At 67.9% G+C, this 56710-nt stretch carries 56 protein-coding genes and 3 riboswitches; of the genes, 24 read left to right on the forward strand and 32 right to left on the reverse strand.

Annotation, left to right across the window (positions count from 1 at the left end):
* The 4 genes from EII34_RS13730 to EII34_RS13745 all read left to right on the forward strand — a co-directional run.
* Nucleotides 1–400 (forward strand): hypothetical protein (locus tag EII34_RS13730; RefSeq protein ID WP_221620310.1); only part of this gene is annotated, 400 nt, incomplete at its 5' end.
* A gap of 14 nt (nt 401–414) precedes the next feature.
* Nucleotides 415–855, forward strand: coding sequence for a hypothetical protein (locus EII34_RS13735; RefSeq protein WP_124845743.1), 441 nt, complete (start codon nt 415–417; stop codon nt 853–855).
* A gap of 121 nt (nt 856–976) precedes the next feature.
* Nucleotides 977–1438, forward strand: a complete 462-nt coding sequence (locus EII34_RS13740; RefSeq protein WP_124845744.1) for a hypothetical protein — start codon at nt 977–979, stop codon at nt 1436–1438.
* A 20-nt stretch (nt 1439–1458) separates the two neighbouring features.
* The gene (locus EII34_RS13745) at nt 1459–1965 is read left to right on the forward strand and encodes a MogA/MoaB family molybdenum cofactor biosynthesis protein (protein WP_124845745.1); all 507 of its coding nucleotides are present in this window, start codon (nt 1459–1461) and stop codon (nt 1963–1965) included.
* On the opposite strand, the gene moaC is transcribed toward EII34_RS13745, so the two are convergent.
* The 13 genes from moaC to moaA form a co-directional block, all read right to left on the reverse strand.
* Nucleotides 1957–2430, reverse strand: coding sequence for a cyclic pyranopterin monophosphate synthase MoaC (gene moaC / locus EII34_RS13750; protein WP_124845746.1), 474 nt, complete (start codon nt 2428–2430; stop codon nt 1957–1959). The two genes, EII34_RS13745 and moaC, sit on opposite strands and share 9 nt — an antisense overlap.
* Nucleotides 2431–2434: 4 nt before the next feature.
* Complete coding sequence (locus EII34_RS13755) at nt 2435–3637, reverse strand: molybdopterin molybdotransferase MoeA (protein WP_221620311.1); 1203 nt, start codon at nt 3635–3637, stop codon at nt 2435–2437.
* The gene (locus EII34_RS13760; protein ID WP_124845748.1) at nt 3634–4368 is read right to left on the reverse strand and encodes a HesA/MoeB/ThiF family protein; all 735 of its coding nucleotides are present in this window, start codon (nt 4366–4368) and stop codon (nt 3634–3636) included. Before EII34_RS13760 ends, EII34_RS13755 begins: the two co-directional genes overlap by 4 nt.
* On the reverse strand, nt 4359–4769 hold the full coding sequence (locus EII34_RS13765) for a molybdenum cofactor biosynthesis protein MoaE (protein WP_185711350.1): 411 nt from the start codon (nt 4767–4769) through the stop codon (nt 4359–4361). Before EII34_RS13765 ends, EII34_RS13760 begins: the two co-directional genes overlap by 10 nt.
* 8 nt (nt 4770–4777) lie before the next feature.
* Nucleotides 4778–6148, reverse strand: coding sequence for an MFS transporter (locus EII34_RS13770; RefSeq protein ID WP_124845749.1), 1371 nt, complete (start codon nt 6146–6148; stop codon nt 4778–4780).
* 2 nt (nt 6149–6150) lie between these two features.
* Nucleotides 6151–7419: an MFS transporter gene (locus EII34_RS13775; RefSeq protein WP_124845750.1), complete on the reverse strand. Its 1269-nt coding sequence runs from the start codon at nt 7417–7419 to the stop codon at nt 6151–6153.
* Nucleotides 7420–7512: 93 nt separating this feature from the next.
* On the reverse strand, nt 7513–8310 hold the full coding sequence (gene narI / locus EII34_RS13780; protein ID WP_124845751.1) for a respiratory nitrate reductase subunit gamma: 798 nt from the start codon (nt 8308–8310) through the stop codon (nt 7513–7515).
* 1 nt (nt 8311) lies between these two features.
* The gene (gene narJ, locus EII34_RS13785; protein WP_124845752.1) at nt 8312–8920 is read right to left on the reverse strand and encodes a nitrate reductase molybdenum cofactor assembly chaperone; all 609 of its coding nucleotides are present in this window, start codon (nt 8918–8920) and stop codon (nt 8312–8314) included.
* A gap of 5 nt (nt 8921–8925) precedes the next feature.
* Nucleotides 8926–10494, reverse strand: a complete 1569-nt coding sequence (gene narH / locus EII34_RS13790) for a nitrate reductase subunit beta (protein WP_260425168.1) — start codon at nt 10492–10494, stop codon at nt 8926–8928.
* Entirely contained in the window at nt 10494–14207 is a 3714-nt protein-coding gene (locus EII34_RS13795) for a nitrate reductase subunit alpha (protein ID WP_124845753.1), read from the reverse strand. The genes narH and EII34_RS13795 overlap by 1 nt, the downstream gene beginning before the upstream one ends.
* Nucleotides 14208–14265: 58 nt before the next feature.
* Nucleotides 14266–14859 carry a molybdenum cofactor guanylyltransferase gene (gene mobA / locus EII34_RS13800; RefSeq protein ID WP_124845754.1) on the reverse strand — a complete coding sequence of 198 codons (594 nt, stop codon included), beginning with the start codon at nt 14857–14859 and terminating at the stop codon, nt 14266–14268.
* Nucleotides 14852–15091, reverse strand: a complete 240-nt coding sequence (locus EII34_RS13805; protein WP_124845755.1) for a MoaD/ThiS family protein — start codon at nt 15089–15091, stop codon at nt 14852–14854. The genes mobA and EII34_RS13805 overlap by 8 nt, the downstream gene beginning before the upstream one ends.
* A gap of 20 nt (nt 15092–15111) precedes the next feature.
* A complete protein-coding gene (gene moaA, locus EII34_RS13810) occupies nt 15112–16131 on the reverse strand; it encodes a GTP 3',8-cyclase MoaA (RefSeq protein ID WP_124845756.1) in 1020 nt (339 codons plus the stop codon).
* 43 nt (nt 16132–16174) lie between these two features.
* On the opposite strand from moaA, the gene EII34_RS13815 reads away from it, so the two are divergent.
* Nucleotides 16175–16816 carry a helix-turn-helix transcriptional regulator gene (locus tag EII34_RS13815; RefSeq protein WP_185711351.1) on the forward strand — a complete coding sequence of 214 codons (642 nt, stop codon included), beginning with the start codon at nt 16175–16177 and terminating at the stop codon, nt 16814–16816.
* Here the strand turns inward: EII34_RS13815 and cobA are convergent.
* From cobA to EII34_RS13835, 4 genes are read right to left on the reverse strand one after another with little or no spacing between them, the layout of a single operon-like run.
* Nucleotides 16801–17535, reverse strand: a complete 735-nt coding sequence (gene cobA / locus EII34_RS13820) for a uroporphyrinogen-III C-methyltransferase (protein ID WP_124845758.1) — start codon at nt 17533–17535, stop codon at nt 16801–16803. The two genes, EII34_RS13815 and cobA, sit on opposite strands and share 16 nt — an antisense overlap.
* On the reverse strand, nt 17532–19934 hold the full coding sequence (locus tag EII34_RS13825) for a cobyrinate a,c-diamide synthase (RefSeq protein WP_124845759.1): 2403 nt from the start codon (nt 19932–19934) through the stop codon (nt 17532–17534). The genes cobA and EII34_RS13825 overlap by 4 nt, the downstream gene beginning before the upstream one ends.
* The gene (gene cobO, locus EII34_RS13830) at nt 19931–20542 is read right to left on the reverse strand and encodes a cob(I)yrinic acid a,c-diamide adenosyltransferase (RefSeq protein ID WP_124845760.1); all 612 of its coding nucleotides are present in this window, start codon (nt 20540–20542) and stop codon (nt 19931–19933) included. Before cobO ends, EII34_RS13825 begins: the two co-directional genes overlap by 4 nt.
* The gene (locus EII34_RS13835; protein ID WP_124845761.1) at nt 20542–22563 is read right to left on the reverse strand and encodes a putative cobaltochelatase; all 2022 of its coding nucleotides are present in this window, start codon (nt 22561–22563) and stop codon (nt 20542–20544) included. Before EII34_RS13835 ends, cobO begins: the two co-directional genes overlap by 1 nt.
* Before the next feature lie 25 nt (nt 22564–22588).
* Nucleotides 22589–22699: riboswitch (cobalamin riboswitch) on the reverse strand.
* Between the two features lie 24 nt (nt 22700–22723).
* Here EII34_RS13835 and cbiE point away from each other — a divergent pair.
* From cbiE to EII34_RS13855, 4 genes are all read left to right on the forward strand, one after another.
* Nucleotides 22724–23929: a precorrin-6y C5,15-methyltransferase (decarboxylating) subunit CbiE gene (gene cbiE / locus EII34_RS13840; RefSeq protein WP_221620312.1), complete on the forward strand. Its 1206-nt coding sequence runs from the start codon at nt 22724–22726 to the stop codon at nt 23927–23929.
* Nucleotides 23926–24669, forward strand: coding sequence for a precorrin-4 C(11)-methyltransferase (gene cobM / locus EII34_RS13845; RefSeq protein ID WP_124845762.1), 744 nt, complete (start codon nt 23926–23928; stop codon nt 24667–24669). The genes cbiE and cobM overlap by 4 nt, the downstream gene beginning before the upstream one ends.
* A gap of 9 nt (nt 24670–24678) precedes the next feature.
* On the forward strand, nt 24679–25080 hold the full coding sequence (locus EII34_RS13850) for a pilus assembly protein TadG-related protein (RefSeq protein ID WP_124845763.1): 402 nt from the start codon (nt 24679–24681) through the stop codon (nt 25078–25080).
* Between the two features lie 88 nt (nt 25081–25168).
* Complete coding sequence (locus EII34_RS13855) at nt 25169–25717, forward strand: DUF1707 and DUF4870 domain-containing protein (RefSeq protein ID WP_124845764.1); 549 nt, start codon at nt 25169–25171, stop codon at nt 25715–25717.
* Here the strand turns inward: EII34_RS13855 and EII34_RS13860 are convergent.
* The 7 genes from EII34_RS13860 to EII34_RS13890 all read right to left on the reverse strand — a co-directional run bounded on the left by EII34_RS13860 (nt 25698) and on the right by EII34_RS13890 (nt 31694).
* Nucleotides 25698–26498 carry an energy-coupling factor ABC transporter ATP-binding protein gene (locus tag EII34_RS13860; protein ID WP_124845793.1) on the reverse strand — a complete coding sequence of 267 codons (801 nt, stop codon included), beginning with the start codon at nt 26496–26498 and terminating at the stop codon, nt 25698–25700. The two genes, EII34_RS13855 and EII34_RS13860, sit on opposite strands and share 20 nt — an antisense overlap.
* Before the next feature lie 2 nt (nt 26499–26500).
* Entirely contained in the window at nt 26501–27262 is a 762-nt protein-coding gene (gene cbiQ / locus EII34_RS13865) for a cobalt ECF transporter T component CbiQ (RefSeq protein WP_124845765.1), read from the reverse strand.
* Nucleotides 27240–27557, reverse strand: a complete 318-nt coding sequence (locus EII34_RS13870) for an energy-coupling factor ABC transporter substrate-binding protein (RefSeq protein ID WP_124845766.1) — start codon at nt 27555–27557, stop codon at nt 27240–27242. The genes cbiQ and EII34_RS13870 overlap by 23 nt, the downstream gene beginning before the upstream one ends.
* Nucleotides 27554–28231: an energy-coupling factor ABC transporter permease gene (locus EII34_RS13875; protein ID WP_124845794.1), complete on the reverse strand. Its 678-nt coding sequence runs from the start codon at nt 28229–28231 to the stop codon at nt 27554–27556. The genes EII34_RS13870 and EII34_RS13875 overlap by 4 nt, the downstream gene beginning before the upstream one ends.
* Nucleotides 28232–28260: 29 nt before the next feature.
* A riboswitch (cobalamin riboswitch) is annotated at nt 28261–28395 on the reverse strand.
* A gap of 22 nt (nt 28396–28417) precedes the next feature.
* Nucleotides 28418–29911: a precorrin-3B C(17)-methyltransferase gene (cobJ, locus tag EII34_RS13880; protein ID WP_124845767.1), complete on the reverse strand. Its 1494-nt coding sequence runs from the start codon at nt 29909–29911 to the stop codon at nt 28418–28420.
* Nucleotides 29908–30558: a precorrin-8X methylmutase gene (locus EII34_RS13885; RefSeq protein ID WP_124845768.1), complete on the reverse strand. Its 651-nt coding sequence runs from the start codon at nt 30556–30558 to the stop codon at nt 29908–29910. Before EII34_RS13885 ends, cobJ begins: the two co-directional genes overlap by 4 nt.
* 5 nt (nt 30559–30563) lie before the next feature.
* On the reverse strand, nt 30564–31694 hold the full coding sequence (locus EII34_RS13890; protein ID WP_185711353.1) for a precorrin-3B synthase: 1131 nt from the start codon (nt 31692–31694) through the stop codon (nt 30564–30566).
* Here EII34_RS13890 and lipB point away from each other — a divergent pair.
* Genes lipB through EII34_RS13910 form a run of 4 tightly spaced genes read left to right on the forward strand, consistent with a single transcriptional unit; the run spans nt 31693 to nt 35929 of the window.
* A complete protein-coding gene (lipB, locus tag EII34_RS13895; RefSeq protein ID WP_395858096.1) occupies nt 31693–32433 on the forward strand; it encodes a lipoyl(octanoyl) transferase LipB in 741 nt (246 codons plus the stop codon). The genes EII34_RS13890 and lipB overlap by 2 nt on opposite strands.
* Complete coding sequence (locus EII34_RS13900; RefSeq protein ID WP_124845771.1) at nt 32430–33383, forward strand: lipoyl synthase; 954 nt, start codon at nt 32430–32432, stop codon at nt 33381–33383. Before lipB ends, EII34_RS13900 begins: the two co-directional genes overlap by 4 nt.
* Entirely contained in the window at nt 33383–34165 is a 783-nt protein-coding gene (locus tag EII34_RS13905) for a DUF4191 domain-containing protein (protein ID WP_124845772.1), read from the forward strand. The genes EII34_RS13900 and EII34_RS13905 overlap by 1 nt, the downstream gene beginning before the upstream one ends.
* A 3-nt stretch (nt 34166–34168) precedes the next feature.
* Complete coding sequence (locus EII34_RS13910) at nt 34169–35929, forward strand: ABC-F family ATP-binding cassette domain-containing protein (protein WP_124845773.1); 1761 nt, start codon at nt 34169–34171, stop codon at nt 35927–35929.
* Between the two features lie 15 nt (nt 35930–35944).
* On the opposite strand, the gene EII34_RS13915 is transcribed toward EII34_RS13910, so the two are convergent.
* From EII34_RS13915 to EII34_RS13925, 3 genes are all read right to left on the reverse strand, one after another.
* A complete protein-coding gene (locus EII34_RS13915) occupies nt 35945–36910 on the reverse strand; it encodes a DEAD/DEAH box helicase family protein (RefSeq protein ID WP_124845774.1) in 966 nt (321 codons plus the stop codon).
* 55 nt (nt 36911–36965) lie between these two features.
* On the reverse strand, nt 36966–37421 hold the full coding sequence (locus EII34_RS13920) for a hypothetical protein (protein ID WP_124845775.1): 456 nt from the start codon (nt 37419–37421) through the stop codon (nt 36966–36968).
* Between the two features lie 65 nt (nt 37422–37486).
* Complete coding sequence (locus EII34_RS13925) at nt 37487–38047, reverse strand: GNAT family N-acetyltransferase (RefSeq protein ID WP_260425170.1); 561 nt, start codon at nt 38045–38047, stop codon at nt 37487–37489.
* 49 nt (nt 38048–38096) lie between these two features.
* Between EII34_RS13925 and EII34_RS13930 the strand changes: the two genes are divergently transcribed.
* From EII34_RS13930 to EII34_RS13950, 5 genes are all read left to right on the forward strand, one after another.
* Nucleotides 38097–38840 (forward strand): ABC transporter ATP-binding protein, encoded by a 744-nt coding sequence (locus EII34_RS13930; RefSeq protein ID WP_260425171.1) that lies wholly within the window; start codon nt 38097–38099, stop codon nt 38838–38840.
* Nucleotides 38837–39619 carry an ABC transporter permease gene (locus EII34_RS13935; protein WP_124845776.1) on the forward strand — a complete coding sequence of 261 codons (783 nt, stop codon included), beginning with the start codon at nt 38837–38839 and terminating at the stop codon, nt 39617–39619. Before EII34_RS13930 ends, EII34_RS13935 begins: the two co-directional genes overlap by 4 nt.
* The gene (locus tag EII34_RS13940; protein WP_124845777.1) at nt 39616–40194 is read left to right on the forward strand and encodes a TetR/AcrR family transcriptional regulator; all 579 of its coding nucleotides are present in this window, start codon (nt 39616–39618) and stop codon (nt 40192–40194) included. Before EII34_RS13935 ends, EII34_RS13940 begins: the two co-directional genes overlap by 4 nt.
* A 95-nt stretch (nt 40195–40289) precedes the next feature.
* Entirely contained in the window at nt 40290–41711 is a 1422-nt protein-coding gene (glnA, locus tag EII34_RS13945; protein WP_124845778.1) for a type I glutamate--ammonia ligase, read from the forward strand.
* Between the two features lie 58 nt (nt 41712–41769).
* Entirely contained in the window at nt 41770–43890 is a 2121-nt protein-coding gene (locus tag EII34_RS13950) for an MMPL family transporter (protein ID WP_124845779.1), read from the forward strand.
* A gap of 7 nt (nt 43891–43897) precedes the next feature.
* On the opposite strand, the gene EII34_RS13955 is transcribed toward EII34_RS13950, so the two are convergent.
* The 4 genes from EII34_RS13955 to EII34_RS13970 all read right to left on the reverse strand — a co-directional run bounded on the left by EII34_RS13955 (nt 43898) and on the right by EII34_RS13970 (nt 50362).
* Nucleotides 43898–45244 (reverse strand): dicarboxylate/amino acid:cation symporter, encoded by a 1347-nt coding sequence (locus tag EII34_RS13955; protein ID WP_124845780.1) that lies wholly within the window; start codon nt 45242–45244, stop codon nt 43898–43900.
* Nucleotides 45245–45405: 161 nt separating this feature from the next.
* Nucleotides 45406–46371 carry an ABC transporter substrate-binding protein gene (locus EII34_RS13960; RefSeq protein WP_124845781.1) on the reverse strand — a complete coding sequence of 322 codons (966 nt, stop codon included), beginning with the start codon at nt 46369–46371 and terminating at the stop codon, nt 45406–45408.
* Entirely contained in the window at nt 46368–47207 is an 840-nt protein-coding gene (locus EII34_RS13965) for an ABC transporter permease (RefSeq protein WP_124845782.1), read from the reverse strand. Before EII34_RS13965 ends, EII34_RS13960 begins: the two co-directional genes overlap by 4 nt.
* A 70-nt stretch (nt 47208–47277) precedes the next feature.
* A riboswitch (FMN riboswitch) is annotated at nt 47278–47416 on the reverse strand.
* A 21-nt stretch (nt 47417–47437) separates the two neighbouring features.
* Complete coding sequence (locus tag EII34_RS13970; RefSeq protein ID WP_124845783.1) at nt 47438–50362, reverse strand: bifunctional [glutamine synthetase] adenylyltransferase/[glutamine synthetase]-adenylyl-L-tyrosine phosphorylase; 2925 nt, start codon at nt 50360–50362, stop codon at nt 47438–47440.
* 32 nt (nt 50363–50394) lie between these two features.
* Between EII34_RS13970 and EII34_RS13975 the strand changes: the two genes are divergently transcribed.
* Nucleotides 50395–50850 carry a sterol carrier family protein gene (locus EII34_RS13975; RefSeq protein WP_185711354.1) on the forward strand — a complete coding sequence of 152 codons (456 nt, stop codon included), beginning with the start codon at nt 50395–50397 and terminating at the stop codon, nt 50848–50850.
* Here the strand turns inward: EII34_RS13975 and EII34_RS13980 are convergent.
* Nucleotides 50837–52129, reverse strand: a complete 1293-nt coding sequence (locus EII34_RS13980) for a glutamine synthetase family protein (protein ID WP_185711356.1) — start codon at nt 52127–52129, stop codon at nt 50837–50839. The two genes, EII34_RS13975 and EII34_RS13980, sit on opposite strands and share 14 nt — an antisense overlap.
* 113 nt (nt 52130–52242) lie before the next feature.
* On the opposite strand from EII34_RS13980, the gene EII34_RS13985 reads away from it, so the two are divergent.
* From EII34_RS13985 to EII34_RS14005, 5 genes are read left to right on the forward strand one after another with little or no spacing between them, the layout of a single operon-like run.
* Nucleotides 52243–53076 carry a DUF2510 domain-containing protein gene (locus tag EII34_RS13985; RefSeq protein ID WP_185711355.1) on the forward strand — a complete coding sequence of 278 codons (834 nt, stop codon included), beginning with the start codon at nt 52243–52245 and terminating at the stop codon, nt 53074–53076.
* 47 nt (nt 53077–53123) lie between these two features.
* Nucleotides 53124–54059 (forward strand): DUF2510 domain-containing protein, encoded by a 936-nt coding sequence (locus EII34_RS13990; RefSeq protein ID WP_124845786.1) that lies wholly within the window; start codon nt 53124–53126, stop codon nt 54057–54059.
* Complete coding sequence (locus EII34_RS13995) at nt 54056–54958, forward strand: N-acetylglucosamine kinase (protein WP_124845787.1); 903 nt, start codon at nt 54056–54058, stop codon at nt 54956–54958. The genes EII34_RS13990 and EII34_RS13995 overlap by 4 nt, the downstream gene beginning before the upstream one ends.
* Complete coding sequence (gene map, locus EII34_RS14000) at nt 54955–55812, forward strand: type I methionyl aminopeptidase (RefSeq protein ID WP_124845788.1); 858 nt, start codon at nt 54955–54957, stop codon at nt 55810–55812. The genes EII34_RS13995 and map overlap by 4 nt, the downstream gene beginning before the upstream one ends.
* Nucleotides 55812–56510, forward strand: coding sequence for a LamG domain-containing protein (locus tag EII34_RS14005; protein WP_124845789.1), 699 nt, complete (start codon nt 55812–55814; stop codon nt 56508–56510). Before map ends, EII34_RS14005 begins: the two co-directional genes overlap by 1 nt.
* Nucleotides 56511–56710: the final 200 nt, after the last annotated feature.

Here is a 56710-nt window from a genome sequence, read left to right on the forward strand (position 1 = left end):
GAGCACGGTCACCACCAAGATCGGCACCTCCGGCTGGGGCCGAGCAGCCGGACGAGGCCTGTTCGCCGCCGGGATCGTGCTCACCTTCACCAGTGAGTACGACAAGGCCGACAAGCGCTACCGCGAACAGAACCCCGAACTCACCGAACAACAACGCCAGCTCAAGACCATCGAGACCACCACAGTGCGTTCGACCTCACAGATCACGACCGCGGTCGGAGCAGGGCTGGCAATCGGTGCGGCGATCCCCGTCGGTGGTCCTCTGATCGGACTCGGTGTTGGGCTTGCCATCGGTCTCGGCATGAGCATCCCGGTCGGAAAAGACAAGACACTCGGAGACGTGACTGCTGACGTGGGTGAAGGTGTCTGGAACGCAGTCAAAGGATGGTTCGGAGGATGACTATCGTTTTACACTTGCTCGAAGTGGAAGCTGTCACTCCGCCAGTGGTCGCAGTGGGAATTTTCTTCTTCTGCCTTGGGCTCATCCACTGCCGGTTGGCCTGGAAAGTCTACACAGAGCCTGTGCCTCGATTCGTCACAAGTTACAGCGGATGGTCAAGCACCAGTCTGGCATTGCCTTATTTCGCGGGTTTTTCCCTTTCGATGGGGCTCGGGGCTTTCAAGCCAATCCTTCCCGATGCCGTCATGACCATCGCGGCATTGGTCTGGCTCCCAAGCATCGTGGTGTCCCTTTTGGGAAGCATCATCTGGTTCCCGCGCTTCTTGTTGCCGCCGTGGTACCGTCGCGCGCTGAAGGCGGGTGTTCCCCGTCACGACCCGTACGCCATGGGAGCCTTCAAGGCCCTCCCCGTCGAGGAACAGCGGGCAGCCGTTGCCAAGAACCGCTTCAGCTGAACCTCGACTACAGTTGCGGCATGCTCGACACGAGCATCCCGATCGGGAAGGGCAAGACCCTCGGAGATGGGATTGCTGACTTCGGAGAGGGAGCGTGGAACTTCGTGAAAGGGATTCTCGGTTGATCGAAACTCAGATGGCTCTACTGGTACTCGAGGAGCTGACGCCCGGTTACATCTTTACGGGGATCGTCCTCAACCTCATCGGCTTGTTGTCCTGGTGGCAAGGCTGGAAGGTGTACACCGAGGCTGTGCCGCGCTTCGTGACCACATATCGAGGCTGGTCCAGCCCTCTTCTGAGTCTTCCCTACGGGGGCACCTGGTTGTTCTGTATGGGAACTATTGTTTGGGCACCCGTCGCCCCCTTGACCCTCATGCGAATCATCAGCATCATCTGGTTCATCAATGGAATAGTCATGTTCCTTGGTTTCTTGGTCTGGTTCCCGCGCTTCTTGTTGCCACCGTGGTACCGCCGCGCGCTCAAGGCGGGGGTTCCCCGTCACGACCCGTACGCCATGGGAGCCTTCAAGACCCTCCCCGTCGAGGAACAGCGGGCAGCCGTTGCCGAGAACCGCTTCAGCTGAACCTCGACTACAGTTGCGGCATGACACGAGCCGCCGTCATCACCTGCTCTGACCGGGCCGCCCACGACGTCTACGAGGACCGTTCCGGCCCCATCCTGCGCGATGCCCTGGCTGGGCTGGGTTTCGAGGTGGCAGAGCCGGTCATCGTACCTGATGACCGGGAGCTGATCCGTGGAGCAGTCCTCGCCGCGCAACGAGACGGCGCCCGGATCATCTGCACCACCGGCGGCACCGGGATCAGCCCCACCGATGTCACCGTCGAGGCGCTGCGTGATCTCATCACCCACGAAATCCCGGGCCTCATGGAGGAGGTGCGGCGCCTCGGCGCCCAGAAGGAACCCCGGGCCCTGCTGTCACGTGGCATCGCCGGGGTGATGGAGACGGAACCACGCTGCGTCGTCATCAACGCGCCGGGCTCCCGGGGAGGCGCCCGGGACACCATCGATGTCATCGGCCCCCTGCTGCACCACCTGGTGGAGCAGCTCGACGGGGCCGACCACGATCTCGACCGCCCGGCCTCAGGGTGAGGGGCGTACCCAGTCCCCGGACCGCCCACCGGACTTCGCGACGATCCGGGCCGAGACGATCTCCGCCGACCGGTCGCTGCCCTTGACCATGTCCACCACCGCCAGTGCGGCCACCGTCACCGCGGTGAGGGCCTCCATCTCCACCCCGGTGCGGTCAGCCGTGCGCACCGTCGCCGAGATCGCCACACCCTGATCGGTCACCGCCAGGTCCACCGTCACCCCGTGCACACCGATGACATGGGCCAGGGGCAACAGATCCGGCACCTTCTTCGCCGCTGCGATGCCAGCCACCCGGGCCACCGCCAGCACATCCCCCTTCGGCACCGTGCCGTCCCGCAGCGCAGCCACCACCTGCTCACAACACGAGACCACCGCCTCCGCCCTGGCCTCACGCACCGTGGGTTGCTTGGCGGTGACATCAACCATGCGGGCCTGGCCGCGTCCATCGAGATGGGTGAACTCCATGGGGTCACACTCTAAGGCACGTCACGGTGTCCCCGGCCCGCACCTCTGAGATCCCTTCCGGCACGACCGCCAACGCGTCGGCCAGGGCAAGGCTCGCCACCAGATGCGAACCCGAACCGAGCCGGTGCACCGGCGAGACCCCCTCCTCGGTCAGCACGACAGGAATGTACTGACGCCGTGGTCCCGGCCCGGACCATCCCACCACCGCGACGGCCTCAAAGCACTGCGCCATCTCCTGCCGTCCTGCCATGAGATCGATCAACGGTTTCACGAAGACCCACGCGGAGACGAAGACACTGACCGGATTGCCCGGCAACCCGAGCATCGGGACCTGGCGTGCCTCCCCCAGCCGGAGCAGCCCACTGGCCTGCGGCTTGCCCGGCTGCATCGCCACCGTCACGAAATCGACATCCCCCTGAGTGACCTGCCGCACCACCTCGAAGGCACCCACCGAGACCCCACCGGTGGTCACGACCAGATCTGCCTCACCTGCCGCCTCCAGCGCGGCGGCGAACTCCCTCGGATCATCGCCAATTCTTCCCGCGGTGAGCACCTCCGCGCCGAACTGCCGCACCAGGCCACTCACCAACCAGGAGTTCGAGTCCGGGATCTGCCCGGTCCCCAACCTCTCCCCCGCAGCGACGAGTTCGGACCCCGTGGCCAGTACCGCAACCCTGGGGCGTCGGATCAACGGCACCTCCGCGTACCCGAGTGACGCCGCCGCCGAGGCCGCAGCCGGTCCCCAGCGCAGGCCTGCCCGAAGCGCCAGCTCACCGACATCGACGTCCTCACCCCGACGACGCACGTGCCGCCCCGCTGCAACAGGCTCCGTGATCCGTACCGTCTCGGGCAAAGCAACCGCGCCGACCGGCTGATCGGTCTGCTCGACCGGGACCACCGCATCCGCGCCCGGCGGCATCGGCGCCCCCGTCATGATCCGCGCCGCCTCCCCCGGCCCCACCGTGGGCAGCACCTCGGCCCCTGCCGGGATGTCCCCCACCACCCTGAGCGAGATCCCGGGAGCCAGATCATCAGCCCGCACCGCGAAACCATCCATCGCCGAGTTGTCGAACGGCGGCACCGGCACCCTGGCCAACAGATCCTCCGCCAACACCCTTCCGTCCCCGGCACCGATGCCGCACACCTCGGCCTCGAGCCTCCCGGCCAGCCCCAGGACATGGGCCAGATGCTCCTCGACGCTTCTCAACGTGACCTCCTCAAGGGCAGCTGATCCCAGCATGCCCTCAGGGCGTCGAAGACCGCGACCCGTCCCACCAGGGGGTCACCGAACCCGGCGAGGAGCTTGATCGCCTCCGTGGCCTGCAGTGCACCGAGCTGCCCCACCATCGCTCCCAACACCCCGACCTCCGTCGCCCTCGGGTAGGTGCCCACATCGGGCTCCTCCGGGATGAGGTCACGCAGCCGAAGCTTCTCGCCATGGCGATCCGGCACCCCGAAGACGCTGCACTGACCCTGCATCCCGACCGCCGAGGCCCACACCACCGGGACATCCGCCAGCTCTGCGGCATCGGCGACGAGGAACTTCGCGGCAAAGGTGTCACAGCAGTCCAACACCAGATCGAAGCCAGGAAACAGCTCGGCTGCGCGCGGCCCCGTCAGGTACTCCGGGAAGGACTCGACCACGATCTCCGGGTTGAGGGCCGACAGACGCTCCGCCGCCGAACAGGCCTTGGGGGCGCCGACCAGGGTGTGCAGCACCTGACGCTGCATGTTGCGCAGCTCCACGACGTCGCCGTCGACGATGCCGATCCGTCCGACACCGGCCGCGGCCAGGTACGGCAGGGCGGCCGAACCGAGCCCTCCCGCACCGATCACCAGGACCGACGAGGCGAGCAGCCGCTCCTGGCCCTCGATCCCGAGCCCGACGACATCGATGTTGCGGGCGTAGCGTTCCCGCTGATGATCCGTCAGGGGCATTGCGACCACTCATGACCACCGTCGGCCAGGAACTGCTTCTTCCAGATGGGGAGCCTCGCCTTGATCTCGTCGATCAACTCGTCGAGACAGCTGATCGCCTCCTTGCGGTGTGAGGCCGAGACCGCCAGGTACAGCGCCACACCACCGATGTCGAGCCACCCGATGCGATGCTGCACCGCGATGTGATGGACCCTGGGCGCGAACTCCGCGACCACCTCCTGCAGCACCTCCTCCGCCGAGGGGTGCGCCACGTACTCGATCCCGGTGACGGCCACCCCGTGGTCGTGGTTGCGCACCACCCCGGCGAAGCTCACCACCGCCCCGGCCCGGTCATCCTGGACCAGCCGGAGCAGGGCCTCACCGTCGATGTCCGTGTCCACCACGGCTGCGTGAGAACTCACCGTGCTCCTCAGCTGGGCCTCGCCGCGCCCTTGCGGGCGTAGCGCCACCACGTGACAGCGATACAGACGAGGCACCACACCACACCGATCCAGTAGAACACCACCGCACCGAGCATGGACAGCCCCACCCCGAACAGGAACGGTCCGAAGGCAGCCACCGCCGCGGTCCAGCCGATCACACCACCGGCCTGACGGCGCTCGAAGATCATCGGCATCTGCTTGAAGGTGGAAGCGTTCCCGATCCCGGAGAACAGGAAGATGGCGAGCATCCCCCACAGGAACTGGTTGAACCCGGCCTGCAGGGCCGCCGCGCTCGAGGTGTCCGGGGTGAGGGCCGGAATCGTGAACCCGATCGCCGCCACCAGACCAACCCCGGAGATCAGGGTCCAGATGGCCCCTCCCATGCGGTCGGTCAACGGGGAGAACAGCACCCTGGCACCCGCGCCCACCAGCGGACCGAGGAAGACGAAGGACACCGGGTCCGGAACCGCATAGCCCTCCACCAGCACCGTACCGCCGTCGACGATGGCCGAGTTGCCCGCCCCGTAGAGATTGCCCATGAGCAGCCCGAACTGGGCCGAGAGCCCCGAGAAGGTGCCGAAGGTCATGATGTAGAGCAGCGTCATCCACCAGGTGTCCTGGTTGCCGAAGATGTCGAACTGCTGCCTGATGTTGGCCTTCACCGGAACCGAACGCAGCACCAGGTGGGCCCAGACGGCCACCGCCAACACGATCGGGACGTAGATCAGGGCCGCGTTCTGGTAGAAGACCTCACGGGTGCCGCCCTGCGGCAGCGGGACGTACTGGGCCACCCCGATCATGCCGAAGCCGATGAGCCACGGGGTCAGCAGCTGCACCAGTGACACCCCGAAGTTCCCGATCCCGGCCTGGATGCCGAGAGCCGTTCCCTGGGCCTTGCGGGGGAAGAAGAAGGAGGTCGACGGCATGAACCCGGAGAAGGCCCCACCCCCGATGCCCGCCAGGAAGGCCAGCAGCATCAACACCCAGTAAGGGGTCTGGTTGTTCTGGATGGCGAAGGCCCAGCCGAGCAGCGGCAACAGCAGGGCGGCCGTGGTCCAGGCCACCAGCTTCCGCGTTCCCATGATGGGCGGCAGCACCATCCACACCAGCCGCATCAGACCACCCGAGAGACCGGGCATGGCCGCCAGCCAGTACAGACCGGTGACGTCGATGTCGTGCCCGAGGGCCTTCAGCTTCGGCACGAAGGCGCTCGGCAGGAACCATGCCACGAAACACAGGGTGAGGCTGACCGTGGTGACGGTCAGGGTGTTCCACGCCAACCGTCGATCCCAGGTGGCCTCGTCCTCAGGGTCCCAATGGGTGAGCCAGTCACCGTTGGTCTCGACTCTGGTGCCCATCGTCACTCACCTTCCTTGTCGATCTTGTCCGCCAGCTCCGGGGCGGCCTCGTGCAGCATCCGGTGGATCGTGATGTGCATCCAGACGGCACAGACGGCCACCAGCACGAAGATGCAGAAGAAGGTGCTGCTCGGGAACCCCGACCAGGACTTGGTGTAGGCGAACAGGGGCGGCAGCACGAATCCGCCGAGTCCACCCAGCATCCCGACGAGCCCGCCGACGGAGCCGACGTTGTCCGGGAAGTACTCCGGGATGTGCTTGTAGACCGCGGCCTTGCCGATGCCCATCGCACAACCCAGCAGGAACACCAAGATCACGAACCAGGGCAGCTGCATCGCGTAGTGCATGTGGGTGCTCTCATGGCCGTCGGGATGGATGACGGTGAGGTACCCGCTCGGCATCATGAGGATGCCGCTGGTGACCAGCATCAGCCCGAAGGTCCAGTACATCACGCGGCGCGCCCCCCACCGGTCGCTGAACCAGCCGCCGAGTGGCCGGAGCAGGGAGGCCGGGAAGATGAACGTGGCGGTCAGCAGGGCAGCGGTTCCCAGGTCCACCGCGAAGTTGTCCGTGTAGTACTTCGGCAGCCAGGCCGACAGCGCCACGTAGGCCCCGAACACGGCCACGTAGTAGAGGCTGAACCGCCACACCCTCACGTGGCGCAGCGGCTGCAGCATCTCACGGATCGGCTTCGAGGTCCCCGGTGCCCGGTCCACCTTCGGCACCACCAACCAGGTGATGATCCCGACCACCACCAGCAGCACGGCATAGATCACCGGGATCAGCCGCCAGCCCCCCTGGATGCCCAGGATGTAGGTGCTGCCCGCCGTCGCCGCGATGAGACCGGGGCCGATGAACTTCGTCACCGAGGCCCCGACGTTGCCCGCCCCGAAGACACCGAGTGCCAGGCCTTGGCGCTCCTTGGAGAACCAGGCGGAGTTCCACGCGGTCCCCACCGAGAACAGGTTCCCGGCGAAACCGACGAGGAAGGCCAGAACCAGCAGCATCGCGTAGTTGTTCGCGAACGACACCAGATAGGCGGGAATGGCGGTGGCGAACAGCATGAACAAGGTGACCTTGCGGCCACCGATCCGATCCGCCAGGATCCCGGCCGGCAGACGCCACATGGAGCCGTTGAGCACCGCCACCGCGGAGATCCAGGACAGCTGCTCGTCGCTCAGCCCGAGTTCCTTCTGGATGGGGATGCCGAGGATCCCGAACATCAACCACACCGCGAACATCAGGGTGAAGGCGATGGTGGACATGGTCATGACACGCCCGGCTCCCCGGCCGGTGTCATGGATGGGCGCAACCTCTGTCAGGTGCTTGCTCACTTCTGGGTTCTTTCTTGACGAGGAGGGGGATCAGGGACGACCACGATGGTTGTCCGGGGTACCCACGGGATCCCAGCCACGACCCTTGGTGGTGGTCGAGGCGTGGTCACGAGGGCTGTGGGAGCGGTAGACGATGTAGGGCCGGAACAGGTAGTGCACCGGGGCGGAGAAGGCATGGATCAGCCGGGTGAACGGAACCGCCGCGATGAGCAGCAGGCCCAGGACCACGTGGGTCTGGAACTGCCAGGTGGCGGACTTCATCGCAGCCAGGTCCGGTTGCAGGACGAACAGGGAGCGGAACCACACCGAGACCGTCTCACGGTAGTTGTGGTGGTCCCCGGCCGGGGTGTGGTCACCGGTCAGTGTGGCCACCAGACCGAGCCCGATCACCGTCGCCATCAGCACGTACATCAGCGTGTCGTTGACGGTCGTGGCCCGGGACACCGCCTTGTTGGAGAAACGACGCCACAGCAGCAGCACCAGACCGAAGACCAGCGCGACGCCGGCCAGGCCACCACCGTAGAGCGCCCCGGCGTGGTACATCTCCTGACTGATCCCGATCCAGTCGGTCAGGGCCTTCGGGATGAGCAGCCCCACCACGTGTCCCATGAACACCGCGAGCATCGCGAAGTGGAACACCGGGGAGGCGATCCGCAGCAGCTTCGACTCGTAGAGCTGTGAGGAACGTGTGGTCCAACCGAACTTGTCATACCGGGCCCGCCAGATGGTGCCGCCGATGAGCACCGCCGCCACGACGTAGGGGAACACCCCCCACACGAAGATGTCCAGTCCGGTGATGGGGCTCTCGGTCTTCAGCAGAACGTGCATCTCAGTGTCCTAGGAACTGGGGGTAGGGAAGCAGATCGGCACCCATGCCGACGGTCTCGGTGGGTGGTCCCTCGAGAAGTTTCGCGACCTCGGCCCGGGTCTGCGGGGAAGTGCCGCCGAGCATCTGGCACACCGCCTGGACGACCCCCGCCTGGGGCAGACCGTCCTCGACGAGCCCGATGCGCAGCAACTCCAACGACACCCGGTACTCCTCCAGGAGTCTCCTGCCTGACCCAGGATCGGCGACGGCGGCGAACTCCAGCACCACCGGGAGGTGGTCGGGCAACTCCCCTGCCAGGTCGACCAACAACCCGGAGGATCGGTAGACCTGCTTGAAGTGCAGCAGGGCCTCGCCTCGGCGACGCGTGTCACCGTCGGTCCAGTAGGTCAGGTGCAGGGCGTGGCGACGGGACAGGTCGAACTCCTGGACGTGGAACGACTGCGCCTCCATCAGGGAACTGGAACGCAGGTGCGCAATGGTCGGTGCGAACAGCTCCGCGACCCCCGTCGTGGCCACTGCCTCCTCGATCGCGTCGAGCCGACTGAGCAGTTCCTCGTCCGGATAGCTCAACAGCAGTGCCGCAGCACTGAACACCACCGTGGACTCCATGGCCACTACTCCCCGCGCCTGGCCTTGGCCGAGGCGTAGCTCTCGATGGTGACCGGAACCACATTGCCCATCGCGCTGGCGTAGGGGCCGTTGCCCCCGGCACCCGGGCCACCCTCGAAGTCGAGGGCACAGGCCATCTCCTCCAGGTTGTGCGCCCGCTCGTAATGGGCCTGCGGGATCACGTAGCGTTCGTCGTACTTGGCGATGGCGAGCAGCCGGTACATCTGCTCCATCGCGTCGGGGGTCATCCCGACCGCATGGGCAAGCTCTGGTTGACGTTCCCGTCCCAGGGTGACGTCACGCATGTAGGAGCGCATCGCAGCGAGCCGCTGCAACACGAGGGTCACCACCTCGGTGTCACCGGCGGTGAACAACTCCGCCAGGTACTCCACCGGGATGCGCAGTGCATCGATGGCCCCGAACAGGTTGCCCCCTGCCTCCGAGTCATGGCCCTGTGACTTGAGGAGATCCACGACCGGGGACAGCGGCGGCACGTACCAGACCATCGGCATGGTGCGGTACTCCGGGTGCAGCGGCAACGCCACCTTGAAGTGTTTGATGAGCGCATACACCGGGGAACGCTGTGCGGCCAGGATCCAGTCGGCGGGAATGCCGCTGTCCCGGGCGTCAGAGATCACCCGGGGATCGTTCGGGTCAAGCATCACGTCGAGCTGTGCCTCGTACAGGTCCTTGTCATCGGCCAATGCGGCCCGGGTCACCTGGTCCGGGTCGTAGAGGATGATGCCGATGTAGCGGAGTCTGCCGACACAGGTCTCGGAGCACACCGTCGGCATGCCCGCCTCCAGCCGCGGGTAGCAGAAGGTGCACTTCTCGGCCTTGCCGGTGCGGTGGTTGAAGTAGATCTTCTTGTAGGGGCAGCCGGTGATGCACTGCCGCCAGCCACGGCACTTGTCCTGGTCGACGAGCACGATGCCGTCCTCGACCCGTTTGTAGATCGCACCCGACGGGCAGGAGGCCATGCAGGAGGGGTTGAGACAGTGCTCACAGATCCGAGGGACGTAGAACATGAACGTCTTCTCGTACTCGAACTTGATCTGCAGGTTCGCCTCCTCCCGGAGCTTCTTCACGATGGGGTCGTCGTGTCCCGTCTCGTGGATGCCACCCAAGGCGTCGTCCCAGTTGGCGGACATCGTGATGGCCATGTCCGTGCCCGTGATCAACGACTTCGGCCTGGCCACCGGGAAGTCATCGCCCAGCGGTGCCCTGGTGAGGTTCTCGTAGTCGTAGGTCCACGGCTCGTAGTAGTCCCCGATCTCCGGCTGGGCCGGTGAGGCGAAGATGCTGAGCAACTTCTTGAAGCGACCCCCCGAGCGGAGCTTGAGGCGCCCCGATCGGGTGCGCACCCAACCGCCCTGCCACTTCTCCTGGTCCTCGTAGGTGCGGGGATAGCCCTGACCGGGGCGGGTCTCCACGTTGTTGAACCAGACGTACTCGGTGCCCGCCCGGTTCGTCCATGCCTGCTTGCAGGTCACCGAACACGTGTGGCAGCCGATGCACTTGTCCAGATTCATCACCATGGCCACCTGGGCCATGACACGACGTCGCCCGGGCATCAGTAGTTCACCTCCTGGGAGCGACGGCGCACCGTCGAGACGATGTCACGCTGGACCCCACTCGGCCCCAGGTAGTTGAAGGCGTAGGCCAGGTGGGCGTACCCACCGATCAGATGGGTGGCCTTGAGCAGGATCCGGGTGACCGAGTTGTGGATGCCACCACGACGACCGGTGGCCTGGGACCTCGGAGTGTCGACGACGCGTTCCTGGGCGTGCTGGACGTAGGCCACCCCGGCGGGCAGTTTCGGTGAGACGATGGCCCGGGCCACGAACACGCCGTTGGCGTTGGTCAGCTCCACCCAGTCGTTGTCGGCGACACCGATGGCGGCGGCGTCCTGGACGCTGAGCCAGGCCTGGGACCCGCCCCTGCCCAGCGTCAGCATGAACGGGTTGTCCTGGTACTGGGAGTGGATGGCCCACTTGTTGTGCACCGTGAGGTAGCGCACCGTGATGGCCCGCTCCCCCGTCCCGCCGAGGGCCGGTTCACCGTAGTCGCGCACCATGTCGAGAGGTGGCCGGAAGATCGGCAGGTTCTCCCCGGCGTCGGTGATCCAGTCGTGGTCGAGGAAGAAGTGCATCCGCCCGGTGAGGGTGTGCCACGGCTTGAGCCGCTCGGTGTTGATGGTGAAGGCCGCGTAGCGTCGTCCCCCCGTCTCGGAGCCGGACCACTCCGGGGAGGTGATCACCGACTGCGGGGCCTGCTGGGTCTGGACATAGGTGACCCGCTTCTCCTCCGCGCCCGCGGCGTAGTCCACCAGGTCGCGCCCGGTCTTGCGCTCCAGGTTCTTGAACCCCTGGACCGCCAGCTCACCGTTGGTGGTACCGGAGAAGGTGAGGATGGCCTCCGCCAGGCGCTCGTCGGTGTCGATGGCCGGCCGTCCGGCGGCCGCCCCGGAGGGGAACACCCCGTGCTTCTCGGCGAGGCGCTGCACCTCGTGGGAGACGTCATAGGTGATGTTCTTGGTGGTGAACCCCAGCTCATCGGCCAGGGGACCGACGGTCAGCAGTTTGTCCGCGATCGCCGTGTAGTCGCGCTCCACCACGGCCAGGATCGGCAGGTTCTTGCCGGGAACCGCAGGCAGGTCGGTGCCCCGCCAGTCCGGGACGATGCCGCCCGGTTGGGCGATCTGCCCGGGGGTGTCGTGCTGCATCGGAACCGCCACGAGGTCCTTGCGGACGTCGAGCCGCCCCTTCGCCAGCTCGCCGATCCGGCGCGCCAGATCCGTGAACATCCGGAAGTCCGTGCGGGCCTCCCAGGGCGGGGGGATCGCTGGGGTGAAGGCATGGACGAAGGGATGCATGTCCGTCGAACTGAGGTCGTACTTCTCGTACCAGGTCGCGGCCGGCAGCACGATGTCGCTCAACAGGGTGGAGGAGGTCATGCGGAAATCGGAGGTGATGAGCAGGTCCAGCTTCCCCTCGGGCGCCTCGTCCCGCCAACCGACGACCTCGGGACGCCGGTCGGCCCCGTGTCCGTTCTCCATCACGTTGTTGTGGGTGCCCAGCAGGTGTTTGCTGAAGTACTCGGCCCCCTTCGCGGAGGATCCGAACAGGTTGGACCGCCACAGGATCATGGTCCTGGGCCAGTTCTCCGGGGCGTCGATGTCCTCCAGCGAGCTCTTGAGCTCCCCCGACTTCAGGCGCGCCGCCACGTACTCCTGCGGCGTGGCGTACTCACCGCGTTCGACGGCGGCCAGCGCCTCGTCGGCCAGGTCGAGCGGGTTCCTGTCGAAGGACGGGTAGAACGGCATCCAGCCGAGCCGCTGCGCCATCGCGATGGAGTCCGCGGCGTGCATCCCGTCCAGCCTGCCCTTCGACAGCGGCGAGGTGATCCGGTCGGCCGAGTACCCGTCGGTGCGCCACTGATCGGTGTGCATGTACCAGTAGGCGGTACCGATCATCGTGCGGGGCGGGCGGGTCCAGTCGGTGGCGTTGGCCATGTTGAACCACCCCGTCATGGGGCGGCACTTCTCCTGGCCGACGTAGTGCGCCCAGCCGCCTCCGTTGCGACCGATGCAACCACACATCATGAGCAGTGCCATGATCGAGCGATAGGTGACATCGGCGTGGAACCAGTGGCAGATGCCAGCACCGATGATGACCATGGTGCGTCCCCCTGATTCCGCGGCATTGCCTGCGAACTCACGTGCCGCCCTGAGGCAGGCCTCGGCGGGCACCGAGGTGATGGTCTCCTGCCAGGCCGGGGTGTAGGGCGTCCGGGCGTCGTCGTAGCCGCTCGGCCAGAGCCCCGGCAGACCGTCACGGTGGACACCGTACTGAGCCAGCATGAGGTCGAGCACCGTGGTGACGAGCTTGCCCTCGACGTAGCGGGCCGGGACACCTCGACGGATGATGGTTCCCTGACCTCGGGGATCCTCGAAACAGGGCAGGGCGATCTCGACGGGTTGCGATCCGGGCAGGTCGTGCAGGCTGAGGGCCGGGTCGATCTCCCCCAGGTCGAGGTTCCAACGGCCCTCACCATCGGCGGCGTAGCGGAACCCCATCGAACCGTTGGGAACCGCTGGCGTCCAGCTGGCCTGATCCCACATCACCGTCTTGAACTGGGCGTCGGACTCGTTGCGATGCGTCGGCAGGTCCGCCGCCGTGAGGAACTTCGAGGCCGTCAACCCGTGGCCGTCAGGGTGCTCCTCCAGGGTGACGAGCATCCCCATGTCGGTGTAGTGCTTGACGTAGTTGTCGAAGTACTCGACCTTGCGGTCGACGAAGTTCTCCTTGAGGATGACGTGCCCCATGGCCATGGCCAGTGCGGCATCGGTGCCTGCCTGGGCGGGCAACCACTCGTCGGCGAACTTGACGTTGTCGGCGTAGTCGGGGCTGACCGCCACCACCTTGGTGCCGCGGTATCGCACCTCGGCCATCCAGTGGGCATCCGGGGTACGGGTCACCGGCACGTTGGACCCCCACATCATGAGGTAGGTCGCATCCCACCAGTCGCCGGACTCACACACGTCGGTCTGGTCGCCGAAGACCTGGGGGCTGGCCACCGGCAGGTCGGCGTACCAGTCGTAGAAACTCGTCATGGCACCACCGATGAGGTGGGTGAAGCGGGTACCGATGGCATGGGAGACCATGCTCATCGCCGGGATCGGCGAGAAGGAGACGCAGCGATCCGGTCCGTGGTGCTGGATGGTGTTGACATAGCTGGCGGCCGCGATCTCCAGTGCCTCCTCCCAGGAGATCCGAACCAGCCCACCCTTGCCGCGGGCCTGCTGGTAACGACGCCGCTTGACCGGATCATTGGTCACCTCGCGGAACGCCTCGACGGGATCACCCAGTCGGGACTTCGCCTCCCGGTACATCTCGACGAGCACGCCCCGGGCGTAGGGGTAACGCACTCGGGTGGGCGAGTAGGTGTACCAGGAGAAGGCCGCACCACGGGGGCAGCCACGCGGTTCGTACTCCGGGCGGTCCGGCCCGGTGGAGGGATAGTCCGTCTGCTGCGACTCCCAGGTGATCAGGCCGTCCTTGACGTAGACCTGCCAGGAACATGATCCCGTGCAGTTCACCCCGTGGGTGGAGCGGACCACCTTGTCGTGGCTCCAACGATCCCGGTAGAAGACATCCCCGGCACGGTCTCCCTCCCGGAGAACCGCCCTCCCGTCATCGATGTGCTCCCACTTCGTGAAGAACTTCCCGACCTTCAACAAGGCCTCTGACGCGGGGCCATCCAGACGTGGTGAAGCGCTGCTCATGGGCCATAGCTTGGCACGACTCGACGGAAATTTCACATGTTTATTGAGAATTTATTTTTTACGGAGAAAACTCGCCATCAACGCCGTGGATGCGGGCCAAATCCGGGGTGTCGAGATCCACGGTCGCCAATTTTGGAACGTTTTTCATTGCCAAATTCAGCCTCGTCAGCAACCGTTTCACCGACATGCCCCGACACTCCCCTCGGGCCTCGACCACCGCCGCCCTGAGGGCCGCCAGCCGGTACCGAGCCGCCAGGTGCTGCGGCCAGCCCTCCTCATCCACGAGAACCACACCATCGGCATCGAGATCGCCATCGAGCAGACAGGACACCGTCACGTCGGGAGAGGCCAGATCGCCCGCGAGCACCATGACCTCCGTCGCCCCATCCGCCCAGGACACATCCGTCACCGCGGCGGCCAGCCCGGCAGCAGGCCCCCCGTAGGGCGGCTCCTCCAACACGAAACGGACGCGGGGGTCCTCGAACCCCTCCCGGGACGGCGACACCACGAGAACCCGGTGGCACCCCCACAGAGCCGCCTCGACAACCCGCTGGAGCAGGGTCCTCCCGGACACCGTGAGCTCGAGCTTGTCGGTGCCCATCCGAGACGACCGTCCTCCACCGAGGACGATGCCGAGACGCTGCTCAGCCACCGGCGAAGGGGGGCAGCACGTCGAGCTGGGCGACCCCGGTCAGGTCGAGGGCGAGATCGTTGACCCTCACCCCGTCCGCCAGCAGGGAACTCACCCGGAGTACCTCGGCCAGCCGCGGATTCCCCCGACCCAAGCTCTCGACGACCTCGGCAGCACTCATCCCCTCGGCCACCACCTCCGTCTCCTCCGTGCCGGCCGCCTCCATGGCACCCGCGAAGAACCGAACCTTCATGCCTTCCTCCTCAACAGAACTCACCCACCGATGGCGCTCATCGTGCGCTCCGGCGGCGTGAACCCGATCTCATCGATCCCGTGCGCCCTGGGCTTGGCCGCGTGCGCCACCGCCCAGGCCGCGACGAGGTCGTCATCGCTCCCCTCACCACGGAGGATGCCCCGCAGATCGGTCTCCCGCCGGGAGAAGAGACAGGAACGCACCTGCCCGTCCGACGTGATGCGGGTCCGGTCACAGGCACCGCAGAAGGGATCGGTGACCGAGGCGATCACACCGATGCATCCCCCTGGTTGCTCATCGTCCGGGGCGACCCGCCACAGCTCGGCCGGGGCCGCGCCGCGTGCCTCCTGTGCGGGTGTCAACTGGAACCGTCGTCCGAGCACCTCGAGGATCTCCGGTGCGGTGACCATCCGGCTGCGATCCCAACCGTGCCGGGGCCCGAGCGGCATCTGCTCGATGAACCGCAGTTGATGCCCCCTCGTCAGGGCGAACCCGGCCAGCGGCAGGATGTCGTCCTCGTTGACCCCTCGCATGATGACCGAGTTGAGTTTCAACGGTCGCAACCCGACCTGCTCCACCGCCTGGATGCTCCGCAGCAGGTCAGGCAACCGATCACGACGGGTGAGCTGCGCGTAACGCACCGGATCGAGCGAGTCGACCGAGATGTTGACCCGGTCGAGCCCGGCCCGGGCCAGCCGGTCGATGCGCTTGTCGAGCCCGAGCCCGTTCGTGGTCAAGGACAGCTCGGGACGCCCGTCGGGGCCGACGAGTCCAGCGGCTGCTGCGATGATGCGCTCCAGCCCCCCGCGCAGCAACGGTTCACCACCCGTGAACCGGATGCGTTGCACCCCGAGCCTGGTGACGGCCACCCGGATCACCCGGATGACCTCCTCGTCGGTCAGGGTTTCCTCGGTGGGCAGCCACTGCAGACCCTCGGGTGGCATGCAGTAGCTGCACCGCAGGTTGCACCGATCGGTGAGTGAGACCCGGAGGTCCCGGGCGATGCGCCCGTGGGCGTCCACCAGTTTCACCGAGTTCATGGTGAAAATGCTACAGCCCGTCACGTGTTGCAAGATTGTGTCCGTGACGACAACCCCTCATGGTCTGGGCCCCACCCGAGCTCGGGTGCTGGCCCTGTTGCAGACCGCAGCCGCCCCCATGACGATCACACAGATCGCCGAGCGGCTCGACCTGCACCAGAACTCCTCGCGTTTTCACCTGGAGGCCCTCGTCGCAACCGGCTACGCCACCAGACATCAGGTCGGCACCGGTGGCCCAGGACGGCCCCCGATGCACTACCAGGCCACCTCGGAGTCACCCGAGATGCATCACGTTCACCTGGTGGAACTCACCCAGACCCTGCTGGGACAGCTCTGTCTGCTCTCCCCCGACCCCGGGGCCTCGGCCATCGAGGCGGGGCGCACCTGGGGCAGCTCACTCGCCTCCCAGGAGGAGCGGGACCACGAACTGCCGGAGACCACTGTCATCGATCTGGTCCGCCACCTGGGTGAACGAGGTTTCACCACCACGCGCGACCAGGCCGGGCTGTGTTTCTCCCGCTGCCCGTTCCGGGGCACCGTCCGGGATGACCTGCTACCACTGGTGTGTGCGGTCCATCAGGGGTTCCTCGACGGCTTCCTCGAGGGAACCCGGGTCCACAGCGGTCTGCTGGAGATCGGGGAGCAGACCTGCCGGGTGGACCTGGGCATTCACGAACAGGGCTGAGCCAGTGCCGCGACCTCACCGATGACAGTGACCGCAGGGGGCTGCACCCCTGCCTGCTCAGCGGCTGCGGCCAGCTCACCGACCGGGGAGCTGAGCACCCGCATCGTGGGAAGACCGGCGTTCTCGATGACCACGGCCGGGGTCGTCGTCGCGAGTCCGGCGGCCACGAGACGTTCGGTGATCCGTGGCAGGTTCTGCACGCCCATCATGATCACGATCGTCAAACCGGAGGTGGCCAGATGGTCCCAGTCGATGCTGCCCCGCGGGTCGTCCGGGGCGACATGGCCGCTGACCACCGCGTATCCCTGGACGAGGCCCCGGTGCGTCACCGGTACCCCGGCCAACCCGGCACCGGCGATGGAGGAGGAGATTCCGGGGACGTAGCTGACCGGAATCCCGGCACGCTCACACGCCTGCCATTCCTCGAAGCCGCGCCCGAAGACGAACGGATCCCCGCCCTTGAACCGGACGACGGTGCGTCCGGCCAGCGCCTGGTCCACGAGGATCTGGTTGATGGTCTCCTGGGGGGTGAACTCACCACGTGGGATCTTCCCGACGTGGATCACCTCGGCCCCCTCGGCGATCTCCTCGAGCAGCTCCGTGGGCACCAGACGATCCGTCACCACGACGTCGGCCGCACGCAGCGCCTTCAGCCCGGCGACGGTGATGAGATCGGGGTCCCCGGGGCCCGCCCCGACCAGGATCACTCGTCCACTCATGCCAGTTCCTCCTTCAACACCTGCAACAGCCGGGCACGGAGCTCCGCCCCGGGGATCCGCGCTCGGAACCATTCCTCACCCAGCCCCGGGAACGTATCACCCCGTCTGAGGCCGAGCCCACGGGCCCTCACCTTTTCCCTGAGTCCGCTCGGCCCCCTGACCAGCAGGAAGGGAGCCGCGGAGTCCACGACGTGCAGTCCGAGTCCCCGCAGTCCTATGGTCAGGGCCTCGCGTTCCGCGTCGAGCTGCTCCTGCCACTGACGAACCTCCGCGTGTGCCTGCCCGGTGGACACCGCCGACATCGCCGCGAGTGCAGGAGAGCTGACGGCCCAGGGGCTCTGCACCGCCTTCAGACGCGCGATGAGCTCCTCATCGCCGATGACGTATCCGACACGCAGCCCCGCCAGCCCCCAGGTCTTGGTGAGCGAGCGCAGCACGAGCACTCCCGTCAGTCCTCCCACGAGCATGGACTCGCCCTCCCCGGGCACCGCGTCCATGAAGGCCTCGTCCACCACCACGACCCGCCCCGGGCGACAGCAGCGGCGGATCTCCTCGGCCGGGTGGAGCACCCCCGTCGGGTTCGTCGGGTTGCCGATCATCACGAGGTCCGCTCCGCTCGGCACCCGATCCGCATGGAACCGGAATCCGTCCTCGGGCCAGCTCAGCACCCGATGCGGCACGACACCTGCAGCCCGCAACGCGGCCTCGGGTTCGGTGAACTGGGGATGGACCACCACGGGGTGCCGGTGTGGCAGGGCCCGGGCGATGAGGGTGAAGGCCTCCGCCGCTCCTGCCACCGGCAGCACGTTGCCCTCCTCGACACCGTGCCATGAGGCGAGCGCAACGATGGCCGCACGGCTGTCCGGGTAGGGGGCCAGAGCAGCGGCCCGGATCTCGGCGAGCAACCACGCCGGGGGTTCAGACAACCTCACGTTCACGGCGAGGTCCACCACCCCCGGGCTCAGTTCCGCATCACCGTGGTGGTGCAGATCCGGTTCGACGCTGCGCATCGGGGCCGCTCCCGGTTCTCCCCGCGGCACCTCTTCGCGGAAGGCATGGACGGCATCGGCGAAACGTTGGGCCAGCTGAGGGTGACCGGCCCAGTGGACGTGGAGGTAGGAGGCATGGACGTTGTCACTGCTCCAGCCGTCGTCCCAGTGCCCTTGCGGCCCCTCCCAGCCCCAGGCAGCCGTCATCCCGGGCGGGAACTGTGTCGTGGTCCGGTGGAACTCGTGACCGGTGACCTCCTCCCCGCTGCGCGCGTAGAAGCCGTCACGCACGGCACTGGCACGTCGGTAACCCAGCGTCAACCGGGGTCCCATCGCGGCCACCCCGGGAATCGCCCCCACCATCGGGGACCCGTCGACGCCACGAGCCAGGTAGAGCATCCCGGCGCATTCCGCGACCACCGGGACCCCGGCGGCGATGTGCCGACGCAGATCGGCCAGCAGGGTCTCGCGGGAGGTGAGGGCCGCGGCATGCACCTCGGGGAACCCGCCACCGAGATAGATGCCTGCCGTGCCCTCCGGCAGGGCGTGGTCCACTGCTGGGTCGAAGATCACGGGGCGGCAACCGGCCGCCTCGAGCAGTTCCAGGGTCTCGGCGTAACGGAAGGTGAAGGCCCTGCCTCCCGCGACGGCGACGACCGGACGTCGTGGCGAGGGAGGTACGACCTCTGCGGTGGGCTGCCACGGGGGCACCACCACCTCGGGTGCGGTGCGTGCCGCGGCGATGAGGGCGTCGAGATCGACATGGGTGGCCACCTGCTCGGCCAGGCGTCCCATGGTCGCCTCGGCATCAGCGCGCTCCTCGACGGGAACCAGCCCCAGATGACGCGACGGCGCCTCGATCGCGGCGTCCCTGGGCAGGATGCCGAGGATCGGAAGGTCGAGACCATCCAGCGCGGCGAGCACCTCGTCGCGGTGCCGGTCGGTGGCCACCTTGTTGATGATGACCCCGGCGAAACGCAACGCAGGATCGTAGTGGGTCAACCCGAGCGCCACGGCCGCGATGGAACGGGAGGTGGCCGAGGCGTCGAGACACAGCACGACCGGGGAGGAGGACAGCGCGGCCACGTGAGCGGTGGAACCGAATCCGTGGTGACCCAGTTGGCCGTCGTAGAGCCCCATCACCCCCTCGATGACGCTGATGTCGGCTCCTGTCGCCCCGTGGGCGAGCAACGGTGTGATGCGCTCCTCGCCGACCAGGAACGGGTCGAGGTTGCGGCCCGGCCGCCCGGAGGCCATGGCATGGTACCCGGGATCGATGAAATCAGGACCGACCTTGAACCCCTGGACGGTGAGTCCCCTCGCGGCCAGCGCGGCGATGATCCCGGTGGTGATGGTCGTCTTGCCCTGGCCGGAGGCTGCGGCCGCCACCACGAAACGGGGCAGGTTCACCACTCGATGCCCTTCTGGCCCTTCTGCCCCTCGTCGAAGGGGTGCTTGATCTTCGTCATGGTCGTCACGAGCCCGGCCACCTCGAGGATCGGCTCGGGGCAGCGCCGTCCCGTGATGACGACGTGCTGGAACCCGGGGCGGTTCCGCAGCACCTCCGCCACCTCCTCGGCATCGATCCACCCCCACTCCATGGGGTAGGTGAACTCGTCGAGGACGTAGAGGGTGTGGGTCTGTTCCGCCAGCCGTCGTCTCACCTCCGCCCAGCCGTCACGGGCGGCCTCCGCGGGATCCTCGTCGGCTGACCTTCGGGTCCAGGACCAACCCGATCCCATCTTGTTCCACTCGACGGGCCCGCCCTCGCCGGTGCTGTCGTGAAGTCGCCCCAGCGCCTCGAGTGCACTCTGCTCACCGATCCGCCACTTGGCGGACTTCACGAACTGGAAGATCCCGATGCTCCAGCCCTGGTTCCACCCTCGCAGGGCCAGACCGAAGGCGGCCGTCGACTTGCCCTTGCCCTCACCCTGGTTGACCAGCACCAAGGGGCGGTTGCGCCGTTGCCGGGTGGTCAGGCCGTCGTCCGGCACAGTGGTCGGGGTTCCTTGGGCCATCACGCCACCTCCTGGTACTGGCCGCGCACCACCTGGGTGATGGCGGCCGGGTCGAGTTCCGCCATGGGCACCAGCTCGGCCCCCAGACGCATCGCGAGGTCACCGGCGAGCCCGAGCCGCATCGGCCCGCTCTCACAGTCGATCACCACGCAGTCGAGACCACGCAACGACAACGCGTCCGCAGCGGCACGGGAGCGGGCGAGTGCGCCCTTGCCCGCCGTGGCGCGGCCGTCGCTGAGCAGCACGAGGATGGGACGTCGCGTCGGATCCTTGACCGCCTCGGTCGCCAACACCTGGGCCGCACACTCCAGCCCCTCGGCCAGAGGGGTACGGCCACCGTGGGGCAGCTCGTCGAGCCGCAACGCCGCTGCCTCGACGGAATTGGTGGGAGGCAGCACCAGCTCTGCCCCCTCACCCCTGAAGGTGATCATGCCCACCTTGTCGCGACGCTGGTAGGCATCCAGCAGCAGGGACAGCACCGCGGTCTTCACGGTGGTCATGCGTCGCCTGGCCCCCATCGATCCTGAGGCATCGACGACGAAGAGCACCAGGTTGGACTCCCGTCCCTCCCGTCGGGCACGTCGGATGTCCTCGCCGAGGATGTGGAGCCGCTGCCCGTCCCGCTTGCCGCGGGTCGCCTGGTGCGGGGCGGCCGCCTTGATGGTGGCTGGAACGTGCCAGGCACCGGTCGTCGCGCGGGGATCGACACCGACGACCCGGCCGTGGCTGGTCAGCGCCCTGGAGCGTCGTCCCGGTGTCCCCTCCCCTAGGCCCTTGGCCCGAAGCACTCGGGGCCGGAAGGGAGAATCCGCGCTTGCCAGTCCCATCGGTGCCATCCCTGATGGCGGCTCCGACTCCTGCGACTCCGCCGAGGGTGGATCCCGCTGCGGCTCAGGCTGCCCGGGAGGGTCAGCCGGAGCGTGCTGGTCCTCCGGCTCGGGCCTGGCATCTCCGGGGCGCTGGGCGTCATCGTCCGGTCCCTGTCCCGGGTCCTCGGGGGGTTCGGGTTCCGGATCAGGCTCGTCGTCGCCCAGCAACTGGTCGAGCAGGTCCTCGTCCAGGCCCGGGGCGTCGAAGGGCTTACGGCGGCGGCGGTGCGGCAGGGACAGCAACGCGGCCACCCGAATGTCGGCCTTGGTGACCCTGTCACGCCCCTCCCAGGCCGCGTTGGCGACGGCGGCCCGGGCGGTGACGATGTCGGCACGCATCCCGTCCACGTCGAAGGCGGCACAGACCTCGGCGATCTTGGCGAGCATCGCATCACTCAGCTCGACCCGATCGACGCGTCGTTGTGCGTCCGCGATGCGTCGGGCCAGCTCGGCCTGCCGATCGGCGTAGGAGGCCCGGAACCCCTCCGGGTCGGCGTCGAAGGCCATGCGTCGCCGCACGATCCCCACCCGCGTGGCAGGGTCGCGGGGGGCATGGACCTCGACGGTGAGACCGAACCGGTCGAGCAACTGCGGACGCAGCTCCCCCTCCTCGGGGTTCATGGTGCCCACCAGCATGAAACGGGCGGCATGGGAGACCGAGACCCCGTCACGTTCGACGGTGTTGCGCCCCATCGCGGCGGCGTCCAGCAGCAGGTCCACCAGGTGGTCGTGGAGCAGGTTCACCTCATCGACGTAGAGGATCCCCCGATGGGCGGCGGCGAGCAGACCCGGCTCGAAGGTGGTCTCCCCCTTGCCGAGAGCCGCCTGCAGGTCCAACGACCCGGTCACGCGGTCCTCGGAGGCACCCACCGGGAGCTCGACCAGCGGTACGGGCACCGTCGCCACCTCCCGGTTGGCGACGTCCAGGTCGAGACAGTCGGCATCCAGCTGGTCGGGGTCGCAGCGGAACCGACATCCGACGAGGACCTGCTGCTTTGGCAGCACCTCTGTCAGACCACGCACGATGGTGGACTTCGCCGTGCCCTTCTCGCCGCGCACGAGCACCCCTCCGATCTGGGGGGAGATGCTGGCCAGGATCAGGGCACGCGACATGTCCTCGGCACCCAGGACCGCGGTGAATGGGAACTTCATCTGAGCCTTCCTGTGGGTCCGCGCCCACGACAGTTTCGGCCGGGCGGATGACCTGGCTCACCCCTGGACGGGGATCACAGTGGCGGGACCGCTGCGGATTCGCACCGCATTCCTCACCCGGCGGGGCCATTCTTCCACACGATGAGTAGGCTCAGGTACCGTGATCGATGTCGTGGGGGTCCCGGCCGAGGGACTCGCGGAGTTGCCGGAGCAGTTGCGGGCCCGGGTGGAGGCCGCCCCGGTGGTGGTGGGTGGCCCCCGTCACCTGGCGATGCTGCCGGATCCCGAACGCGGGGTGCCTTGGCCGAAGCCACTGCGAAACGGCCTGAAGCCGTTGTTCTCCCGGCTCGGTGACGACGTGGTGGTGCTGGCCACCGGTGATCCCCTGCTCTCGGGGGTGGCCACCACCCTCATCGAGGAGTTGGGTGCGCAGCGGATCCGGGTCCATCCCGGTCTGTCCTCCGAGACCTTGGCGCGAGCCCGGATGCTCTGGTCGGCCGAGACCACCTCCTGGATCTCCCTGGTGGGGCGCGACCCACACCGGGTGCTGGCGCTGGCGGCCCCGGGGGAACGCCTGCTGGTGCTCTCCGCCGACGAACACACCCCCGCCGAGGTGGCCCGCATCCTCACCGCAGAGGGCTGGGGAGCCTCACGGTTGACGGTGCTGGGAGATCTCGGCACCCCTGAGGAATCCCGGAACGAGTTCGAGGCCGCCGAGCTGGCCCGCACCGGGACCACCCTGCCCCGGCTCAACGTGGTGGCCGTGGAGTTCTCCCACCCGGTGCAGCCCCTGGTGCCGGGCCCACTGCTGCCCGATGCCGCGTTCACCAACGACGGGCAGCTGACCAGGCAGCCGATGCGCCTGGTCGCCCTGGCCGCCCTGGCCCCGGCACCCGGCCAGGTGCTCTGGGACGTCGGTCTGGGCTCCGGCAGCATCGCCATCTCCTGGTGCCGTGCGGCGGATCGCGCGCGGGCCGTCGGGTTCGACAAGCGCGGCGACCGGGCCGCCCGGGCCCGGGGCAATGCCACCCGGTTGGGGGTGGGTGACCGGCTCGACGTCAGGGTCGGGGATGCCGCCTCACTGCTGCAGGACCCGTCGCTGCCCCGACCCGACGCGGTGTTCTTCGGGGGCGGTTGCAGCCGCGACGCCGTCACCTCGGCCCTGTCGGCACTGCGTCCCGGGGGTCGGCTCGTGATCCACTCCGTGACGTTGGAGACCGAGGCCCTGCTGGCCGAGCTCCACGCCAGGCACGGCGGGGAACTGCTCCGGCTGCACATGGAGCAACTGCGTCCCCTGGGATCGTTCCGGGGCTGGCAGCCCAGCCGTCACATCACCAGTTACTGCGTCACGAAGGAGCAGTCATGACCGTTCACTTCATCGGGGCCGGACCGGGTGCCGCCGATCTGCTCACCCTGCGAGGTGCCGAGCTGATCCGCACCTCCCAGGTCTGTCTCTACGCCGGGACCTACATCGACCAGGTGTTGGCCCACTGCGCACCGGACACCGAACGGATCGACACCCAGCACCTGAACCTGGACGCCATCACCGAGCACCTGGTGCGGGCCCACCGGGAGGGCAAGGACGTGACCCGGCTCTGCTCGGGTGACCCGTCGATCTACTCGGCGATCGCGGAACAGACCAGACGTCTGGACGCGGCCGGGGTGCCGTGGGACGTCACCCCCGGGGTGCCCGCCTACGCAGCGGCGGCAGCCCTGCTCGGCAAGGAACTCACCGTCCCGGAGGTGGCCCAGACGGTGATCCTGACCCGGGCCCAGAAGGATTCGACGGCGATGCCGGAGACGGAGCGGCTGGAGCACCTCGCGGCCTCCCGGGCCACGCTCGCCCTCCACCTCGCGATCCGTCACACCGAGAGGCTCCGCACCCAGCTCCTCCCCCACTACGGCCCTGACTGCCCGGTGGCGATCATCGGCAACGCCACCCAGCCGGACCAGACCGTCATCCGCACCACCGTCGAGGACATGCACGAGGCCGCGCTGGGATCCGGACTCAGACAGGCCGCCATCATCCTCGTGGGTGAGGCGCTCAGGGCGGCGGACTTCGTGGAATCCCACCTCTACAGCTCACGGTGCGCCCCGCAGCGATAGGCTGCTGGTATGTCGGACCAGCGTGGGTCGATCACCGTGTGGGCGGCGGCCTCGCTGCTCGGATTCATCGTGGCCATCGGGCTCGGCGTCGACTTCGCCGGGCATGCCGGGAAACAGGCGGAGGCGCGCGCCATCGCAGCGCAGGCGGCCCGTTCGGCCGGGCAGCAGGTGGTCCTCGACGACGGGCGTCTCGTGCTGGATCCCTCCCTGTCCCGTCGTGCCGCCCTGGGTTACGTCTCTGCCGCCGGGATGTCGGGAAGGATGACCTTCACCTCGGCCACCTCCGTCCGGGTGACGGTGAGCGGCAACTACGACACGATGTTCCTCGGTATCATCGGGATCTCCAACATCGCCGTCGAGGCAGAGGGTGCCGCCAACCTGACCTCGGCCGTCGACGGGACCCAACGGTGAGGCCCCGAGAGCACCCGGGGCTGATTCCGGGGGAACTCAGGGATGCTCCCCGATACCGCACCCCTTCCTTCCAGGACATGCTGGAACCATGCCCGAGACCATTCCGGAGAGCACCCTCGACCACGCCATCGACCGCGTGCAGCGCGCCTACGCCGACGGCAGGATCACTGAATCGGACCTGGAGCACCGGCTGGATCTCATCCTGACGGCGAACAGCCTGAGTCAGGTCAGGCTGGCCATCGCGGACCTGCCCGCGTCCCCGGTCGTCCCGGCCACGACCACCAGGATGGTGACCCCGGTGACGAGTGGCCGCAGTGAGGCGGGGATGCTGATCCATCTCTCAGCCCTGATCTCCGGCCCCATCCTGCCCGCACTGGCCTACATGGCGGCCGAGGCCGGAAGCCCCGCTCACCGGGAGGCGACGAAGGCGCTCAACTTCCAACTGCTGGCGATCCCCGTCTTCATGGCGGTCAGCTTGATGGCGGTGATCGGGCTCGAGCTCCCGGCGGCGTTGTGGGGCATCACCTGGCTGGCCCTCACCATCCTGGGGGCCGTCAAGGCCCACCACGGCGAGGAGTGGGAGAACCCGATCACCCGGGTGACCGGGTTCCGCCCCGTCAGGGACTCCCGCCGGTGATCCTGGCCACTGCTCCTGCGACGGTGACCGGTGGCTGGTCCCAGCCGAGTTCATGCGCCAGCTCCAGCAGGATCGGCTGCCTCAGATGGGCGCAAGACAGCAGGTCCCGATCTCCCAGCAGCTCCACGACCTCCCCTTGACGCAGGGTCCCGCCGATCATCACCGCCGCATGGGTCGCGAAGGACAGGACCACGTCCACCTCGTGGGTGGCGAAGATCACCGTGGTCCCCGTCTCGTTCACGTCCCGCAGCGTCCCCAGCAGGGCATCCACCCCGGCGGGATCCAGACCGGCGGTCGGCTCGTCGAGCAGCAACACGTCAACGTCCATGGCGAGCGCCCCGGCGATGACTGCCCGTTTGCGTTCCCCGAAACTCAGCCGGTGGGTCGGACGTTCCGCCAGGTGCTCGATGCCGAGGGCCGCCAGTGCGGCATCGGTGGCGTCCGCCGCCTCCAAGGCGCTCATCCCCAGGTTCAAGGGGCCGAAGCTCACGTCCTGACGCACATCGGCGGAGAACAGCTGGTCGTCCGGGTCCTGCAACACCAACTGGACCCGGCGACGGTGTTCCCTCAGCCCTGCCCGGTCGAAGGCCACGGGCACGTCGTCGAGGAGAACCTGGCCCTGCTGCGGTCGGTGTGCTCCGGCCAGGGTGCGCAGCAGTGTCGTCTTGCCCGAGCCGTTGGCCCCGAGCAGCGCCAGACGTGCTCCGGCGGGAACCGCCAGGTCCAGTCCGCTCAAGACCTCACGACCTTCGTAACCAGCGGACAGACCACGCGCCGCCATCCTCAACGGACCCACAACGCCACCCCCACGATCAGAACCACCCCAGCCGCTGCCCATCCCGGGATCCGGTGCGGCTGGCGGCGTGGCGGCAACGTCGTCAGGTGTGATTCGTGCCCTCGGATGGCCAGCCCGTCCGCGAGCCTGGCCGAGGCCAACCAGGTCCTCACCGCGACGGACCCGACGAGCCTTCCTGCCTCGGCGAAACGATCCCGTGGGGAGCCGGTCCCCCCGAGACGTTGCTGCTGTGCCTGGCGCACCTCGAGCAGTGAGTTCCACGCGATGAAGATCATCCGGTACATCAGCGAGGCCACCTCGATCAGTGGCGCCGGGACCCGGCAGCGTCGCAGCCAGGCCAGCAGATCGACCATCGGTGTGGTCATGGCGAGCACGAAGACGGCACAGGTGCCCGCCACCGAACGCAGCAGCAACCCCACGCCGAGCCCGACATCGGCCTGTCGGATCCCGAGGATCCCCCAGCGCCACCCCGGCCCTTCGAACTCGCCCAGGGTCACCGTCGCCGATGCGGCACCGAGCACGATGAAGACGGCGGGGACGCCGAAGGCCGCTGCGACGAACCGGCCGGGAATCCGGGCAGTCGTCAACACTCCCAACCCCAGGGCGGTGATGAGCACCGCGGTGGGCCAGGGCGGAGCGAGCAGTGCCATGATGACCAGTGTCATCGAGAAGATGACCTTGGTCCCCACCGGGATACCACGCCACGGGCTGGCCCACGCGGCCTCGTCAATTCCGCTGATCCTCGCCACCGGCGAGGGCCTCCTGCTCGGCCTTCCGTTTCCCGGACATCCGTCCCAGGGCGTAGCAGAAGATGCCGGCACCGAGAGCCGCCTGCATGGCGAACAGTCCGGACTCGATCTCGCCACCGGCCGGGGGTGCGATGGGTTCGAACCACGGCTTCGCGCCGTTCTCCTCGAGGAACTCGGTCACGGCCGCGTCGGTCCCACCGAACTCGGAGTCCTGGGGTGCGGTGTAGAAGGGGATGCAGAACAACAGGACCAGGATGACGACGCCACCGATGACGCCCCACGTGTTGAGCTTCATGCCGCAGCCTCCACTTCCTTCTTCGTGAACACCCCGAGTCGGGTGAGCTCGGGACCCGCGACCTTGGTGAGGAAGGCGAACAGCAGCACGCCCAGCACTCCCTCAGCGATCGCCAGCGGGATCTGGGTGACCGCGAACACGGAGGCGAACTTGCCCAACGACGCCCCGAAGTTCCCGTCCGCCCCCGGGTAGGCGACGGCGAGCTGGAAGGAGGTGACGACGTAGGTGGCGAGATCGGCGACGGCCATCGCGAGGAACACCGCCAGTGCCTTGTTCACCTTCCGGAACGACACCCACATCAGGTATCCGCACCAAGGCCCGGCGACCGCCATCGAGAAGACGTTGGCCCCGAGCGTGGTGAGACCACCATGAGCCAGCAGGATGGCCTGGAAGAGCAGCACGAGAGTGCCGATGAAGGCCACGACGGGTGGGCGGAACAGGATCGCAGCGGCTCCGGTACCCGTCGGGTGTGAGGAGGAGCCGGTGACCGACGGCAGTTTCACGGCCGACAGGGCGAAGGTGAAGGCACCGGCCGCCGCGAGCAGGAGTTTGGACTCGGGGTCCTTGCGGACCTGCTTGACCACCGCCATCGCGCCGTGGATGACGAAGGGTGTGGAGACCGCGAACCACGCGGCGGCCTGGATCGGGGGTAGGAACCCCTCCGCGATGTGCATCATGCACTCCTTCCGGTGAGGTCCAGCGCCTCACCCGAGGGCGTGGGACGAGTTCCTGGCTCGCCGGGATTGGCTCACAGTTGCGCGACAGCCCCGGACTCACACCGGTGTTCCTCGTGACGAACCCACGCTGCCACGAGCGTATCGCATCCTCTCACGTCAGGATCACTGCCCCGTGGCCCGTGGTCAGTCCACGAAGCGTGGGGTCCACACCCTTGTCCTCGAGGTCCGTCTGGTGAGGGAGGAACCGATGATGACCAGCGTCTTCATGTCCACCACCTCGGGGTCGAGATCGATGAGGGTGGTCACCGTCAACGACTCCTCGACCCGCCCGACGTCACGGGCCAGCACCACCACGGTTGACGGGTCCCGCTCCTCCAACAGCACCCGTTTCGCCTCGTGCAGCTGCCCGGGACGGGCATGGGAGCGGGGGTTGTAGATCGCCACCGCCATGTCGGCACGGCTCAGGTACCGCAGTCGGTCCGCCACCACGTCCCAGGGTTTCAGCCGATCCGAGAGTGAGACGCAGGCGAAGTCACCCCCCAACGGGGCACCGGCGAGCGCCGCCGCGGCCTGTGCGGCGGTGATCCCGGGCACCACACGGATCTCGACGTCCCGGTAGCGCTCGTCCTCGGCGGCCTCGAAGGTCGCGGCCGCCATCGCGAACACCCCGGCATCGCCGCCGGAGACGATCGCCACCCGACGCCCCTGGAGTGCGGCGTCGAGAGCCTCACGGGCACGTTCCACCTCGACCGTGTTGCCAGAGGGATGCAGTTCCAGACCCTGGCGGGCAGGCACTCGACGCACGTAGGGGGCATAGCCGTAGACGGCATCGACCCGGGCCAGCACCTCGGTCGCCTCGGGGCTCAGCCACTTCGTCGGCCCCGGTCCCAGCCCGACCACGTGGACCAGCGCTGCTCCCGAGGGCACCGGATCCACTGGAGCCGCAGCATGACGGCCCGCGTCGTCGGCCCGCCGGTCGACACCGGGGACGACCACCAGTGAGAAGTAGGGCACCGCTGTGGGGTCCACCTCACCGGCCGGCAGCACCCGCTGCTCCCCCCAGGTGGCACGCTCCACGTAGACGGCACGCTCCAGCAGACCCGCCGAGGCCAGTGCGGTACGTACCTTCGGGAAGGTCCGGCCGAGTTTCATCACCACGGCGGCATCGCTGGTGGCCAGCCGCCAGGCCAGCTCCTCCTCGGGCAGGGTGCCGGGCAGGATCGTCACGACGTCCTCGTGGCGGCACAGCGCCGTCGCGGCCGCCGAGGTGGCCCCCTGGACGGAGGTGACACCGGGAACGACGCGACAGTCGAGGTCTGCCAGACGGTCCAGCAGGTACATGTTGGTGGAGTAGAACAGTGGGTCACCCTCGGCGAGCAGCACGACGTCGCCCTCGGCCAGAAGAGCACGCAGTCGCGTCGCGGCAGCGTCGTAGAACTCCGTCATCGCACCGTCGTAACCACCCGGGTGGTCGGTGGTCCCGGTGGTGACCGGGTACTCGAAGGTCACCACCGGCGCCACCACGTGCTCACGGGCGATGGTGAGCGCATTCGAGGTCCTGCCCGGCCCACTGAAGCAGGCCACCGCGGTCGCCTCCCGCAGCAGCCGAGCCGCCTTGAGGGTCAACAGTTCGGGATCACCGGGGCCGACGCCCACCGCCCAGAGGGTGCCGCTCACAGCTCGGACTCACTGGCCAGGGCGTTGACGGCCGAGGCCGCCATCGCCGAACCACCGCGATGGCCGTGCACCACCAGCCACGGCACCCCGAGATCGCTGTCGGCCAAGGCCTGCTTCGACTCGGCGGAGCCGACGAAACCGACCGGGACCCCGATGACGGCGGCAGGTCTCGGCCCCCCGTCGGCGATGATCTCCAGCAGGTGGAACAAGGCGGTGGGGGCGTTCCCGATGGCGACGACCGCTCCCGCCAGGTCCTGCCCCCACAGTGAGACCGCCGCTGCGGACCGAGTGGTGCCCCACTCGGCCGCCAACTCGGCCGCCCGGTCGTCACGCAGCAGGCAACGCACCTCGTTGTCGGCGGGAAGACGACGTCGGGTGATGCCCGAGTCGATCATGTGGGCATCGACGAAGATCGGCGCCCCGGCCCGGAGCGCGGTACGAGCCGCCGTCACCAGCTCGGGGTGGAAGACGATGTGCCGGGGCAGGTCGAGATCCCCCGCGGCGTGGATCATGCGGACCGCCACCTGGGCCTGTTCCGAGGTGAAGGCACTGAGATCGGCTCCCTGCCTGATCCGGCGGAAGGACTCGGTGTAGATGGCGGAGCCGCTCGTCTCGTAGTCGAAACGACGGGTGGGGCGCGTGGTCATGCGGGTCACCCTACGACAGCCTCCAGCACCGATGTCGCGTCCCTGGGTGCGACGAGGCCGACGTGCTGCCCGCCCGGCTCCCCACACACCCGGTCGCAGCCTGACAGGTGGACGAGTTCGGGAAAGGCCTCAGGGTGCTGACGCGCCACGGCCCAGGCGATGTCCCGGGTGTCCACGAGTGCGTTGTTGCAGGGCTTGCCGTAGCAGGCGGTCAGGGTCTGCCACACCGATCCGAGGGCGGTGACCAGCCCCGCCGCGGCCAGTTCGTCGAGCCGGTCGGCGGCTCCCGGGATCAGCACGGAACGCCACGGGGTGACCACGACCCCACCGCTGCCGCACTCGGGGGCAAGGTGGTGGATCGTCGCCGCCTGGGCCAGGTCCAGCATGCCCAGGGGGATCCCGACGTGGGCGGCCCCTGCCACGGCCCCGAACGGCAAGGGGTGCTCCGAGGCGGGACGTCGGATGTCACAGGGCTGCCCGATGCCGTCGAGCAGCTCTGCCGGGTTCGGCAGCTCCCGGATGTGCCAGGCGGGTTTCTCCCCGGCCTCGGCGACGGCGAGGAACCGATGGGCCAGCTCCAGCAGGGTCGGCACCGCCGCCTCGGCCGCGATGCGTCGGCCCGCGTCGCATCCTCCGACGAAGACCACTCCCTGCCCGTGTGGCAGGGCCCGGTACCCGAGGTCGAAGTCCTCCCCCAGCACGTCGTCGGAACCGTCGTCCAGGGCGAACAGGAAGCGCCCGGGCAGCCTCGGCAGCTGCGCATCGGCGATGATCGCGGCGTCCAGGTCACGCACCAGCCGCGACAGATCCGCGTGCACGGGGGCGATCGAGGTCAGCGGGGAGCACACCACCGTACGGATCCGCTCATGCGCCGGGGAGGGCATCAGCCCCGTGGCGAAGGCCGCCTCGGTGAACTCGCACGGGATCGGATCGGGCAGGGCACGGATCTGGAGATTGTTCCGGCTGGTGATCTGCACCTCGGAATTCGCGAACGCACAGGCGAGCTCGGCCACCTGCATCAGCTGGGCGGAGGTGACCAGGCCTCCGGGAAGCCGGAGCCGGATCATGTTTCCATCCACGGTGCGGTAAGGCCTGAGCAGGCCCGGGCAGCGGTCACGTTCGACGATTCTGGTCATGCGCCCCATTGTGCCCATCGCCGGTGACGCACTGATGCCGGGGTCACCACTGGCGCGTACCATGTCGCGGGTGCTGACCTTTGAACACCGAGGACTGGGCCCGCAACGCTTCCTGAGCGGCTACCAGGAGGCCTGGGACCACCAGCGTGAGATACATCGGGCCGTCGCCGCCGGGGAACGGGGTGGGCACGTGATCCTGCTGGAACACGAACCCGTCTACACCGCGGGTCGCGCGACGCTTCCGCTGGAGCGCCCGTTCGACGGCACCCCCGTCGTGGACGTGGACCGGGGCGGAAAGATCACCTGGCATGGTCCCGGTCAACTCACCGGTTACCCGATCCTCCCGCTGCCGGAGGGGGTGGGGGTGGTCGAACCCGTGCGTCGCTTCGAGGCAGCCGTCATCGACTACCTCGCCGAGCTCGGCGTACCCGCCCACCGCATCGTCGGCCGTACCGGCGTGTGGCTGCCCGCCGCACCGGGACGTCTGGAACGCAAGATCTGTGCCATCGGCATCCGGGTGGCCCGCCGCACCACGATGCACGGTTTCGCCCTCAACGTGCTCCCCAATGCCGGGGCCTTCGCCAACATCGTCCCGTGCGGGATCAGTGATGCCGGGGTGACCTCCCTCGCGGAGGAACTACCCGGCGACTGGGACGTCGCGCAGGTGGCGCACGACCTGGAGCCCCACCTGCGCGTTCATCTTGAGGACATGCTGGAAGAGGTAGTATCCGGCAGGTGACTGCTGTACAGCCTGACGGGCGTCGTCTGTTGAGGATCGAGGCGAAGAACGCCGAGACCCCGATCGAACGCAAACCTGCATGGATCCGCACGACCGCCCACACCGGCCCCAACTACAAGGACCTGCAGCAGATCGTCCAGAACGCCGATCTGCACACCGTGTGTCGTGAGGCGAACTGCCCCAACATCTTCGAGTGCTGGGAGGACCGTGAGTCCACCTTCCTCATCGGTGGCGACCAGTGCACCCGTCGGTGTGACTTCTGCCAGATCACCTCGGCCAAACCGGAGGGATACGACCCCGCCGAGCCGTTGCGGGTGGCCGCCTCGGTCAAGAAGATGGGGCTGCGTTACGCCACCGTGACCGGGGTCTGTCGCGACGACCTGCCGGACGAGGGAGCGTGGCTGTACGCGGAGACGATCCGACAGATCCACGCCGTCAACCCGGGGGTCGGGGTGGAGATGCTGGCCCCGGACTTCTCGGGCAAACCGGATCTGGTCGGCCAGGTGCTCGAGACCAGGCCGGAGGTGTTCGCCCACAACGTGGAGACGGTGCCGCGGATCTTCAAGCGGATCCGTCCCGGCTTCCGCTACGAACGCTCCCTGGACGTGCTCACCATGAGCCGCGACGCCGGGCTGGTGACCAAGTCCAACCTCATCCTCGGCATGGGTGAGACCCGTGAGGAGATCTCCCAGGCCCTGCAGGACCTGTTCGACGCCGGCACCGAGCTCATCACCATCACGCAGTACCTGCGTCCCGGACCGACCCTGCACCCCATCGAGCGCTGGGTACCACCCGAGGAGTTCGACGAGCTGGCCGAGGAGGCCCGGGAGATCGGATATTCTGGCGTGCTGTCCGGGCCGCTCGTGCGTTCCTCGTACCGCGCCGGGAGGCTGTACCGGACCGCAATGGAAGAGCGCAGGAAGGCTGCACGGAAGGCCGAGGACAAGTGATGGCGCGAAGTGAACGGGCCAAGGAGCTCGCACGCAAGCAGAAGGAGCAGGCGAAGGCCGAGAAGCTCCGTCGCAAGAATTCCGACAACCCTGCGGACTGGGGGCAGCTGCGTCAGATCCGTGAGACCTACAAGATCACGAAGAAGCACGACCCGAGGCTGCCGTGGATCCTCCTCGCCGCGTGGCTCGGACCCTTCGTGCTGTTCCTGGTGCTGGGTTTCCTGCTGAAGGCCCCCATCATGTGGGGGATCATGGGCGTGATGGTCGGGATGCTGGTGGCGATGTGGATCTTCGTCCGACGCGCCAAGCGGGCGGCCTACGCCCGCTACGACGGCCAGGTCGGATCTGCGGAGCTGGCGATGCAGATGCTGGGCAAGAAGTGGAAGTACACCCCTGTCGTCGCCGCGACCCGGAACCGCGACAGCGCGGATGTGGTGCACCGGGCCATCGGCCCGGGTGGTCTCGTCCTGATCGGTGAGGGTGATCCGAAGCATCTCAAGGCACTGCTCGCCTCCGAGAAGAAGAAGCACGAGCAGGTGGCCTACGGTGTCAATGTGGTGACCTTCGTCGTCGGCAAGGGTGGCGGTCAGGTGCCGCTGGACAAGTTGGCCGACGAGATCAAGAAACTGCCGAAGGCACTGGAGGCGGCGAAGGTCGTCGAGGTGGAGGCCCGGCTGAAGGCCCTCGACGCGATGCGTCCGAAGCTGCCGATGCCGAAGGGTCCCATGCCCACCGGCAAGGGCGGCATGAAGGGGGCCCGTCAGGCGATGCGTGGTCGCTGACCCGTGGCGAACCTGGTCAATCTGGAGGGCGTCTCGCACGCCTTCGGCACGCGTACCCTGCTCGATGGTGTGAGCCTCGGGCTGGGTGCGGGTGAGGTGATCGGTGTCGTCGGGCGCAACGGCGACGGCAAGACCACCCTGCTGCGGATCCTCACCGGGGACCTCGTCCCGGATCAGGGCCGGGTGACGGTCGCGAACTCCGCATCCGTCGGGGTGCTGACCCAGCACCAGGTCTCCCGGCCGGGCGAGACGATCCGTGAGGTCGTGCTCGACGGGGCCGCTGACCATGTCTACGCCGCCCGGGCGGACCGCCGCGCCATCGTCGAGGCACTGCTGGCCGGGGTGGATCTCGACCGTCCCATCGAGTCCCTCTCCGGCGGGGAACGTCGTCGCGTCGGCCTGGTGGAGGTGCTGCTCGGTGAGCACGACCTCATCGTGCTGGACGAGCCCACCAACCACCTCGACGTGGAGGCCATCGCCTTCCTGGCCGAGCACCTGCAGGGGCGGATCCGGGCAGGCCTGGCGATGCTGGTGGTCAGCCACGACCGCTGGTTCCTCGACGCCGTGTGCACCAGGATCTGGGAGGTCCACGACGGCGTGGTGGACGCCTACGACGGCGGCTACGCCGCCTACGTCCTGGCCCGGGTGGAACGGCAACGCCAGGCTGCGGCCACCGAGGCCAGGCGGAAGAACCTGGCCCGCAAGGAGCTCGCCTGGCTGCGTCGTGGCGCCCCTGCCCGCACCTCGAAACCGAAGTTCCGCATCGATGCGGCCGAGGCACTCATCAGCGATGTGCCACCTCCCAGGGACAAGCTCGCGTTGGAGAGGTTCGCGGTCTCCCGGCTCGGCAAGGACGTGTTCGACCTGATCAACGTGTCCCACACCGTCGGCGAGCGGGTGCTGCTGGACCGCCTGACCTGGTCCATCGGGCCGGGGGATCGGATCGGGCTGGTCGGGGTCAACGGCGCGGGCAAGACCACCCTGCTGGATCTGCTGGCCGGGGTTCGTGAGGTGCAGGGTGGCAAGATCAAGCGGGGGACGACCCTGCGGGTCGGCTACCTGTCCCAGAGTGTGGGTGAGTTGGACGACGAGGACCGGGTGCTGCAGTCGGTGACCCGGCTGAAACAGCAGACCAAACTCGCGACGGGACGTGAGGCATCGGCAAGCACCCTGCTGGAGGAGTTCGGCTTCACCGGGGACAGGTTGATGGCGCGGATCGGGGACCTGTCCGGTGGGGAGCGGCGGCGGTTGCAGTTCCTGCGCCTGCTGCTGGAGGAACCGAACGTCCTGATCCTGGACGAGCCGACCAACGACCTCGACATCGACACCCTGACCGTCATCGAGGACCATCTCGACTCCTGGCCGGGAACCCTCATCGTGGTCAGTCACGACCGCTACTTCCTGGAGCGGGTCACCGACCACTCGTACGCACTGATGGGTGACGGGTCCTGCGTGTTGCTGCCGGGTGGGGTGGAGGAGTACCTGCAACGACGGCGTCGAGCAGCCGAGGCCCTCTCCTCCCCGACCCCTGCCCCGACCAAAACGCGTTCCGATGCCGCCGAGGCGAGACAGCGCCGGAAGGAACTCGCCCGGCTGGAGTCCCAGCTCGCGAAGGCGGAGCAGCGGATCGATGAGCTCCACGCCCAGATGGCCGAGGCCGCCACCGACTATGAGCGGTTGGCAGCCCTCGATGCGGAGCTGAAGACGGCGATGGCCCTCAGGTCCGAGCTGGAGGACGCCTGGCTCGAGGCCGCCGAGGATTGACCTCCAGCTTGGCGCTCAGCGTCCCCGGTTCGGGGGTTGCGTCCGGAGTTGGTCCTGTCCGACCCCTTGACTCCCTCTGAGACCGGCGGAAGCTGTTCGTGTCCCGGGCGGCTGTCCCGGAACGGGGAGGAGCCGCGTCTTCCCCGCCCGATCAACATGCTCCACCGCGGGACGTTCTCCCCGATGCGCGATGAACAGGTTCACTTCCTCGAACCCAGCATCACCTCGAACCAGATCATGGGTGATCCGGGCATTGTCAACACACCGGCTGCTGGCCCGCCCGGGCGGAAACATTGACTCCACCGCCTCGGCCGGGGTGTACCGGGCGGTCACATCTCCCACCTTCCGGGGCTCAGCCCACCGCTGGTGTGCTCCGGCCAGGCAGAGCTCCTTCGGCGCATCCACCGCCACAATGCTCACCTGAACGTACTCCTCGGCCCGCAACTGATCGATCAGCCTCGGGCCCTGCCCCATCCCGGAGGGCTCCATCCACTGCAACGTCCCCTCAATCTTGATGTTGAAGCAATCAGCAACGAGTTCCTTCCGGATCTTGTCTGCTGTTGCGGCGGACAAGGGGTGAACCAGCGTCGCCAACTCCCCGCGCAACAACGGCCTCCCATCAGCCAGCCGCTCCGGCGCATGTTCAGCAATCACACCGTCCCAGTGACTGCAGGCCTGGGCCAACAACTCGGGAGCAACCTCCAACCCCGCCACCGGGGTACCGAGCAACAACTGCTTGACATCATCAGCATCAACCGTGACGAACCCGTCCTCCACCACACCCAACCGCTGCGACTCCTGCGGCCCCAACACCTGCCGCACCATTGCGACCCCCTGACTCTTCCCCGCCCCCGGAGCCCCCGCCATGATGATCGCCCGCCCCTCACGGACCGCCTCACGCTTCGCACGAGCCTGGTAGGCCTGAACGATCTCATCATGGAGCCTGCCCCACAAACTCTCCTCGTCCAGAGCCGAGGACACTGAATGGGTCTGGGCAAGTCGCTTCACCAAGCCCTTGACCTGGGCCTCGGTCCGATCACTCAGGCTGCTCATCTGCGGGGCGAAGACGGTCTGCGAAGGTTCTCAGCTCTGCGCATTCCTCACGGGTGATGTGCCCCACTGCCCGTAAGCCAATCACCTCATCCCAGGAACCCCCGTCGTAGAAGTCGTAATGAAGCTCCCCAAAGGTGTACGGCCATGCCCGCAACTGCTCCATCATCTCCTGCGTACTGATCTCCCCCACCGTTCGCCGTAGCCCCAACTCCCGCGGGCTCAACGGACGAACCTTCTCCCCCCGGGCCACCTGATCACGGATCGAACGCACCACACCCAACCGCCGCCCCAACCGCTCAGCAATCCTCTGATCATCCCACCCCAGCCCGATCAACCGCACCGTCTCCCGATCCCGATCAATCCGAGCCAATTCCTCCACCGCATCAGCCCGCAACTCCTCCAACCGCTCCTCAGGGGTTGGGCCACCATGACCACTCATCCATGCCTCCTCGCTCTTCATCAATGGTCGAAATCCTGTCACAGCCAGTCATGGCCGGTCTGGGTTCACCGATCGTTCAGCCGCAGCAACGGGGTCGTCGGGGCAGGGTCGGTCAGCAGGCGGGCACAGGTGACGACGTCGAGACGTTCACCGTCGACCAGGAACTTGCCCCGTTCCAGACCCTCCTGCACGAAACCTGCCGCCCGGGCCACCCCGCCGGAGGCGGGATTGTTGGCGCGATACCCCAGCTCGAGACGTTCCAGCCCCAGCACGGTCAGGGCATGGTGGGCGATCGTGGCGGCGGCCCGTCCGGTCCATCCCCTTCCCCGCCCCTCGGGGTGCGTCCAGTAGAAGAACCAACCGTTCCGGTTCTCCCCGTCGATCGCGACGGCGACCAGTCCGAGCAGTTCGTCATCCTCCCCGACCATCGCGAAGGCCCGATGCACGCCGTCAGGATCACACAGTCGCTCGATGTAACACCTCGCATCCGCCAGGTTCTCGACATGGCCCTGCCGGGACATGTCGGGTTCAGCGAAGGCCTCCAGCACCCGCGACGCATCCCCTGACCGCAGTGGGCGCAGGTGCGGATCCGGCATGGTGTGGTCCCGACGATCTTCCACTGGCATGTCCGCAACCCTATTGCCCCATCAACTCCGGCGGGATAGAATTCATCGTATGATGAAATCATCGTTTGATGAATTCACTTCCGGAGAACTCGGCATCGAGGTCTCGGACCTCGTGGTGCACCGCGGCCGCACGGAGGTCCTCCACGGCATCTCCTGCTCACTCGACCGGGGCTCGATCACTGGTCTCCTGGGCCCCTCCGGCTGCGGCAAGACCACCTTCATGCGCAGCCTGCTGGGAGTGCAACGCATCACCTCAGGAACCGCCCGCGTCCTGGGACTCCCCGTCGGTGACCCACGGCTACGTCATCGGATGGCCTACACCTCACAGGCGGTGAGCATCTACACCGATGCCACCGTGCTGGCCAATGTCCGCTGTTTCGCGGGCCTGCTCGGCGCAGACGAAGCCTCAGCACTGACGGCGATCCACCGGGTCCGCCTCGACGACCTGGCCTCGCGTCGCGTCGACCGGCTCTCCGGCGGACAGGCCAGCCGCGCCTCACTGGCCTGCGCCCTGGTCGGTGACCCTGAGGTACTGGTCCTGGACGAGCCCACCGTCGGGCTCGATCCACTCACCCGAGAGGCACTGTGGCGACTCTTCCGGGAACTCGCCGAAGACGGTGTCACCCTGCTGATCTCCAGCCACGTCATGGACGAGGCGAGCCGCTGCGACTCCGTGCTGTTCATGCGTGAGGGCCGAATCCTCACCCACGAACCGGTCACCACCCTCCAGGAGCGCACCGGCACCCCCAGCCCGGAAGCCGCTTTCCTGACCCTGATCAAGGAGCAGGCATGACCACGACCCGTAGCCGCGAGCACTCCCGTCGCCCATCCTCCCTGGCCACCGTGCGTCGCATCGCGGCCCAGCTGCGCGGGGACCCACGTGCGGTGGCACTCATCCTGGTCGTCCCTCCCCTGCTGCTCCTCCTGCTCCACCAGGTCTTCGTCGACGTCCCCACCCCACCCGGCCGCCCCGGCCCCTTCGCCACGATCGGCCCGATCATGCTGGCGGTGATCCCGATGTTCCTGATGTTCATCGTCACCTCCGTCACGATGTTGCGGGAACGCGTCTCGGGCACCCTGGAACGCCTTCTGACCACGCCGCTTCGACGTTGGAACCTGATCGCCTCCTACGCAGTGGTCTTCGGCCTGCTCGCCGTGGTCCAGTCCCTGCTGTCGGTCCTGCTCCTGCTCGGCCCCCTCGACGTGGCGATCGAGGGTCCTGCCTGGGGTTTCCTGCTGCTGTCCCTGCTCTCCGCCGTGATCGGGGTGGCCTTCGGGCTGCTGGCCTCCGCCTTCGCCCGCACCGAGTTCCAGGCCGTGCAGTTCATGCCCGTCTTCATCACCCCACAGGTGTTCCTCTGCGGACTCCTCGTGCCGAAGGACCAGATGCCCGAGTTCCTCGGTACCATCACCGAGTGGTTGCCGATGACCTGGGCGGTTGACGTGGTGCAGGAGATGCTCGAGACACCTGAACTGGGCCGTGGCTCCTGGCTGCGCCTCGCCCTGCTCGCCGGTACCGCCCTGCTCGCACTGGCCACTGCCGCCGTCTCGATGCCGAGGCGGACCCGATGACCCCGCCCGAGCCCTCGAAGGCCGAACGCACCAAGGAGCGGATCCGAGATGCCGCAGCGGTCCTGTTCGCCTCCCGCTCCTTCGAATCGGTCTCGACCAGGGCCATTGCGAAACAGGCCGGGGTGGATGCCGCTTTGATCCACCACTACTTCACGTCGAAGGAAGGACTCTTCCAGGCCGTGATGGACAACGGCATCCAGGCAGGACACGCCGCCACTCGGGTGCTGACATTCCCCGTCGAACGGTGGGGGACCGAATTGGCACGTGCCATGGAGCAGGTGTGGACCTCCCCGGCCGCCCCGGCACTCAAGGCAGTGGTGCGGCGGGCACTCGCCAGCTCCCACTCCCCACTCGAGGGATACGCCACCCGGATGATCCTGGGACCGTTGGCCCAGCAGCTCGGCCTCCCCGAGGACGAGGCGAGGCTCCGCGCCGCCCTGGTGGGCAGCCAACTCGTCGGGATGGTCGTCGCACGACACATCGTCGGAATCGAACCCCTGGCCAGCCTCACATCGGCCGAGGTGATCGACCTGCTCGCCCCGACATTGCAGCGCCACCTCACGGGTGAGCTGTAACACCCCCGTTACTCTGGTGCAAGAATGAGGCAAACTACCACCCATAGGGTGACGCCCGGGGTGCACCCCCACCACTCGTTCGACCTGGAGGAAAGATGTTCCGAAGCGCTGAGGAGTTCCTGGCCTACGTCAAGGAGGAGGGCATCGAGACCATCGACTGCCGCTTCTGTGACCTGCCCGGTGTGATGCAGCACTTCACCGTCCCGGCGGGTTCCTTCGGCCCTGAGGTCTTCACTGAGGGCCTGAGCTTCGACGGGTCGTCGATCACCGGTTTCCAGAAGGTCCACGAATCGGACATGGCCCTGCTGCCGGATCCCACCACGGCCTTCGTCGACCCCTTCCGCAGGTCCCGGACCCTCAATGTCAACTTCTTCGTCCACGACCCGTTGACGAAGGAGCCCTACAGCCGCGACCCCAGGAACATCGCCCGCAAGGCGGAGGCCTACCTGGCATCGACCGGGATCGCCGACACCGCCTTCTTCGCCCCCGAGGCCGAGTTCTACGTCTTCGACGACATCCGTTTCGACACCACGGCGAACTCCTCCTACTACCACATCGACTCCGAGGCAGGGGCATGGAACACCGGACGGGTGGAGAACGGGGGCAACCGGGGATACAAGGTGAAGTACAAGGGCGGCTACTTCCCCGTCGCCCCCGTCGACCACTTCGGTGATCTTCGCGACGACATCGTGCGCCACATGGAGAATGCCGGACTCGTGGTCGAACGGGCCCACCACGAGTGCGGCACCGCCGGACAGGCGGAGATCAACTGGCGCTTCGACACGATGCTCAAGGCCGCTGACGACGTGATGAAGTTCAAGTACCTGGTGAAGAACACGGCCTGGGAGGCCGGCAAGACGGCGACCTTCATGCCGAAACCGATCTTCGGGGACAACGGCTCCGGCATGCACTGCCACTCCTCGTTGTGGAGCGAGGGTCGACCGCTGTTCCACGACGAGAACGGCTACGCCGGCCTGTCCGACCTGGCACGTTGGTACATCGGTGGCATCCTCAGGCACGCCCCGGCGCTGCTGGCCTTCACCAACCCGAGTGTGAACTCCTACCACCGCCTGGTCCCGGGCTTCGAGGCCCCGGTCAACCTGGTGTACTCACAACGGAACCGCTCGGCCTGCATCCGCATCCCGATCACGGGATCGAACCCGAAGGCCAAGCGCATCGAGTTTCGCTGCCCGGACCCCTCCAGCAATCCGTACCTGGCCTTCGCCGCGATCCTGCTGGCCGGCCTCGACGGCATCCAGAACCGCATCGAACCCCCCGAGCCCATCGACAAGGACCTCTACGAGCTGCCACCGGATGAGCACGCCCAGGTGGCGACGGTCCCCGAGGACCTCGGTGCCGTGCTCGATGCCCTGGAGGCCGACCATGAGTTCCTCCTCGCCGGCGATGTCTTCACCCCGGACCTGATCCAGACCTGGATCGAGTTGAAACGTGCGGAGATCCAGGCCATCGCGGTGCGCCCGCATCCTTATGAATTCGAGCTCTACTACGCACTCTGAGCAACATCACCGGATGTCCGACTGCCTGTCCGCTGCACTTGTTCAGTAGGCTCCAGGCATGCGTCCGTTGCTGCTCCGCACCCTGACCCCACTCCTCGTCGTCGTTGCCTGGCTCGCTGTCGGTGGCGTCGGTGGCCCGTACTTCGGCCGGATCTCCGAGGTGGCCGAGAACAACCAGGAGGCCTTCCTCCCACTGACCGCCGAGGCGACGGTGGTCGGGGAGAAGTACCGCGAGTTCGTGGGTGATGACCAGATCCCCGCCTTCGTCGTCATCCATGACGACGAAGCCCTGACCCCACAGACCCTGCAGGAGATCTCCACCGCGGCCACGGCCTTGTCGGATGTGGACGGAGTGGTCTCGGTCTCCCCACCGATCCCGGCCGAGGACGGGCTGGCCGTCCAGGTCTTCGTCGGGGTGGGTCAGGACGCAGACGTCTCGGACTCGCTCGATCTCCTGCGGACCGCCCTCAGGGAGCAACTGCCAGCAACGGTCGACTTCGACATCGCGGGCCCGGCCGCCCTCTCCAGCGACCTGGCAGCTGCCTTCAGCGGTATCGATGGTCTCCTGCTGGCGGTCACCCTGGCGGTGGTCCTCGTCATCCTGGTCCTGGTCTACCGTGCGGTGATCCTGCCGCTGGTCGTCCTGCTGACCAGTGTCTTCGCCCTTGCCACCGCGCTGCTCGCCAACTGGTGGCTGGCCAGGTGGGGGGTGTTGACGATCACGGGACAGACCCAGGGCATCCTCTTCATCCTCGTCATCGGTGCGGCCACCGACTACAGCCTGCTCTACACCGCCCGCTACTACGAGGAGTTGGGACGTCGTCCCGACGGACTCGCGGCCACGAAGGCCGCATGGCTGGGGACGGTGGAACCCATCCTCGCCTCGGGCGGCACCGTGATCGCAGGCCTGTTGTGCCTGCTGCTGAGCGACCTCGGCTCGAACCGTTCCCTCGGACCGGTGGCCGCGATCGGTATCGCCTTCGCGATGCTCGCCTCACTCACCCTGCTGCCTGCATTCGGTCTCCTGCTCGGCCGGATCGCGTACTGGCCCCGTGCCCCACGTCGCGCCGATGACGGGGCTGAGGAGGAGTCGGGAACGGGTGGATACGCCCGGATCGGCACCTGGATCGCGGCGCGCCCACGCAAGGTGTGGATCAGCTGCATCGCCGTGCTTGCCCTCGGTGCCGCATTCGCCCCCACCCTCAAGGCGCAGGGGGTCCCCGTCAGCGAGTTCGTGCTAGGTGCCTCACAGGCCCGTGAGGGACAACAGCGACTGGCCCAGCACTTCCCCGGCGGCTCCGGGTCCCCCGCCTACGTGAGCACGACCGAGGGCGACCTTCAGGAGGTGGCCGATCTCCTGCTGGCCAACCCCGGGATCGACTCGGTCTCGGTGCTCTCGGCCGACTCCCCCTCGGGCAGCGTCCCGGTCACCTCGGAGGGCATCCAGCCGCTCGGCCCGCCCGGTACCCCCGCTCCCCCGCCGACGGTGCGCGACGGCGAGGTGATGCTGCTCGCCACCTTGACCGACATCCCGGACAGCGACGCCGCGCTGGAGACGATCTCCGGGCTGCGTGCGGACCTCGCGGGCAGGGCCCAGGTGGGCGGCGCCTCGGCCGTCGACCTCGACACCCGGACCACGTCACAACGCGACCGGGTGGTGATCATCCCGCTGGTGCTGGGGGTGATCCTCGCCATCCTGATCCTGCTGCTGCGCTGTGTCCTCGCCCCCGTCCTGCTCGTCGCGACGACGGCCCTGAGCTTCGGCACCGCTCTCGGGGTCTCGGCGCTGGTGTTCAACCACCTGCTCGACCTGCCCGGAGCCGATCCGTCGGTGCCACTGTTCGGCTTCGTGTTCCTCGTGGCGCTGGGAATCGACTACAACATCTTCCTCATGACCCGGGTCCGGGAGGAGGCCCTGGCTCACGGCACCCGCGAAGGAATCCTGCGTGGCCTGTCGGTGACCGGCGGGGTCATCACCTCCGCAGGTCTCGTGCTGGCGGCGACCTTCGCGGCCCTCGCGGTGCTCCCGATCCTGTTCCTGCTCCAGATCGCCTTCATCGTCGCCTTCGGGGTGCTGCTGGACACCTTCCTGGTGCGCACCCTGCTGGTCCCTGCGCTGGGCCTCGACATCGGCCGGACCATCTGGTGGCCCAGCCAACTCGGCCGCGCGGAGCGGTGATCCGGGGTCAGATCCTGGCGCCGTCGAAGCTGGGGGCGGCCTCGTAGACCTCCCGGTCGAGGATGCCCTCCCGCTTCGCGACGATGGTCGGCACCAAGGCCTGCCCGGTGACGTTGAGGGCGGTGCGGCTCATGTCGATGATGGAGTCCACCGCGATGAGGAGACCCACGCCCTCCAGCGGAAGCCCCAGCGTCGAGAGGGTCAGGGTCAGCATCACCGTGGCGCCTGTCGTGCCGGCCGTGGCGGCCGAGCCCAGGACCGAGACGATGACGATGAGCAGGTAGTGGGTGACCCCCAGCTCGACGCCGTAGAACTGTGCCACGAAGATGGAGGCCAGTGCCGGGTAGATGGCTGCGCAGCCATCCATCTTGGTGGTCGCCCCGAGTGGCACCGCGAAGGCGGCATAGCTGCGCGGCACCCCGAGGTTGCGTTCGGTGACCTGCTCCGTGACGGGCATCACACCCATCGAGGAACGGGTGACGAAACCCAGGGTGATGACGGGCCAGATGTTGCGGTAGAACTGGACCACGTTCAGGCCGTGGCCACGCAGGATCAAGGGGTAGACGACCACCCAGACCAGGATGAGCCCGACGTGGATGGCGACGACGAACACACCGAGGGAGGCGATGGACTTCCACCCGTAGGCCGCGACAGCGTGGCCGATCAGCGCAGCCGTACCGATCGGGGCCAACCTGATGACCCACCACAGCACCTTCTGCACCACGGCCAGGGCGGACTCGGCGAAGGCCACGAAGGAGTCGGCCTGCTTTCCGACCTTGAGCGCTGCGACGCCGAGTGCGATGGACAGCACCAGCACCTGGAGCACGTTGAATCCGGGTGTCGCGGTCACCGCATCCCCGGCCGTCTTCACCGAGACCTCCAGACCGAGGAAGTTGGTGGGGACCAACCCGGTCAGGAAAGCGGTCCAGGAGCCGATGCTGCTGGGTGCCTTGGCCGCCTCGCCGCTGACCCCGGCGGTCAGCCAAGGGCTGGAGACGAAACCGACGAGCAACCCGATCAGCACCGAGGCCAACGCGGTGATCCCGAACCACAGCAGGGTCGAGACGGCGAGCCGGGCCGCGTTGGTGACCTCCCGCAGCCGGGCGATGGAGGAGATCACGGCGGTGAAGACCAGGGGGACGACGAGCAGCTTCAACAATCCGACGTAGGCACTGCCGGTCTGCTTGAGTGTCGATGTCAGCCAGTTCGGCTGTTCGTCCACCGGTCCGAGGGCGACTGCCGCCCAGCCGAGCAGGACCCCGATGACGAGGCCGAGGATGATCTGGTTGCTGAACCGGGCGAGTGGATGCTTCTTCTTCACGGCACGCGGGGGTGCACTCTGGGTCGTGGACATGGACTGCTCCTGGGTGTGGATGAACTGGGACCTGGACTCGACGTCGACGGCTGGGTCAGCAACAGGTGCAGCTTGCCTGCAGGCGCAGATCGACCCAGACACGGGTCACCAGGAGCAGAGGCATGGGGGACAACATAGCTCGTGGTCGGGACTGTTCCAAATCAGGGCACCTGGAGCAGCAGGTCACCGGGCACCTGCTCGATGGCACCGACCCGGTGCAGGAAGGCTTCCGTCCGCTGCAGGGTCTCCGCCGGAACGCCGAGGTCGACCCCGCTCCCCTCGTCCCAGAGCTTGATGGTGGCGGCCAGCACCCCTTCGGCCGCGGCACGTTGTTCCGGTTCCGCCAGGGTCGGGATACGGGACAGCGCGGCCTCGATCCCCTTCGTGGGGTCGGCGATGATCTGCTGCTCCGCCTCGACGACCGCCTCGACGATCCGTGCGAGTGTGGTGCCCTCCACCTGCTGTGCCAGGGTCATCAACCCGGGCCCGAGAAGATCCGGTGCCAGCGGATCCACCGCATCGAGCACCGCGGCACCGAACCCCAGCTGTTCCAGCTGGACCGCCTCGTTGTTGATGAAACCGATCGCGGCGTCCACCTTTCCTGAGGTGAGTGCGGCGACCTGGGTCCAGCCGATCTCGACGATCTCCACCTCGTCCTGCGACAGCTCGGCCCGGTGCAGGGCGGCCAGCGCGGTCAACCAGGAGGCACCGTACCGTCCCGGTACCCCGAGACGCCGCCCCTTCAGGTCCGTCAGGTCACGAACCGCAGGACCACCCAGCACATGGCCCGGGTAGGTGCGGTAGCAGGAGGCGAAGACCCGCAGCGTGCCGAGCCCGGCAGCAGCGGCGAGGACCGCCTCGTCGACGGAGGCGAAGACCACCTGCTCCTCCCCTGCCTCCAGGGCGGTGAACAGGCCCTCCTGGGCCCCGTGGTGGCGGAGCTCCACGTCGACACCGGCCTTGGCGAACAGGCCCGCGTCGACGGCGTGGTAGAACGCGCAGAACTGGATGTTGGGGATGTAGGTCAACCCGATGACCGTCCTGTGTCCATCGGTCCGGGCGCAGCCCGCCAGACCGGCACCGGCGAGGCCGGCTCCCAGCATCAGGGCACGGCGGTTGAGTTTCACGATGTGGTTCCTTCCAGTCGACGGGCACTGGTCCGCTCGGCGAAGGGCAACAGCGCGGCGAGCCCGGCCGCGGCCAGTGAGATGAGGATCACCGCGGCGAAGACCCCTGTGGTGTCAGCGGCCTCGCGGGAGATGGTGAGCAGGGTGCCGAGCCCATGGCCGCCCATGACGAATTCCCCGACGATGGCCCCCATCATGGACAGCACCACCCCGCCCCGAACCCCGGCCAGGACGGCAGGGGCCGCGACGGGGGCCTCCACGTGGACCAGACGTTGCCAGCCGTTGGCCCCGTCCAACCACGCGGTCTCGATGGTTCGCATGTCGAGCGCCCTGAAACCGAGAACGGTGGTGGTGACCATCGGGAAGAAGGCGATCACGGCGCACAGCAGCGCGATCGGGAAGGTTCCGTATCCCACCCACAGCACCAGCAGGGGCGCCACCGCCACCAGGGGCACCGTCTGGGAGAACGCGATGAACGGCTCCGCGACGGCGGCCAGCAGCCGGGAGTGGGCCACCGCGTATCCCAGCGGCAGAGCGATGAGCACGGCGACCGCCGACCCGAGCAGGGCGGCACCGAGGGTCGGCACCAGGTAACGCCATGCCACACCGGTGCCGGTCCACCGCAGCAACCGTTCGGCCACCCGGACCGGGTCCGCGACGATGTTGGCCGGGACCTGCTGCGCGACGACCCACCAGACCAGGAGCAGCACTGCCAGGGCCACCAGGGGCGGGACCCAGCGGGCGAGCATCCCGAGGGGACGGGTGCGAGCCGGATAGGCCGACCACAGGCCGATCCTCGCGATGAGGCGGCCACGCCTGGTACGTTCGGCAGTCACGAGAACCCCGGTCCTTTCTGCAGGATCCGGGGCGCGAACGACGGGCGCACCCCGAGCGGGGCGGCACCGACGACGCAGCCTCCCATCCAGACTCTGACTGTCGGCTCTGGAGTTCCACCAGATCAACCATCGGGCTCCACGGGTGCGGAATCCTCAGGGTCGCGGGCTGTCACCGCCGGTTCGGACTTTCACCGACCCCGGATGCGTCACCCGAGACTCTACCCGATCCGTCACGAACGCTCATCCTCCAGGCCCCAGAACACGACGTCGACGACCCGGGCCGCCAGCCGCATGAGCCGCCGGGTGTCGTCAACCAGCTGGGAGTGCTGGTCATGCCGGTACCCCAACAGACCGGCGACGGCTGCGAGCTCCCGGTAGTCGACGGGGAGGGTGTCGCCGGCTCGTCCCCGCACCAGCGTGATCGCGTTGCGGACCCGGCTGACGTGCAACCAGGCCTCCCGCAGCGTGGCTCCGTGCTCGGGGGACAGCACGCCCACCCGCTCGGCTGCCTCGAGTGCCATCAGGGTCGAGGAGGTGCGCAGCACGGGATGGGTCCCGGCATGCTGCAGCTGCAGCAGCTGGACGCTCCACTCCACATCCGTCAGTCCACCCGTGCCCAGCTTGAGGTGACGTGTTCGATCCGCGCCGGAAGGGATCCGCTCGTTCTCCATCCGCGACTTCAGCCGTCTGATCTCTGCCACCTGAGCGGCGCTCAACCCGGATCGCGGGTGACGAAGCCCGGAGACGCCGTCACGGACCGACTCGGCCAACCGGAGCTCCCCGGCCACCGGCCTCGCCCGCAGCAGTGCCTGCGCCTCCCACACCGCGGCCCAGCGCTCGTAGTAGGTCAGGTACGACGAGACCGTGCGCACCAGTGGGCCACCCCTGCCCTCCGGGCGCAGGTCGGCATCGACCACCAGACCGGGATCCGGGCCCGGTTTCCCGATGATGTCACAGGCGCGCCGTACCAGCCGGGTGGCCGCCTCCACCCCGTCGGGACTGGAATCATCGGGGATGACGAACATCACATCGGCGTCGGAGGAGTGGCTGAGCTCGCCGCCGCCCAGGCGACCCATGCCGATCACCCCGACCGGAGGACCGTCGACCTCCAGGCGCGCCAGTTCGAGCCCCGCATCCAAGGTGGCCTCCGCCAGGTCCGACAGGGCCTGCCCGACCACCACCACGTCGGCGGTGCCGAGCACATCCCCCAGGGCGATGCGACACAGCTCCGAACGACGCAACGCCCTGACCGAGGCGATGGCCGTCGCGTGATCCGATGCCCGGGCGATGGCGCGGCCCATGGCCCCGGTGAGCAGGTCCCGGGAACGGGGTTCGAGATCATCCGTGTGGGCCAGCAGCTGCACCATCTCCGGTGCACGCATCAACAGGTTCACCACGTAGCGGCTGGAGGAGGCGATGTGGGCCAGACGTTGCGCCATCCAGCCCTCGTCCCGCAGCGCCCTCATGTACCACGAGGTGGTGCCGAGTGCGTCGGAGAGCTGCCGGAAGGCCAGCAACCCGAAGTCCGGGTTCGGCCCCTCGGCGACCCAGCCGAGCATCGCGGGCATGAGCTGGCGTTGGATCTCGACGGTGCGGGAGGCACCTTGGGTGAGGGCCTGGATGTGGCCGAGGGCCGCCCTGGGGTCCTCGAACCCCAGCACCCGCAGCCGTTCCTGGGCGGCCGTGGTGGACAGCCGCAACGCATCGGAGGAGATCCCGCTCACGGCATCCAGCAGCGGGGAGAAGAAGATCCGTTGGCGGAGCCGCTCCACCGACCTCGTGGAGGACCTCCAGGCGGACTGCACCTCATCCGGTCCGCGCCCCAGGGTGCGCCCCAGGTGCACCCATCCCTGCTCGTCGTCGGGGACGAGGTGTGTGCGACGCAGTCGTCGCAGCTGCACCCGGTGCTCCAGCACCCGTTGTGTGCGGTAGGCCTCGACCATCGCGGCCCCGTCCGCACGTCCGATGTAGCCGTGTTCGGTCAACGCCTGGAGGGCCTCGAAGGTGCCGCGTACCCGGAGCCGCTCGTCACCACGCCCGTGGACCAGCTGCAGCAGCTGGACGCTGAACTCGGTGTCGCGCAACCCGCCAACACCCAGCTTGATCTCCCGATCGGCCTCCTTCGGCGGGATGAGGGAGATGACCCGCTGTCGCATGGCACGTGCCTCGGCCAGGAATCCGTCTCGCCCTGCGGCCTGCCACACGAGGGGGGCCACCATGTCGCAGAAGGCCTGACCCAGGTCCTGGTCCCCGGCGGCGGGTCGCGCCTTGAGGAGGGCCTGGAACTCCCAGTTCTTCGCCCAGGTGCGGTAGTAGGTCTCGCAGGAGGCGAGGCTGCGCACCAGCGGCCCGGCCCTGCCCTCGGGCCGCAACCCGGCGTCGAGCGGCCAGATCGTGCCCTCAGCGGTGTGTGCTGAGCAGATGCGGGCCAGTGCCGCGGCGACCCCGGCACCGATCTGCATCGCCTCGTCGGCATCGGCACCATCGGCGGGTTCAGCGATGTGGATGACGTCCACGTCCGAGACGTAGTTGAGCTCTGCGCCCCCGGCCTTGCCCATCGCCAGGACCGCGAGTCGCACCTTCTCCGACCCCGGCACCTCGGCCCGGGCACGTTGCAGGGCACACTGCAGCACGGCATCGGCCAGGTGGGTGAGTTCCGCCGCGACCTGATCCACGACCTGTTCCGGATGGGGATGGGTGAGGTCGAAGGCGGCGATCTCGACCAGTGCCGCGAGGTTGGCGCGTCGCAACAGGTCGGGATCGACGACACCGTCGGCCCCCAGGGCTCGCTCCTGCAACTCCGTCCGCCGCGCCTGCCCCTTCAGGTCGGGCTCCGTCGCGAGGCACTCGATCTGCTCGGTACGGCGAGCCAGGAATCGCGCCAGGACCGAGGAGCCCCCGAGCACCGCCAACAAGCGGGTGCACCATCCCTGATCAGCCACCACACGCGACAGCAGCCCGGGTGCGGCCTCGTCGATCCGGGCGAGGAGCTCCAGGGCCTGGTCACGATCAGCGGCGACCTCGAAGAGCGTCAGGTCCAGCGGCGGGGCCTGTCCCAGACGCCTCGTCCAGCCCTCCCACACCCGCGCAGCGCCACTCGGGGAGTCGAAACCCCGGCGGGCGAACTCGCCGACGGTGGTGTTGAGCCTGCTCACGGCAGCAACCCTACCCAGCCTACGATGACGACATGTTCCGTCCGGACCCACGCACCCTGACCGCCCTGGAGAACCTGGCGGACCGACTTCCCCCGGCATCGGCGGAGTCGCTGCGCGAGGCGATCCGTACCGCGCTCGCCGCCTCCCGCCCCGACCTGACGGATGCCCTGCTGTGTGCTGCGACCCTCAGCCCCGATCTGGACCGGGTGCTGCGCGCTGCCGCCTGCCGGGCGACGGCGGCCAGGCTGGCCGCCCGACACCCGGGCGGCACCGTCGAGTTGCGGGTACCACCGTTCACGGCCGTGCAGGTGGGTTTCGGCGACGGCCCCCGGCACACCCGCGGCACCCCGCCCAACGTCGTCGAGATGACCGGCGAGGTGCTGCTGGATCTCGCCACGGGACGTGTTTCCTGGGAGGACGCCGTCGTGTCGGCCTCGGGAGTTCATGCCGCCCGACTCGCCGAGGTGTTCCCGCTCACAGCACCGTGATGTGACGCTCGACCTCCCACGGCGTCACCTGCTGGCGGTAGGCGTCGAACTCGGCACGCTTGTTGCGCATGAAGTACTCGAAGACGTGTTCCCCGAGCGTCTCGGCGGCCAGTTCGGAGTTCTCCATGAGTCGAAGTGCCGAATCCAGGCTGCGGGGCAGGGCCTCGATGCCGAGTGCCCGGCGCTCCCGGTCGGTGAGCCGCCACACCGCGTCCTCGGTCTCCTCGGGCAGTGGGTACTCGTTCTCGATCCCGGCCAGGCCGGCGTTCAGCAGCAGGGCGAAGGTCAGGTACGGGTTGCAGGCCGAGTCCATGGCGCGGTACTCGATCCGGGCCGAGCTGGACCTGGCCGGGGAGAACTGGGGGACCCGGATCAGGGCGGACCGGTTGGACCTCCCCCAGCAGGCATAGGTGGGGGCCTCGGAGCCCCGCATCAACCGTTTGTAGGAATTGACCCACTGGTTGGTCACGGCGGTGATCTCCGGGGCGTGCCGCAGCAGCCCTGCGACGAACTGGCGGGCCGTCCGGGACAGCCGGTACTCATCGGCGCCGTCGTGGAACACATTGGTGTCCCCCTCGAACAGCGACATGTGGGTGTGCATGCCGGACCCGGGCTGCTGCGAGAAGGGCTTCGGCATGAAGGTCGCGTGGATGCCCTGCGAGACCGCGACCTCCCGGATCACCACCCGGAACGTCATGATGTTGTCGGCCATCGTCAGGGCATCCGCGTACCGCAGGTCGATCTCGTGCTGCCCGGGCGCCGCCTCGTGGTGACTGAACTCCACCGAGATGCCCATCTGCTCCAGCATCGTGATGGCATCCCGCCGGAAGTCCGTACCGACCCCGAGGGTGGTGTGGTCGAAGTACCCACCGTCGTCCAGGGGGACCGGCGGATTCAGCTGACTGAGCAGGAAGAACTCGATCTCGGGGTGGATGTAGAAGGTGAACCCCATGTCGGCGGCCTTCTTCAGCGCCCGCTTCAGGACGTACCGGGGATCCGCGAAGCTCGGGGAGCCGTCAGGAAGTTTGATGTCGCACAACATGCGAGCGGTGCCACGCTGGCTCTGTCGCCAGGGCAGGACCTGGAAGGTCGATGGATCCGGGTGTGCCACCATGTCCGACTCGTAGACGCGTGCGAACCCCTCGATGGCGGAACCGTCGAACCCCACACCCTCGGCGATGGCCCCCTCCACCTCCGCAGACGCGATCGCCACGGATTTCAGCGAGCCCAACACGTCGGTGAACCAGAGACGAACGAACCGGATGTCCCGCTCCTCCATGGAGCGGAGCACGAACTCTGTCTGCCTGTCCATGCCCCATAGTGTGCCCCAGGTGGGCGACTCCCGCGGTGCGGCCCGCGAAGGGTGGCCCACAAGGCCTCATAATGGGCGTCATGGCAGAACCAGGCTGGTACCCGGATCCGGAGGGCTCAGGCGAGCCCCGGTACTGGGACGGGGCTGCCTGGCAGGCCGACCACGATGCCCGGGACAGCACCGGGAAACCTCTGTGGCCCCTCATCGCCGGGATCCTGGTCGCCACCCTCATCGTCATCGCCCTCGTGTGGCAGCCGTGGCGGAGCAATCCGTGGGCACTGCCGACGGACACGAACTCCGCGTTGCCGTCAGGAACCCAGTGGAATGAGCTGGAGCCGACCGAGACCCCCACCTCCCCACAGCCCACCGACGGTGCCGGACGCCCGGTGGCGTGCCCCATCGCCGAACCGGACGTGCGAGACCCGCAAGGCGGCTGGTACGTCTCCGGCGGGATGAAGTACCAGGCCGTCCCCGGCTGGAGGGACGACGGGGGGTGGGCCATCGACTTCGCCACGGAGCGCTCCGGGCAGCAGGACAGGGTCGCCAGTTCATGGGTCGCGATCACCGCCATCGGGCAGATCGACACCAAGACGTTCTCGGGTGACACCAGGACCGCGGCACAGCAGCTGATCTCCTGCATGAGCACCTCGTACTACTACAACACCCTGAGTCACGTGGAGACGCTCGAGGACCGCGAACACGTCACCAGGGACGGGGTCAGGGGGTGGCTGATCCGGGCCAATTTCTGGAACGAGCCGGGCAGTCAACCGGTCAGCGGTGACGAGGTCGTCGTCCTCATGACCGAGGTCGGTGTCGAGGGACACTTCACCCTCTTCCACACCCAGGCCCCCATCGAGGATCCCCGGCGCAAGGAACTCGTCGCGACCTGCCTGGACTCGCTCCAGCGTGCCTGAGGCATCGCCGTGTCGAGCCGAGGACACCGAGGCCCTACGATGAAGGCATGTCAGCACCAGGGTGGTACCCGGATCCACAGGACCCGCATCAGCAGCGTTTCTGGAACGGTTCACAGTGGACCGGGCAGACCCATCCGACGTCGCCGCCCTCGTCCCCGGTCGTCGAACCGGATCTCGAGCAGTTCACCCCTCAGCCCCTTCCCGCGGGCACGTCGGCAGTGCGCAACAACGCACCCCTGGTGTGGCTGGCTGTCACCGTCGCCTTCGTCCTGGCCCTGAGCGCAGGATGGTGGGTGCTGCTGGGACGGCACAGCACCACTGCCCCGGCCCCTCACCCCCCGGGCACCCCCACCGGGATCACCACCACCGCCGCACCGGCCCCCAGCACCGGGAGCCTCCCACCCGGTGTCGATGCCTCCCTGGCCGCGGATGCCACGGTCGAGATCGGCGATGTCCTCGAGGAGGAGAGGTCGTGCCCGCTGACCAGCCCAAGTGCCCGGGGCGAGCTGGACGGCGACGGCATGCTGGCTGCGGCAGGGGTCCGGATGCCCCTGCCCGATGGTTTCGAGGCGCGCATGGTGCCCTACGGCTTCATGCACGAGTCGAATTCCGCGACCAAGCAGTACGAGTCGCGCTGGATGTCCTCGGTGACCCTGGGGTCCCTGCGTGTCGAGGAGGGCTTCGTCTCCCCCGGCCAGAGCGTGATCCGGGTGGCGCGGTGCATCCTGGGGGACAGGGCCCTCTACCCGAAGGGCACCACGGGCACCGTGATCAGCCTCGACGGCGTCTCCGGGACAGCAGGCACCTGGCTGCAGCTCGAGGTCCCCGTCACCGGGGTCGAGGGAGTCGACCACGACGACCTGGCGATCGGAACGATCATCCTGGACGACAGGATGGTCGTGGTCGTCGTCGTGGCGGCCGGACACGATCCTGATGCGGCCACGGCGATGTGGAGTGCCATCAACCAGCTGGAGTTCTCATGATCGACGTGCTCGCCCTGGACGTGGGACAGACCGGTGTCCGCTCCGCCCTCGACAGTGCTGGCCGAACCGTCGACGGCCCCGAGCTCCCGGGGATCGTCGCCAGCAGACCGTTGTTGCCGCAGATCGCCGATCGCATCACCGCCGTCCTCGATGGTCGGCGGGTCGACGCCGTCGCCATCGGCGCATCCGGTCTCGGGGCCGAGGACTCCGCCCGGACCTTGGCAGCGTTGCTGGGGAACAAGGTGGGCTCGGTGTCCATCGCGCACGACTCGATCACCAGCTACCTGGGTGCACTGGGAGATGTCTCCGGTGCGGTCGTTGCGGCCGGGACCGGGGCAGTGACCCTGGCCGCCGGTCCGGACGGAGTACGTCGTGTTGACGGCTGGGGACACCTGCTGGGCGACGAGGGGGCCGGCTTCTGGATCGGACGGGAGGCCCTCTCAGCCGTGTTGAAGGCCTTCGACGGCCGCGGCCCGACCACCACTCTGACCGAGGTGGCACGTGCCGAGTTCGGGGACCTGGCAACGCTGTACCTCGAGGTGCAGTCGGATCCGGAGCGGGTCTCGCGTGTCGCCGCATGGGGCCGTCACGTCGCGGAGCATGCCGGGAGTGATGCCGTGAGCGCCGACATCTCCAGGCGTGCCGGTGCCGCCCTCGCCGCCTCGGTCGCAGCCGGGCTCCGCGGGGTCGGCGCGGATCCCGTGGCCAGCCGCGTGGGCAATGTGTTCCGCAACCCGTTGATCGCCTCCTCCTTCGCCTCTGAGCTGACCAGGCTGGTGCCCGGGGTTGAACTGCGGGAGGCCATCGGGAACGGTCTGCGAGGTGCGACCCTGCTGCCGGGGCTCGCTCCCGGCTCACCACTGGCCGGGGTCACGGACCACTACACTGTGACGGCGTGAGCCCCGTTACCCCGCACCACGTCTCGCCCAGGTTGGACGTCCCGTCCCGTATCGCCCGCCCCGCCTACGTCGGTCGACGTGCCCCGGAACGCTACACCGGCAGCGACGTCCAGACGCCCGAGGTCATCGAGGCGATGCGTGAGGCCGGTGCCATCGCCTGCGAGGCGATGCACGAGGCCGGTCGGGCCGTCGCCCCGGGGGTGACCACGGACCAGCTGGACCGGATCGTCCACGAGTACATCCTGGACCATGGGGCCTACCCCTCCACCCTCGGTTACCGGAACTTCCCCAAGTCCTGCTGCACCTCGGTCAACGAGGTGATCTGCCACGGCATCCCGGATGCCCGTCCGTTGGAGGACGGGGACATCGTCAAGATCGATGTCACGGCCTTCAAGAACGGGGTGCACGGTGACAACTGCTACACGTTCCTGTGCGGCGATGTCGACGAGGAGTCGCGGCTGTTGGCGGAACGCACCCAGGAGGCCATGAACCGGGCGATCCGCGCGGTGAAACCGGGGCGGACCACCTCGGTCATCGGCACCGTCATCGAGTCGTACGCCAGACGTTTCGGCTACGGCGTGGTACGTGACTACACCGGCCATGGGGTCCACACCGCCTTCCACTCCGGCCTGGTGATCCTGCACTACGACGAACCCCGGTACGAGACCCTGCTGAAACCGGGGATGACCTTCACCATCGAGCCGATGCTCACCCTCGGCGACCAGGCCTCCGAGATCTGGGACGACGGCTGGACGGTGGTGACCAGGGATCGTTCCCGCGCTGCCCAGTTCGAACAGACCATCGTCGTCACCAGCACCGGGGCCGAGATCATCACGGCCCCACGAACACCCTGATGACCGACGAGTCCTCGCACGCCGACCTGTTGCGTCACCGCACCTACGGTGGCTGGTCCGTGCAGCGCCCGGAACACGGTACCCTGGGCCGGTACAGCCCGGACATGACCCGGCTGGTGCCCGACGGCGTCTTCGAGCTGCGGCTGCGGCTGGACCGCGCCGCCTACCAGCTGTACCGAGAGGCCGGGGTCGGGCACGAGCAGGCACTGCACAACGCACTGCTCTGCCCGTCGTGGGCCGGACTGCACAGCGCCGCCGCACTGGGCGTGTGGGAGATGGAGATCCAGGCCCCGCCCAGTGACCGGGTCGAGATGGTGGCCATGCTCTGGCCGGACGACGACCAGGAGTGGCCGAGCGGGGAGATCAACCTCATGGAGGGCCGCATCGGGACGGGTGAGACGATGACCAACCTGCACTGGGCCGACCCCCTGAGTGGTGCTCCCGCGCACGACCCGAAGATGGTCCCGGTCGACGTGACCAGGCCTCACCGCTACGCCGTCGAGGTGGGCGAGACGACGGTGTGCTGGTACCTCGACGGAACTCTGCAACGGAGGTTGGAGACCCCACACGCCCCGCACACCACCCGGGTGCACATGGTGGTCCAGGCCGGGGTCCACCGCTCGATCCTGGATGACTGGCACCCCGACCTCGAATGGGAACAGACCATCCTGCTCCGCCCCCTCCGCGCCCCGGGCTGAATGGTCTCCCGACGCAAGGAGGGCAGGGACCCCGCACCGGATCAGTCGACGGCGACACCGACGTCCTCCAGCACCGAGCACAGCGGGATGAGCCATCGGTGACGTTGAGGGGACGAGTCGGCCTGTAAGCCGGAGACTCCCTGCAACCTGCGAAAGACCCTTGTCAAACGACAGTTGACCCCTCCATTGGGGCCTGCTCG

It is taken from the genome of Arachnia propionica (assembly GCF_003859805.1).
GTDB classification, from domain to species: domain Bacteria; phylum Actinomycetota; class Actinomycetes; order Propionibacteriales; family Propionibacteriaceae; genus Arachnia; species Arachnia propionica_C.

What these genes read in the sequence shown, in the direction of transcription:
- EII34_RS13905 (WP_124845772.1), top strand. Translation starts at nt 33,383, where the DNA reads ATGGCGCGAAGTGAACGGGCCAAGGAGCTCGCACGCAAGCAGAAGGAG.
- moaC (WP_124845746.1), bottom strand. Translation starts at nt 2,430, where the DNA reads ATGGAGTTCACCCATCTCGATGGACGCGGCCAGGCCCGCATGGTTGAT.
- EII34_RS13990 (WP_124845786.1), top strand. Translation starts at nt 53,124, where the DNA reads ATGTCAGCACCAGGGTGGTACCCGGATCCACAGGACCCGCATCAGCAG.
- EII34_RS13760 (WP_124845748.1), bottom strand. Translation starts at nt 4,368, where the DNA reads ATGCCCCTGACGGATCATCAGCGGGAACGCTACGCCCGCAACATCGAT.
- EII34_RS13940 (WP_124845777.1), top strand. Translation starts at nt 39,616, where the DNA reads ATGACCCCGCCCGAGCCCTCGAAGGCCGAACGCACCAAGGAGCGGATC.
- narH (WP_260425168.1), bottom strand. Translation starts at nt 10,494, where the DNA reads ATGCCCGGGCGACGTCGTGTCATGGCCCAGGTGGCCATGGTGATGAAT.
- EII34_RS13805 (WP_124845755.1), bottom strand. Translation starts at nt 15,091, where the DNA reads ATGAAGGTTCGGTTCTTCGCGGGTGCCATGGAGGCGGCCGGCACGGAG.
- EII34_RS13890 (WP_185711353.1), bottom strand. Translation starts at nt 31,694, where the DNA reads ATGACCAGAATCGTCGAACGTGACCGCTGCCCGGGCCTGCTCAGGCCT.
- EII34_RS13930 (WP_260425171.1), top strand. Translation starts at nt 38,097, where the DNA reads ATGATGAAATCATCGTTTGATGAATTCACTTCCGGAGAACTCGGCATC.
- EII34_RS13875 (WP_124845794.1), bottom strand. Translation starts at nt 28,231, where the DNA reads ATGCACATCGCGGAGGGGTTCCTACCCCCGATCCAGGCCGCCGCGTGG.
- EII34_RS13935 (WP_124845776.1), top strand. Translation starts at nt 38,837, where the DNA reads ATGACCACGACCCGTAGCCGCGAGCACTCCCGTCGCCCATCCTCCCTG.
- cobO (WP_124845760.1), bottom strand. Translation starts at nt 20,542, where the DNA reads ATGGCCCAAGGAACCCCGACCACTGTGCCGGACGACGGCCTGACCACC.
- EII34_RS13850 (WP_124845763.1), top strand. Translation starts at nt 24,679, where the DNA reads ATGTCGGACCAGCGTGGGTCGATCACCGTGTGGGCGGCGGCCTCGCTG.
- EII34_RS13860 (WP_124845793.1), bottom strand. Translation starts at nt 26,498, where the DNA reads ATGGCGGCGCGTGGTCTGTCCGCTGGTTACGAAGGTCGTGAGGTCTTG.
- EII34_RS13795 (WP_124845753.1), bottom strand. Translation starts at nt 14,207, where the DNA reads ATGAGCAGCGCTTCACCACGTCTGGATGGCCCCGCGTCAGAGGCCTTG.
- lipB (WP_395858096.1), top strand. Translation starts at nt 31,693, where the DNA reads ATGCGCCCCATTGTGCCCATCGCCGGTGACGCACTGATGCCGGGGTCA.
- EII34_RS13975 (WP_185711354.1), top strand. Translation starts at nt 50,395, where the DNA reads ATGTTCCGTCCGGACCCACGCACCCTGACCGCCCTGGAGAACCTGGCG.
- moaA (WP_124845756.1), bottom strand. Translation starts at nt 16,131, where the DNA reads ATGAACTCGGTGAAACTGGTGGACGCCCACGGGCGCATCGCCCGGGAC.
- cobA (WP_124845758.1), bottom strand. Translation starts at nt 17,535, where the DNA reads ATGAGTGGACGAGTGATCCTGGTCGGGGCGGGCCCCGGGGACCCCGAT.
- EII34_RS13920 (WP_124845775.1), bottom strand. Translation starts at nt 37,421, where the DNA reads ATGAGTGGTCATGGTGGCCCAACCCCTGAGGAGCGGTTGGAGGAGTTG.
- EII34_RS13855 (WP_124845764.1), top strand. Translation starts at nt 25,169, where the DNA reads ATGCCCGAGACCATTCCGGAGAGCACCCTCGACCACGCCATCGACCGC.
- EII34_RS13980 (WP_185711356.1), bottom strand. Translation starts at nt 52,129, where the DNA reads ATGGAGGAGCGGGACATCCGGTTCGTTCGTCTCTGGTTCACCGACGTG.
- narJ (WP_124845752.1), bottom strand. Translation starts at nt 8,920, where the DNA reads ATGGAGTCCACGGTGGTGTTCAGTGCTGCGGCACTGCTGTTGAGCTAT.
- EII34_RS13950 (WP_124845779.1), top strand. Translation starts at nt 41,770, where the DNA reads ATGCGTCCGTTGCTGCTCCGCACCCTGACCCCACTCCTCGTCGTCGTT.
- EII34_RS13835 (WP_124845761.1), bottom strand. Translation starts at nt 22,563, where the DNA reads ATGAAGTTCCCATTCACCGCGGTCCTGGGTGCCGAGGACATGTCGCGT.
- cobM (WP_124845762.1), top strand. Translation starts at nt 23,926, where the DNA reads ATGACCGTTCACTTCATCGGGGCCGGACCGGGTGCCGCCGATCTGCTC.
- EII34_RS14005 (WP_124845789.1), top strand. Translation starts at nt 55,812, where the DNA reads ATGACCGACGAGTCCTCGCACGCCGACCTGTTGCGTCACCGCACCTAC.
- EII34_RS13745 (WP_124845745.1), top strand. Translation starts at nt 1,459, where the DNA reads ATGACACGAGCCGCCGTCATCACCTGCTCTGACCGGGCCGCCCACGAC.
- EII34_RS13925 (WP_260425170.1), bottom strand. Translation starts at nt 38,047, where the DNA reads ATGCCAGTGGAAGATCGTCGGGACCACACCATGCCGGATCCGCACCTG.
- EII34_RS13985 (WP_185711355.1), top strand. Translation starts at nt 52,243, where the DNA reads ATGGCAGAACCAGGCTGGTACCCGGATCCGGAGGGCTCAGGCGAGCCC.
- glnA (WP_124845778.1), top strand. Translation starts at nt 40,290, where the DNA reads ATGTTCCGAAGCGCTGAGGAGTTCCTGGCCTACGTCAAGGAGGAGGGC.
- EII34_RS13770 (WP_124845749.1), bottom strand. Translation starts at nt 6,148, where the DNA reads ATGGGCACCAGAGTCGAGACCAACGGTGACTGGCTCACCCATTGGGAC.
- EII34_RS13955 (WP_124845780.1), bottom strand. Translation starts at nt 45,244, where the DNA reads ATGTCCACGACCCAGAGTGCACCCCCGCGTGCCGTGAAGAAGAAGCAT.
- EII34_RS13995 (WP_124845787.1), top strand. Translation starts at nt 54,056, where the DNA reads ATGATCGACGTGCTCGCCCTGGACGTGGGACAGACCGGTGTCCGCTCC.
- EII34_RS13885 (WP_124845768.1), bottom strand. Translation starts at nt 30,558, where the DNA reads ATGACCACGCGCCCCACCCGTCGTTTCGACTACGAGACGAGCGGCTCC.
- narI (WP_124845751.1), bottom strand. Translation starts at nt 8,310, where the DNA reads ATGCACGTTCTGCTGAAGACCGAGAGCCCCATCACCGGACTGGACATC.
- EII34_RS13870 (WP_124845766.1), bottom strand. Translation starts at nt 27,557, where the DNA reads ATGAAGCTCAACACGTGGGGCGTCATCGGTGGCGTCGTCATCCTGGTC.
- EII34_RS13775 (WP_124845750.1), bottom strand. Translation starts at nt 7,419, where the DNA reads ATGACCATGTCCACCATCGCCTTCACCCTGATGTTCGCGGTGTGGTTG.